The sequence below is a fragment of the Streptomyces sp. RPA4-2 genome (assembly GCF_012273515.2).
Classification (GTDB): Bacteria; Actinomycetota; Actinomycetes; order Streptomycetales; family Streptomycetaceae; genus Streptomyces; species Streptomyces kaempferi.
In genome coordinates this window covers 4,412,580-4,470,250 of the sequence record NZ_CP050975.2, presented here as the reverse complement: position 1 = coordinate 4,470,250, position 57,671 = coordinate 4,412,580, and the positions used below count along the sequence as shown (strand labels likewise).

At 70.3% G+C, this 57,671-nt stretch carries 35 protein-coding genes, 5 tRNA genes, 3 rRNA genes, 2 pseudogenes and 1 riboswitch (2 of these 46 cut by a window edge); of the genes and pseudogenes, 22 read left to right on the top strand and 23 right to left on the bottom strand.

The genetic code is table 11. The features are described from left to right. The 6 genes from hrpA to HEP85_RS19425 all read right to left on the bottom strand — a co-directional run. On the bottom strand, positions 1-396 hold the 5' end (the start) of the coding sequence (hrpA, locus tag HEP85_RS19450) for an ATP-dependent RNA helicase HrpA (protein ID WP_168528868.1). The gene continues 3,573 nt to the left of window position 1, outside the view; the window shows 396 of its 3,969 coding nt (coding positions 1-396); it begins with the start codon at positions 394-396; its stop codon lies off the left edge, out of view. A gap of 386 nt (positions 397-782) precedes the next feature. Then, a complete protein-coding gene (locus HEP85_RS19445) occupies positions 783-1,139 on the bottom strand; it encodes a hypothetical protein (protein WP_248001999.1) in 357 nt (118 codons plus the stop codon). A 102-nt stretch (positions 1,140-1,241) separates the two neighbouring features. After that, a tRNA-Phe gene (locus tag HEP85_RS19440) sits at positions 1,242-1,318 on the bottom strand. Positions 1,319-1,341: 23 nt separating this feature from the next. Beyond that, positions 1,342-1,416: transfer RNA gene (locus tag HEP85_RS19435), tRNA-Asp, on the bottom strand. Between the two features lie 46 nt (positions 1,417-1,462). Continuing rightward, positions 1,463-1,535: transfer RNA gene (locus HEP85_RS19430), tRNA-Glu, on the bottom strand. An 81-nt stretch (positions 1,536-1,616) separates the two neighbouring features. Continuing rightward, a complete protein-coding gene (locus HEP85_RS19425) occupies positions 1,617-3,299 on the bottom strand; it encodes a metallophosphoesterase (protein WP_168528867.1) in 1,683 nt (560 codons plus the stop codon). A gap of 171 nt (positions 3,300-3,470) precedes the next feature. On the opposite strand from HEP85_RS19425, the gene HEP85_RS19420 reads away from it, so the two are divergent. From HEP85_RS19420 to HEP85_RS19405, 4 genes are all read left to right on the top strand, one after another. Further along, positions 3,471-3,821, top strand: a complete 351-nt coding sequence (locus tag HEP85_RS19420) for a metallopeptidase family protein (protein WP_194280875.1) — start codon at positions 3,471-3,473, stop codon at positions 3,819-3,821. Positions 3,822-4,824: 1,003 nt separating this feature from the next. Beyond that, complete coding sequence (locus HEP85_RS19415; RefSeq protein WP_369657772.1) at positions 4,825-7,131, top strand: DEAD/DEAH box helicase; 2,307 nt, start codon at positions 4,825-4,827, stop codon at positions 7,129-7,131. A 289-nt stretch (positions 7,132-7,420) separates the two neighbouring features. Then, on the top strand, positions 7,421-8,956 hold the full coding sequence (locus HEP85_RS19410) for an amino acid permease (protein ID WP_168528866.1): 1,536 nt from the start codon (positions 7,421-7,423) through the stop codon (positions 8,954-8,956). A gap of 132 nt (positions 8,957-9,088) precedes the next feature. Further along, positions 9,089-9,161 (top strand) — tRNA-Lys (locus tag HEP85_RS19405). A gap of 65 nt (positions 9,162-9,226) precedes the next feature. Here HEP85_RS19405 and ribA read toward each other — a convergent pair. Continuing rightward, the gene (gene ribA, locus HEP85_RS19400; protein ID WP_168528865.1) at positions 9,227-9,853 is read right to left on the bottom strand and encodes a GTP cyclohydrolase II; all 627 of its coding nucleotides are present in this window, start codon (positions 9,851-9,853) and stop codon (positions 9,227-9,229) included. A 223-nt stretch (positions 9,854-10,076) separates the two neighbouring features. Next, complete coding sequence (locus HEP85_RS19395) at positions 10,077-10,580, bottom strand: MarR family winged helix-turn-helix transcriptional regulator (protein WP_168528864.1); 504 nt, start codon at positions 10,578-10,580, stop codon at positions 10,077-10,079. Positions 10,581-10,705: 125 nt separating this feature from the next. Between HEP85_RS19395 and HEP85_RS19390 the strand changes: the two genes are divergently transcribed. The 5 genes from HEP85_RS19390 to HEP85_RS19370 all read left to right on the top strand — a co-directional run bounded on the left by HEP85_RS19390 (position 10,706) and on the right by HEP85_RS19370 (position 15,958). Next, entirely contained in the window at positions 10,706-11,848 is a 1,143-nt protein-coding gene (locus tag HEP85_RS19390) for a dihydrofolate reductase family protein (RefSeq protein ID WP_369657771.1), read from the top strand. Between the two features lie 151 nt (positions 11,849-11,999). Further along, a tRNA-Met gene (locus tag HEP85_RS19385) sits at positions 12,000-12,073 on the top strand. 294 nt (positions 12,074-12,367) lie between these two features. Continuing rightward, the gene (locus HEP85_RS19380; RefSeq protein ID WP_369657770.1) at positions 12,368-13,525 is read left to right on the top strand and encodes a PP2C family protein-serine/threonine phosphatase; all 1,158 of its coding nucleotides are present in this window, start codon (positions 12,368-12,370) and stop codon (positions 13,523-13,525) included. Positions 13,526-13,739: 214 nt separating this feature from the next. Continuing rightward, a riboswitch (cyclic di-AMP (ydaO/yuaA leader) is annotated at positions 13,740-13,897 on the top strand. A gap of 11 nt (positions 13,898-13,908) precedes the next feature. Next, positions 13,909-14,946 carry a M23 family metallopeptidase gene (locus HEP85_RS19375; protein ID WP_168528863.1) on the top strand — a complete coding sequence of 346 codons (1,038 nt, stop codon included), beginning with the start codon at positions 13,909-13,911 and terminating at the stop codon, positions 14,944-14,946. A gap of 67 nt (positions 14,947-15,013) precedes the next feature. Beyond that, complete coding sequence (locus HEP85_RS19370) at positions 15,014-15,958, top strand: aldo/keto reductase (RefSeq protein WP_168528862.1); 945 nt, start codon at positions 15,014-15,016, stop codon at positions 15,956-15,958. A 9-nt stretch (positions 15,959-15,967) separates the two neighbouring features. On the opposite strand, the gene HEP85_RS19365 is transcribed toward HEP85_RS19370, so the two are convergent. The 4 genes from HEP85_RS19365 to HEP85_RS19350 all read right to left on the bottom strand — a co-directional run bounded on the left by HEP85_RS19365 (position 15,968) and on the right by HEP85_RS19350 (position 21,465). After that, positions 15,968-17,401 carry a PrsW family intramembrane metalloprotease gene (locus HEP85_RS19365; protein ID WP_168528861.1) on the bottom strand — a complete coding sequence of 478 codons (1,434 nt, stop codon included), beginning with the start codon at positions 17,399-17,401 and terminating at the stop codon, positions 15,968-15,970. Between the two features lie 64 nt (positions 17,402-17,465). Next, positions 17,466-18,296 carry a tRNA (guanosine(46)-N7)-methyltransferase TrmB gene (gene trmB, locus HEP85_RS19360; RefSeq protein ID WP_369657769.1) on the bottom strand — a complete coding sequence of 277 codons (831 nt, stop codon included), beginning with the start codon at positions 18,294-18,296 and terminating at the stop codon, positions 17,466-17,468. Positions 18,297-18,565: 269 nt separating this feature from the next. Further along, complete coding sequence (gene lhgO, locus HEP85_RS19355; protein ID WP_168528859.1) at positions 18,566-19,801, bottom strand: L-2-hydroxyglutarate oxidase; 1,236 nt, start codon at positions 19,799-19,801, stop codon at positions 18,566-18,568. Positions 19,802-20,040: 239 nt separating this feature from the next. Continuing rightward, positions 20,041-21,465 (bottom strand): MFS transporter, encoded by a 1,425-nt coding sequence (locus tag HEP85_RS19350; protein ID WP_329288794.1) that lies wholly within the window; start codon positions 21,463-21,465, stop codon positions 20,041-20,043. Positions 21,466-22,212: 747 nt separating this feature from the next. On the opposite strand from HEP85_RS19350, the pseudogene HEP85_RS19345 reads away from it, so the two are divergent. Together HEP85_RS19345 and HEP85_RS19340 are read left to right on the top strand one after the other, a co-directional pair. Beyond that, positions 22,213-24,307, top strand: a pseudogene (locus HEP85_RS19345) (asparagine synthase-related protein). A gap of 512 nt (positions 24,308-24,819) precedes the next feature. Further along, positions 24,820-28,191 (top strand): BTAD domain-containing putative transcriptional regulator, encoded by a 3,372-nt coding sequence (locus HEP85_RS19340; protein ID WP_168528857.1) that lies wholly within the window; start codon positions 24,820-24,822, stop codon positions 28,189-28,191. Positions 28,192-28,262: 71 nt separating this feature from the next. Here the strand turns inward: HEP85_RS19340 and HEP85_RS19335 are convergent. After that, a pseudogene (locus HEP85_RS19335) lies at positions 28,263-30,246 on the bottom strand (sigma-70 family RNA polymerase sigma factor). Between the two features lie 513 nt (positions 30,247-30,759). Beyond that, a complete protein-coding gene (locus tag HEP85_RS19330; protein ID WP_168528854.1) occupies positions 30,760-31,524 on the bottom strand; it encodes a TetR/AcrR family transcriptional regulator in 765 nt (254 codons plus the stop codon). A gap of 373 nt (positions 31,525-31,897) precedes the next feature. On the opposite strand from HEP85_RS19330, the gene HEP85_RS19325 reads away from it, so the two are divergent. Then, positions 31,898-33,274 (top strand): NAD(P)/FAD-dependent oxidoreductase, encoded by a 1,377-nt coding sequence (locus HEP85_RS19325; RefSeq protein WP_168528853.1) that lies wholly within the window; start codon positions 31,898-31,900, stop codon positions 33,272-33,274. Positions 33,275-33,516: 242 nt separating this feature from the next. Continuing rightward, positions 33,517-35,172 (top strand): SpoIIE family protein phosphatase, encoded by a 1,656-nt coding sequence (locus HEP85_RS19320; protein ID WP_168528852.1) that lies wholly within the window; start codon positions 33,517-33,519, stop codon positions 35,170-35,172. 92 nt (positions 35,173-35,264) lie between these two features. Here the strand turns inward: HEP85_RS19320 and HEP85_RS19315 are convergent, their stop codons facing one another. Further along, positions 35,265-36,539 carry an MFS transporter gene (locus HEP85_RS19315; RefSeq protein ID WP_168528851.1) on the bottom strand — a complete coding sequence of 425 codons (1,275 nt, stop codon included), beginning with the start codon at positions 36,537-36,539 and terminating at the stop codon, positions 35,265-35,267. 151 nt (positions 36,540-36,690) lie between these two features. Here HEP85_RS19315 and HEP85_RS19310 point away from each other — a divergent pair, with 151 nt between their 5' ends. From HEP85_RS19310 to rrf, 4 genes are all read left to right on the top strand, one after another. Next, positions 36,691-37,242 carry a MarR family winged helix-turn-helix transcriptional regulator gene (locus HEP85_RS19310; protein WP_168528850.1) on the top strand — a complete coding sequence of 184 codons (552 nt, stop codon included), beginning with the start codon at positions 36,691-36,693 and terminating at the stop codon, positions 37,240-37,242. Positions 37,243-37,890: 648 nt separating this feature from the next. Beyond that, positions 37,891-39,416, top strand: a 16S ribosomal RNA gene (locus HEP85_RS19305). A 316-nt stretch (positions 39,417-39,732) separates the two neighbouring features. Then, positions 39,733-42,854, top strand: a 23S ribosomal RNA gene (locus HEP85_RS19300). 86 nt (positions 42,855-42,940) lie between these two features. Beyond that, positions 42,941-43,057, top strand: a 5S ribosomal RNA gene (gene rrf, locus HEP85_RS19295). The 16S, 23S and 5S rRNA genes sit together here, the layout of an rRNA operon. 175 nt (positions 43,058-43,232) lie before the next feature. On the opposite strand, the gene HEP85_RS19290 is transcribed toward rrf, so the two are convergent. Continuing rightward, entirely contained in the window at positions 43,233-43,994 is a 762-nt protein-coding gene (locus HEP85_RS19290) for a CDP-alcohol phosphatidyltransferase family protein (protein ID WP_168528849.1), read from the bottom strand. A gap of 206 nt (positions 43,995-44,200) precedes the next feature. On the opposite strand from HEP85_RS19290, the gene HEP85_RS19285 reads away from it, so the two are divergent. Beyond that, positions 44,201-44,746 (top strand): GNAT family N-acetyltransferase, encoded by a 546-nt coding sequence (locus HEP85_RS19285; protein WP_168528848.1) that lies wholly within the window; start codon positions 44,201-44,203, stop codon positions 44,744-44,746. A 25-nt stretch (positions 44,747-44,771) separates the two neighbouring features. Here HEP85_RS19285 and HEP85_RS19280 read toward each other — a convergent pair whose 3' ends face one another. The 6 genes from HEP85_RS19280 to HEP85_RS19255 all read right to left on the bottom strand — a co-directional run bounded on the left by HEP85_RS19280 (position 44,772) and on the right by HEP85_RS19255 (position 51,935). Beyond that, complete coding sequence (locus tag HEP85_RS19280; protein ID WP_369657768.1) at positions 44,772-46,298, bottom strand: type VI secretion protein; 1,527 nt, start codon at positions 46,296-46,298, stop codon at positions 44,772-44,774. Position 46,299: 1 nt separating this feature from the next. After that, positions 46,300-47,724: an ATP-binding protein gene (locus HEP85_RS19275; RefSeq protein ID WP_168528847.1), complete on the bottom strand. Its 1,425-nt coding sequence runs from the start codon at positions 47,722-47,724 to the stop codon at positions 46,300-46,302. Positions 47,725-47,731: 7 nt separating this feature from the next. Then, positions 47,732-49,291: an SCO6880 family protein gene (locus tag HEP85_RS19270; RefSeq protein ID WP_228120781.1), complete on the bottom strand. Its 1,560-nt coding sequence runs from the start codon at positions 49,289-49,291 to the stop codon at positions 47,732-47,734. After that, on the bottom strand, positions 49,288-50,601 hold the full coding sequence (locus HEP85_RS19265) for a hypothetical protein (protein WP_365767419.1): 1,314 nt from the start codon (positions 50,599-50,601) through the stop codon (positions 49,288-49,290). Before HEP85_RS19265 ends, HEP85_RS19270 begins: the two co-directional genes overlap by 4 nt. After that, a complete protein-coding gene (locus HEP85_RS19260; RefSeq protein WP_168528846.1) occupies positions 50,591-51,448 on the bottom strand; it encodes a hypothetical protein in 858 nt (285 codons plus the stop codon). Before HEP85_RS19260 ends, HEP85_RS19265 begins: the two co-directional genes overlap by 11 nt. A 178-nt stretch (positions 51,449-51,626) precedes the next feature. Continuing rightward, entirely contained in the window at positions 51,627-51,935 is a 309-nt protein-coding gene (locus HEP85_RS19255) for a hypothetical protein (RefSeq protein ID WP_054232206.1), read from the bottom strand. 710 nt (positions 51,936-52,645) lie between these two features. Between HEP85_RS19255 and HEP85_RS19250 the strand changes: the two genes are divergently transcribed. The 4 genes from HEP85_RS19250 (at position 52,646) to HEP85_RS19235 (ending at position 56,572) form a co-directional block, all read left to right on the top strand. Continuing rightward, the gene (locus tag HEP85_RS19250) at positions 52,646-53,320 is read left to right on the top strand and encodes an SRPBCC family protein (protein ID WP_168528845.1); all 675 of its coding nucleotides are present in this window, start codon (positions 52,646-52,648) and stop codon (positions 53,318-53,320) included. Positions 53,321-53,673: 353 nt separating this feature from the next. Beyond that, positions 53,674-54,432: a serine protease gene (locus HEP85_RS19245; RefSeq protein ID WP_168528844.1), complete on the top strand. Its 759-nt coding sequence runs from the start codon at positions 53,674-53,676 to the stop codon at positions 54,430-54,432. A gap of 216 nt (positions 54,433-54,648) precedes the next feature. Then, positions 54,649-55,656, top strand: coding sequence for a bifunctional lytic transglycosylase/C40 family peptidase (locus HEP85_RS19240; RefSeq protein WP_248001998.1), 1,008 nt, complete (start codon positions 54,649-54,651; stop codon positions 55,654-55,656). Between the two features lie 214 nt (positions 55,657-55,870). Next, positions 55,871-56,572, top strand: a complete 702-nt coding sequence (locus tag HEP85_RS19235) for a phosphatase PAP2 family protein (RefSeq protein ID WP_329288757.1) — start codon at positions 55,871-55,873, stop codon at positions 56,570-56,572. Positions 56,573-56,664: 92 nt separating this feature from the next. On the opposite strand, the gene HEP85_RS19230 is transcribed toward HEP85_RS19235, so the two are convergent. Then, positions 56,665-57,671: the 3' portion of an FAD-binding oxidoreductase gene (locus HEP85_RS19230; protein ID WP_168528841.1), read on the bottom strand. Its footprint extends 571 nt past the window's final position; only the last 1,007 of its 1,578 coding nucleotides appear in the window; the start codon falls outside the window, past its right edge — the gene reads right to left on this strand; the stop codon is at positions 56,665-56,667.

The following is a 57,671-nucleotide window of genomic DNA, read 5'->3' as shown; positions in this document are numbered from 1 at the left end:
GCGGCGGGGCTGGGTGTGGCCGATCATGCCGCGGACGCCGCGGCCGAGTTCGAGGCAGATCTTGGGGATCTGGGTGGTCTTGCCGGAGCCGGTCTCACCGGCGACGATCACGACCTGGTGGTCGCGTATGGCGTCGGCGATGTCCGATTTCTTCTGGCTGACCGGGAGCTGCTCGGGGTAGGTGACGGCGGGCACGCGGGCGCGGCGCTCGGCCATGCGGGCCTCGGCCGTGGTGACCTCCGCCTCGATCTCGGCGAGCACGGTGGTCCGGGCCTCGGGCTTGCGGATCCGGCGCGCGCCCTCGAGCCTGCGGCCGAGCCGGTGCGCGTCGCGCAGGGACAGCTCGGCCAGGCGGGGGGCGAGATCGCCGAGGGCGGGGGCAGGATGCGTAGACATACGCGGTCCAGGATCTCACCTCGCCGAAATTCCTGGCGAACGGTTTTGGGTGGGGCGGGGCCGTGCCGGTGTGTCGAGGCCGTCGCCGCCGGATCAGACGTGGGCCGGGCATGCGAACTGCTGCTCGATCCGAACGTAAGCGACGGCCTGCGACACACCGGCACGGCCCCTTCCGTGGCACGGGCCCCTGCGGGTGAGTGGGGAGTGGTGAGTGAGGAGTGAGGAGTGGGGAGTGGGGGGTGAAGTGGGGGTGAGGTGGCACGAGACTCCGAGACCCTGGCTGCGGGTGCGTGGGAGTGTTCCGTGCCGGGTGCCGGGTGCCGGGTGTGCCGGGTGCCGGGTGCCGGGTGCCGGGTGCGTGGGCAGGGGGAGGGTTGGGGGTTTTCCTATTGGGCGGGGGTGGTTAGGGATTTTGCGGGGGGTGGTGTGGGAGGGGTCTGGTCTCGGGAGGGGGCCGACTGGGCCATCGCCTGGGCGGTGTTGGAGACGGCCTTGATGCCCAGGTAGGCCGTCGTCATGCTGCTGACGGCGGTGAAGGCCGCGGTGAGGACGCCGATGATGACGGACTTGTCGCCGTCCAGGCGCCAGACTCCGAAGATCGCCACGCCGGCGATCGCCAGATTGCTCAGGAGGACCGCCTGCAGTCCGTAGCGGGCGCGATACCGCTCCAGGTCGAGTTCGCGCACCGGCGCCTGCCGCCTGGCCGCGGTCTGCGGCTTCGGCTCGCCCTTGAGTAACACCATGGGTTCCCTATCCCCAGGACACCGTGTCCTGCACGGTGCATGCCAAGTTCAGGGGTGAACCATACGATGAAGGGCCCCGTCCGATGGACGGGGCCCTTCATGTGGTGGCTGGGGCCGGGGTCGAACCGGCGACCTATCGCTTTTCAGGCGATCGCTCGTACCAACTGAGCTACCCAGCCACGAGGTTTCGAGGAAACCTCAGCGGTCCTGACGGGATTTGAACCCGCGGCCTCCACCTTGACAGGGTGGCGAGCACTCCAAACTGCTCCACAGGACCAAGCTGTTGCGTGCGACGCGTGAACAGTGTCGCACACGGTGTTGCGTGCCCCCAACGGGATTCGAACCCGTGCTACCGCCTTGAAAGGGCGGCGTCCTAGGCCGCTAGACGATGAGGGCTATCGGCCCGCCTGGGCGCTTCCTCAGCGCGTCGGGGACGTGAGAAGCATATGGGATGGCGGGAGGTATCGCCAAAACGGTTTACGGGGTGCCGCCGGAGGGGCTGGAGGAAAGGCCGGGAGGGGCGGGAGGGGCGAGAGAGGTGGGAGGGGTGGGAGGGGTGGGAGGGGCGAGAGAGGTGGGAGGGGTGGGAGAGGTGGGAGGGGTGGGAGCGGTGGATTGGGGGGCGCCGGGGTGGTTCTCCTTCGGGAGGTGGCGGCTGACCTCGGCCGTGGTGAGTCCGAGGCCGCCCAGTTTGATCTCGTCCCAGGCCTGGAGGCGGCGGGTGTCCCGGTCGACGTAGAGGACCGAGGCCTCGATGGGGTCCGGGTAGGTGCCCTCGATCGCGCGCAGACCGCTGCCGCCCGTCGAGCCCTCGACGCGCAGGCGGGTTCCGTACTTCATGACCTCCGTCTGTTCGTGGTGCAGGTGGCCGGCCAGGACCAGGGGCACCTCGCCGTCGGTCAGCCGGGCCGCCGAGGGTTCGTGGGCGATGGCGATGTCGACGGGGGTGCCCGCGGCGCGCTGGTCGCGCAGGGAGGAGGCGAGGCGGGCGCCGGCCAGTTCCTCCGCCGCGCCGCCGCCGGGTGCGACCGAGCGGTCGGGGGTGAACTGCGGGTCGCCGATGCCCGCGAAACGCAGGCCCGCGACCGTGAGCGCGCGGCCGTCGTCCAGGACGTGCGCGTTCTTCATGTGTTCCAGATAGCGCTGGGTGAGACGGCTGTCGTGGTTGCCCCTGACCCAGACGTACGGCGCGCCCAGGTCCGCGATCGGGTCCAGGAACCCGTTCTCGGCCGCGGTGCCGTGGTCCATGGTGTCGCCGGAGTCGACGATCACGTTGATGTCGTACTGCTCCACCAGCGACGCGATGATCTTCCAGCTCGCCGGGTTGAGGTGGATGTCGGAGACGTGCAGGACCCGGATCGTGCTGGGGTCCGGTTCGTAGGTCGGGAGCGTGGAGGTGACGTCGTACAGCTTCGTCACGTTCGTCACCAGACGCGCCAGTTCCTTCTGGTAGACGTCGAATTCGCTGACGATGCTGCGGGCGTTGCCGACCAGGGAGGGCGCGGAGGAGAGCAGTCCCGAGAACTTCGGTTCCAGTACCGAGTCCGGGTTCCAGGTGGCGAAGGCCGTCGCGCCGGAGGCGGCGAGGAGCGTGAGGGCCAGACCGCCCGCGGCCAGGGCGCGGCGTGGCCGGCGGTAGACCGCCAGGCCGAGTGCCGTGGCCCCGGAGACGACCGCGACGCAGGACCGCACGGCCAGGTCGAGGGTGCCGTGCTCGACGTCGTGCGCGACCTCGTCCTGGAGGCCCGAGAGGCGTTCCGGGTGGTCGACCAGGGCCTGTGCGCGGGCCGGGTCGAGCTGGTCGACGTTGACGTCGAGCCGGACGGGGGCGACGTGGCTGTCGAGTACGAGGGCGCCGAGCGGGGAGACGTTTATCTTCGTGCCGCCGGTCACCGACGGGCGCAGGGTCATCGTGGTGTTCATCGGGCCGACGGGGGCGCGCACGTTGCCCACGACGAGCAGGCCCAGCCAGGCGCCGAGCAGGACGACGGCCATCAGGCCGAGCGCCCTGGTGTACGGGGACGGTTGCTGGACGAGTTCCTGGGCCATGGGACGGACACGAGGGGTGCGGCGGACGCGGCGGACGCGGTCACCGAGGGTGCGGCAGCGGCGGGCCAGGGCGGTCGCGGGGACGGTTACGGCAGCGGGGACGCGGGCCATTGGTCCCGTATGCCCAAGGGGGCGGGCGGGTATGCGGTGCGGCGCGGGCGGGTGGTCCCCCGACCGGGAGGGCTCGGTGAGTCCCGTCCCCGGAGGGCTCGGTGACTCCCGTGTCCCGTGCGGGGCCGTCGTCGACTCTCGTACGGGGCGGCCGTGCCGGACAATGGCCGTGTGCTGGAGATGACGCGCGAGGAGTTCGAGGAACTGGTCGCCGAGTCGCTGGACCGGATTCCTCCGGAGCTGACACGGCTGATGGACAACGTGGCGGTGTTCGTCGAGGACGAGCCCGACCCGTCCGACCCGGGGCTGCTCGGGCTCTACGAGGGGACTCCGCTGACCGATCGCGGCGAGTGGTACGCGGGGGTGCTGCCGGACCGGATCACGATCTACCGGGGGCCGACGCTGCGGATGTGCGCGACCCGGGAGGACGTGATCGCGGAGACCGAGGTGACCGTGGTGCACGAGATCGCCCACCACTTCGGGATCGACGACGAACGGCTGCACGCGCTCGGATACGGGTGAGTCGTCCGGCGGGCGCGCGCCTTGCCGCGTGTCCTCTTGCGGGCGGCGGGAGTTGGGCAGGGGGACTCCCCGAACTTCCCCGGGCTCTCGGCAGCGATCGAGCAGGGGAGACCCCAACCGGAGGTGGCTGCCCGTGCGCCCCTTGTACGTACCCGTCCGTCTGGCCGCCACGGTCATCGTCGTAGCGGCCGCCGTACTGCATGAGCGTGGGTGACGACGCGGGCCGCCCTGACCCCGCGCACTCGGCGGGGCACCGCGGAGGCGGGGCACCGGGCGCGGGATCCGCGGGAGGCGGGGGCGGCGGCTGGTTCCACGGAGGGGCGGGGGCGAAGGGGGTGTCCCGAGTAGGCCGGGTGAGTCCCGGTCCGGGGAGGCCTCGGCGTCGGCGTCGGCGTCCGGTGCGGCGAAGCCGTCCGGCGGGAGCGAGCGGCAGCGGTGACGTGAAGGGGCGGTAAGCGCGGCCCGGCCCGTCCGGCGGTGTGCCGAGTCCCACCCGTGCGACGTCCGATCCGACACCGCCTCCCCAGCCCACCCCGCCGCCCTCGTCGCCGTCCCCCGAGCCGAGTACGGCGGAGCCGTCGTCGTCCGCGCACGAGCAGGCCACCCAGCTGCTGAACCGGGTGCCGGCACCGCGCGCGGGGGAGCCGGTCCTCGGGCGTAGCCGGTGGCGATGAGGATGGGGAGGCGGGGGGAGAGAGGGGGAGGGCGAGGGCGGCGGAGAGTGCCCCGTGGGCGAGGGGGAGAGGGCGGGGAATAGGTTCGCGGGCGGGGGTGTTCCTCTTCCCGTACGCGCCTGACCTGGCTCTTTGAGGTCAGTTTGCCTTCAGGGGCGAGGGGTGCGTATGGTAGTAGATCGTTTGATCCCATTTGCCCGGCGCCAACGCAGAGAGCGCCGCGTGGCGCGTACTCTCCCTTGCCGTGGCCGGACCGCATAGAGGCGGTCGATTGCGACTTCACGGAGTTTGGGCGCGTGCCGAAGAACTCCGGAAGGTTCGCATTTCGCATGTCTGTTTCCAGTACTGATCACGTCGTCGTGCCCGAGAACAACGAGGGCGACAACATCGAGGGCGTCGAGGCCGTTGTCGTGGCCTCCGTCGAGACCCCGGAGGCCGTCGAGGCCACCGAGTCCGCCGATGCCACCCCCGAGATCACCTTCGCCACCCTCGGTCTTCCCGAGGGCGTCGTCCGCAAGCTCGCTCAGAACGGTGTGACCAGCCCGTTCCCGATCCAGGCCGCGACCATCCCGGACGCCCTGGCCGGCAAGGACATCCTGGGCCGCGGCCGCACCGGCTCCGGCAAGACCCTCTCCTTCGGTCTGCCGACCCTGGCGCAGCTCGCCGGCGGTCACACCGAGAAGAAGAAGCCCCGCGCGGTCATCCTCACGCCGACCCGTGAGCTGGCCATGCAGGTCGCCGACGCCCTGCAGCCCTACGGCGACGTCCTCGGCCTGAAGATGAAGGTCGTCTGCGGCGGTACGTCGATGGGCAACCAGATCTACGCCCTGGAGCGCGGCGTCGACGTCCTCGTCGCCACCCCGGGCCGTCTGCGCGACATCATCAACCGCGGCGCCTGCTCGCTGGAGAACACCCAGATCGCCGTCCTCGACGAGGCCGACCAGATGTCGGACCTGGGCTTCCTGCCCGAGGTCACCGAGCTGCTCGACCAGATCCCGGCCGGCGGCCAGCGCATGCTGTTCTCCGCCACGATGGAGAACGAGATCTCCACGCTGGTCAAGCGCTACCTGACCAACCCGGTCACGCACGAGGTCGACAGCGCCCAGGGCAACGTCACGACCATGTCGCACCACATCCTCATCGTGAAGCCCAAGGACAAGGCGCCGGTCACCGCCGCGATCGCCTCCCGCAAGGGCCGCACGATCATCTTCGTCCGCACCCAGCTGGGCGCCGACCGCATCGCCGAGCAGCTGCGTGACGCCGGTGTGAAGGCCGACGCGCTGCACGGCGGCATGACGCAGGGCGCCCGGACCCGGACGCTGGCCGACTTCAAGGACGGTTACGTCAACGCGCTCGTCGCGACCGACGTCGCCGCCCGCGGTATTCACGTCGACGGCATCGACCTGGTCCTGAACGTGGACCCGGCCGGCGACCACAAGGACTACCTGCACCGTTCCGGCCGCACCGCGCGTGCCGGCCGCTCCGGCACCGTCGTGTCGCTGTCGCTGCCGCACCAGCGCCGTCAGATCTTCCGGCTGATGGAGGACGCGGGCGTCGACGCCGCGCGTCACATCATCAACTCCGGTACGGCCTTCGAGCCCGAGGTCGCCGAGATCACCGGCGCCCGGTCGATGACCGAGGTCCAGGCGCAGTCGGCGGGCGACGCCGCCCAGCAGGCCGAGCGCGAGGTCACGCAGCTCACCAAGGAGCTGGAGCGCGCGCAGCGTCGCGCCGCCGAGCTGCGCGGTGAGGCCGACCGTCTGGTCGCCCGTGCCGCGCGTGAGCGGGGCGAGGACCCGGAGACCGCGGTCGCCGCGGCCGCGGAGGCCGTGATCGAGCAGGCCGCGGCCGAGGCTCCCGCCGAGGTGCCGGCCGCCGTGGCCGAGCAGCCCGCGGAGCGTCCGTCCTACGAGCAGTCGCGTCCGCGCCGTGACGAGCGGGGCAACTACGAGCGTCGTGACAACGACCGTGGTGGGTTCCGTCGTGACGACAACCGTGGTGGCGGCTTCAACCGTGACGACCGTGGCCCCCGTCGTGACGACCGCCGTGACGGCGACCGTGGTGGGTTCCGTCGTGACAACGACCGCCGGGACGACCGTGGCGGCCGCTCCTTCGAGCGTCGTGACGACAACCGCGGTGGCGGCTTCAACCGTGATGACCGTGGCGGCCGTTCTTTCGAGCGTCGTGACGACAACCGCGGTGGCGGCTTCAACCGGGACGACCGTGGCGGCCGTTCTTTCGAGCGTCGTGACGACAACCGCGGTGGCGGCTTCCGTCGTGACGACAACCGTGGTGGCGGCTTCAACCGCGACGACCGTGGCGGCCGTACTCCCGAGCGTCGTGACGGTGACCGTGGCGGCTTCCGCCGCGACAACGACCGTGGCACCACCGGCCGTTCCTTCGAGCGTCGTGACGACCGTGGCGGCCACCGTGGCAGCGACCGTCCCTTCAACCGCGACCGTCAGGGCGACCGCCCCGCGGGCGGCGGCTTCCGCGCCGGCAGCCACGACCGTCCGTACGGCCGCCGCGACGACCACCGCGGCACCGGCACCGGCACCGGCACCGGCCCCGGCACCGGCACCGGCGGCGGTTCCTTCCGCCGCGACGAGAAGCCGCGCTGGAAGCGCAACGGCTGATCGCCGCTGACACAGCCAAGTGATGTGGCCCCCACCCGAGTTCTGGGTGGGGGCCACTTCGCTGTCCGCGAGGGAACGTGTGGACAACGCCTTCCGCTCCCCCTGCGGAGGCTCTGTATGACCTCGCCGGGCGATCTGACCGGTGACAGGCGGCCCGGTCTGCCGGCGCGGGAGGCCTCGACCGGCGACGTCCACGTGCTCGCCGCCAAGAGCGACAGGGGTCTTTTCTGGCCAGTTTGCTCACCGTTGTGGCGCATGTCATGCGCCCGGCAAGGGAATCGCTGGGGGCATGACAGATGACGCCAAGGCGAGTGGGCTGTCGGACGAAGAACGGCTTGCCCAGCTCGGCTATACGCAGGTTCTGGCCCGCCGCATGTCGGCGTTCTCCAACTACGCGGTCTCGTTCACGATCATCTCGGTGCTCTCGGGCTGTCTGACGCTGTATCTGTTCGGCATGAACACCGGCGGTCCCGCCGTGATCACCTGGGGATGGGTCGCGGTCGGACTGATGACGTTGTTCGTCGGACTGTCGATGGCCGAGATCTGTTCGGCCTATCCGACCTCCGCCGGCCTGTACTTCTGGGCCCACCGGCTGGCCCCCGAACGGTCGGCGGCGGCCTGGGCGTGGTTCACGGGGTGGTTCAACGTCCTCGGGCAGGTCGCGGTGACCGCGGGCATCGACTTCGGCGCGGCGTCCTTCCTGGGCGCCTACCTGAACCTGCAGTTCGATTTCGAGGTCACGCCGGGCCGGACGATCCTGCTCTTCGCCGGCATCCTCGTCCTGCACGGACTGCTCAACACCTTCGGGGTCCGGATCGTCGCCCTCCTCAACGACATCAGCGTGTGGTGGCACGTCCTGGGCGTAGCGGTGATCGTGGGCGCTCTCGCCCTCGTACCGGACCACCACCAGTCCGCGTCCTTCGTCTTCACGCACTTCGTGAACAACACCGGCTGGGGCAGCGGTGTGTACGTCGTCCTCGTCGGCCTGCTGATGGCGCAGTACACGTTCACCGGATACGACGCCTCCGCCCATATGACGGAGGAGACGCACGACGCGTCGACGGCCGGACCCAAGGGCATCGTGCAGTCCATCTGGACGTCGTGGATCGCCGGCTTCGTCCTCCTGCTCGGCTTCACCTTCGCCATCCAGTCGTACGACAAGGAGCTGGGCTCGGCGACCGGCGCGCCGCCGGCGCAGATCCTGCTCGACGCGCTCGGGGCCACGGCGGGCAAGCTCCTGCTGCTGGTCGTGATCGGCGCGCAGCTGTTCTGCGGGATGGCGTCCGTGACCGCCAACAGCCGCATGATCTACGCCTTTTCGCGCGACGGGGCGCTGCCGTTCTCCCGGGTGTGGCACACCGTGAGCCCGCGCACGCGCACTCCGGTCGCGGCGGTGTGGCTGGCGGCGCTGGGGGCGTTGGTGCTGGGGCTGCCGTACCTCATCAACGTGACCGCGTACGCGGCCGTCACGTCGATCGCCGTGATCGGGCTCTACATCGCGTACGTCATCCCGACGCTGCTGCGGCTGCGCAAGGGGGAGGCGTTCGAACGGGGGCCGTGGCATCTGGGCCGCTGGTCGCGCGCGATCGGCGTCGTGTCGGTCGTCTGGGTGGCCGTCATCACCGTCCTGTTCATGCTGCCGCAGGTCTCCCCGGTCACCTGGGAGACGTTCAACTACGCCCCGGTCGCCGTCCTCGTGGTCCTGGGTTCCGCCGCGGCCTGGTGGACGGCCTCGGCCCGCCACTGGTTCCTCAACCCCGACCACGCCCGCACCCGGGCGCGTGAGGCGGCGCGCAAGGGTGCGCCGGAACCGGTCGATCCGTAGCGTTGTGCGCGGTTGGTCCCCGGCCGCGCGCGCCTCCGGCGCGGCCGGGAGACCGATACCCGATCGGAGTCCCGGCCTCGTCCGGCTATGCTCGGGGATGCGTCGGCGCGGGATGCGTGCGGGCCGGTGCGTGGACCCTTAGCTCAATTGGCAGAGCAGTGGACTTTTAATCCATTGGTTGTGGGTTCGAGTCCCACAGGGTCTACCGACAAGCCCCAGGCCGGAGTGCATCCGGCCTGGGGCTTCGGTGTGTTGGAGGGGCAGCCGGGCTCAGCCCGCCGTGAGCTCCGGCAGCGGGAGTGTGTGCTGGGTCTGGAGGACCTTGGCGCGGAGGTAGCGCACGTTGTGGGCCGTGGTGAAGACGCCCGTCGGCACACGGTGGGAGACCTCGATGCCGAGGTCGCGGAGCTGCTCGGCCTTGTCGGGGTTGTTGGAGAGCAGGTCGAGGGAGCCGACGCCGAGGGCCCGGAGCATCTGGGCGGCCGCCGTGTAGTCGCGGTCGTCCTCGGGGAGGCCGAGGGCGGCGTTGGCGGCGTAGGTGTCGAGGCCCTGGTCCTGGAGGGCGTACGCGTCGAGCTTGTTGTAGAGGCCGATGCCGCGGCCCTCCTGACGCAGGTACAGGAGCACGCCGCCCCGTTCCGAGATCCGCTCCACCGCCTCACGCAGCTGAGGGCCGCAGTCGCAGCGGGCCGAGCCGAAGACGTCGCCGGTCAGGCACTCGGAGTGCAGGCGCACCAGCGGGTTCGCGCCCGGTTCGCCGAGCACGACGGCGAGGTGTTCCCGGCCGTCCGCCAGACCGTGGAAGGTGACCAGCTCCGCGTCGACGGAGTAGCCGTCGCCGAAGCGCAGGGGCACGGCGACGCGGGTGCGCACCGTGGCGGTGGGGAAGTCGCGCATGTTGTCTCTCCGGTCCAGCGGGTCGGTGGCAGTGGTTTCCCGGGGCGGTGTGTTTCATATTTGAAGCACAGCCTGGGGAGGCGACCGTACAGGATGCTTTAAAGTTCAAGCAACACTTTCGGGGAGATGAGCTGACTGCGGCTCACCTGACCCCCTTGGCCGCCCCGTCCGCCCCGTCCGCCCCGTCCGTGCCGGTCGTCCAGTCCGATTCGTCCGTGCGTCCTCAGGAGGAACGCCGCCGCCATGGCAGATCTTCCCCCTGGACCCCGGGACCTTCCCCCTGGATGCCGCGGGTGACGCTCGCGCAGATCTCCTCCAGCTGCCCCACCTGCTCCGGCGTCAGGCGGTCGAAGAGCGCCGCGCGCACCTGCTCCACGTGCCCGGGCGCCGCCCGCTCCAGGACGGTCATACCCTCGTCCGTGAGGACCGCGACCTGACCGCGTCGGTCCGTGGGGCAGCCCTCCCGGCGCACCAGACCGTCGTTCGCCAGCCGGGTCACGCCGTACGTCAGCCGGCTGCGGGTGATCTTCAGGACCTCGGCGAGGTCGGTCATCCGCAGCCGCCGCTCAGGGGCCTCGGACAGCATGGCGAGGATGGAGTAGTAAAGGTGGGGCATGCCGGCCTCCGCCTGGAGCTGCCGGTCGATCGTGTCCTCCAGGAGCGAGACGGCGGCGATGTACGAGCGCCAGGCGCGTTGCTCGGCGGGGGTGAGCCAGCGGGTCGTCATGTCGCCAGTCTAGGTATTGTTTAAAAATTGAACCACTGCTGAATCACCGCTGAACCGCTACTCGAACCCCTACTTGAGTCACTAGCAGCCCAGAGCGCAGAGCTCGGAGCCGGAGGCAGCGTCCCATGCCCCATCCCTACGTCCTGTTGTCCGCCGCCGTCTCCCTCGACGGCTTCCTGGACGACACCGGCCCCGAACGGCTGCTGCTCTCGGGTCCGGCCGACTTCGACCGGGTCGACGAGGTGCGGGCGTCCAGCGACGCGATCCTGGTCGGCGCGGGCACGATCCGCTCGGACAATCCCCGGCTCCTGGTCAACTCCGCCGAGCGGCGGGCGGCCCGGGTCGCCGCGGGCCGCCCCGCCTACCCCCTGAAGGTCACCGTCAGCGGGTCCGGCGACCTCGACCCGGACGCGCAGTTCTGGCACACGGGCGGCGAGAAGATCGTCTACACCACGGACGAGGGGGCCGTACGGGCCACCGAGGTCCTGCGCGGTCCGGCCGTCGACGTGGTGGCGACGGGGGCCGAGCTGGACTGGCGCGCCGTGCTCGAACACCTCCATGACGTACGGGGGGTGCGGCGTCTCATGGTCGAGGGCGGCGGGCGGGTGCACACCCAGCTGATGGGGCAGGGCCTGGCGGACGAGCTCCAGCTCGCCGTCGCGCCGCTCTTCGTGGGACAGGCGGACGCGCCACGGCTGTTCGGGCCCGGGGGATACCCGCCCGGACGGATGCGGCTGGTGGAGACACGGGCGGTGGGAGACGTCGTCCTCATCCGCTACGTCCCCACGGCCCCCGGCACCGGTGCGCTCGCCTCCGCGGCGGACCGGCACTGGCTGGGGGTGGCGTGCGAGCTGGCCGCGCTGTGCCCGCCGTCGAGGACGGCGTTCAGCGTGGGCGCGGTGGTGGTGGCCGCGGACGGCACCGAGCTGGCCCGCGGGCACTCGCGGGAGGGGGGCGACCCCGTCGCGCACGCCGAGGAGGCGGCACTCGCCAAGATCGCCGCCGGGGATCCGCGGCTGGCGTCCGCGACCGTCTACAGCAGTCTGGAGCCGTGCGCCCGGCGGGCCTCGCGGCCCGCACCCTGCGCCCGGCTGATCCTCGACGCGGGGGTGCGCAGGGTGGTGACCGCCTGGCGGGAGCCGGACACCTTCGTGGCGGGCGCGGACGGCAACGGGCTGCTGGTGGCCGCGGGGGCGGACGTCGTCGTGCTCCCGGAGTTCGAGGAGCGGGCCACGGCACCCAACCGGCATCTTCTCGGAGCCGCCTGACGGAGGGGCTTCCGGCGGCCGGTGCCCGGTCGTGGACGGTCGCGAGCGGGGCGGAATCGCAGGGGATCCGGAGGAGAAGAGACCTGGTCGTGGGGCGTGCGTGAACGGGTGTGCTCGGGGGGTCGAACATGGCGTACACTGGTTTCAACGACGCGGGGTGGAGCAGCTCGGTAGCTCGCTGGGCTCATAACCCAGAGGTCGCAGGTTCAAATCCTGTCCCCGCTACTCAAGGCCAAGGCCGGAACTCGGATTCACGAGTTCCGGCCTTTGGCGTTTCCGGGTTTTGGTGTTCTAGGGCGCCTTGGTGTTGTCGGTGCTTGGTGTTTCCGGTCCCTGGTGTTTCCGGTCCCTGATTTCTTCGACACGCCCGTACGGAAGCAAGGGCCGTCCCCCGGTCGGTCCACACCGCTGGCCCCCTCCCCCCGGTCCGGGAAACCTGGACGGGTGGGGCAGCGAGGAGGTGCGCGGCGGGCCGGACGGTCCTACGGCCGGTCGGGCGGACGGCGGTCCGGCGGCCCCGTGCCCGATCCGGGGCTGGGGGACGAACCGTCGCCGGACCCGGACCCTCGCCGGATTTCGCACGCCTGGACCCTGGTGCGGGCGCTGCCGTTCCTGCTCGTCGTCGTCGCGGTGGTCTACGACTGTCTGACCCCGCCCGGATTCACCGCGGCACCGCTCTTCACCGCCGCCCCGCTCGTCGCCGCGCCGATCTTCGCGCTGCGCGGCACCCTCCTCACGGGGGCCATGACGCTGGCCGCGCTGCTCGCATGCCGCCTCAGGCTCGGCCTCCACATGGGGATCGGCGCGATCACCGAGGTCGCCACGGTGGCGACCGTCGTCGTCCTCGCCGTCCTCATCAACATCCTCGTCCGCCGCTCGGACGAACGGCTCGCCTCGGCCCGCCAGATCGCCGAGGCGGCTCAGCGCGCCGTGCTGCCGCAACCCGAGGGCCGGATCGGCGGCCTGGCGGTCGCGGCACGCTACGAGGCCGCGCAGGAGGGCGCGTTCATCGGCGGCGACCTGTACGCCGTGCAGGACACCCCGCACGGCGTACGGCTGGTGGTGGGCGACGTCCGCGGGAAGGGCATGGGCGCGGTGGCCGCCGTCGCGGTGGTCATCGGGGCGTTCCGGGAGGCGGCCGAGCAGGAGACGGCGCTGGAGGCGGTCGCGCAGCGGCTGGAACGCGCGCTGGCCCGCGAGGGCACCAGGCGCGAGGACCTGGACGCCTTCGAGGGTTTCACCACGGCCGTCCTCGCGGAGATCCCGCACGGGGGCGACGTGGTCAGGATCGTCAACCGCGGCCATCCGTCACCGCTGCTCCTGCACGCGGACGGCACGCTGTTCACGCTCGCCGCCACGAACCCCGCGCTGCCGCTCGGCATGGGCGAGCTGGGCTCCTGGCCCGACCGCGCGGTTACGGCGGACTTCCCGCCCGGCTCCACGCTCCTGTTCCACACGGACGGTCTGTCCGAGGCGCGTGACGGCCGCGGGAACTTCTACGATCCGGCCGAGCGGCTCGCGGGACGGACCTTCAGCGACCCGGACGCCCTGCTGGCCGAGCTCGCGGCGGGGGTCGGCCGGCACACCGGCGGCGCGCTCGCGGACGACATGGCACTGCTCGCCGTGCGGCGTCCCCCGCGGGCGACGGAGTTCCTTGATCGTTGTCACGAGGGGTAGCGGATGGTACTCCTCCGCGTAACAACTGACACACGGTCAAAAACAGGTGCGTGCGGGAGGGCGGGTCAACTCGCCCGTTTTCCCCCGCTCATGCCCCGTAAGTCCTGGCCAAGAGTGGTTAATGATCCGTACGAACGGCTTGGAATCCGGTACCCGAGTCTATTAACGTTCGATAACGCAGCGCGGTCGTCCCAGCCGTCACAAGAGACGGCTCCGTGCGCACGCGCCGAATCCCGCGAGGGAACCGGGGAACCACCAACTTGGGGTGAATCGAGCGTCTTTCACGGTGGAGACACCGTGGGTTGACGCGCGTAGGAGACCTTCCTGCTCCGAACCCGTCAGCTAACCCGGTAGGCGAGAAGGAAGGAAAGGAGCGCGCCCACGTGGCGTCCAACCGGCCTGCCCAGCCCACTTCGTTCGCGCCGAACGACACCCAGACTTTCGGTTACTCCCGCGGCGACGACGAGGGCCCCTGGGAGGAGTGGAACCCCACCGCGGATTCCGTCGCTCCCGTCCGCGGCCGGCACCGCGTCTCCAAGCAGCGCGGAGGCGGGCTCGCCCGCAGTTCCACCGTCCTCGGCGTCGGTGTCCTGGCCGCCGTTGGCGCGGGTGGCATCGCCACCGCCGCGCCCGGCAAGCCGCCCGTGTCGATCTCGCTGCCCGACCTCTCCTCGGTCACCCAGTCGGCCAAGGCCCTGATGTCCGACGGCGGTTCCAGCACGCCGAAGGGTTCCTCCACCCCGCTCACCGGCGCCGGTCTCACCAGCGCCGACGCCGCGCAGGGCAACGCGGACGCCGGCGAGGCGCTGCGGGCCCGCATCATGGAGCAGGCCGAGTCCCAGCAGGACCAGGTCGACAGCGCGGTCCAGGCCGCCGCCGAGACCGCCGCCGCGAAGAAGGCGGTCGCGCTGGCCGCCGAACAGCAGGACGAGGCCAAGGCCAAGGAAGCCGCCGCGAAGAAGAAGGCGGACGCGGAGGCCAAGCAGAAGGCCGAGGCCGCGCGCCTCGCGAAGCTCGCCAAGAGCTACTCGCTGCCGACCTCCTCGTACACCCTGACCTCCCGCTTCGGTGACGCCGGCTCCATGTGGTCCTCCGGCTACCACACCGGCCTCGACTTCGCCGCCCCCACGGGCACGCTGATCAAGGCGGTCCACAGCGGCACCATCACGGAGGCGGGCTGGGCCGGCTCGTACGGCTACCGCACGATCCTCACCCTCGACGACGGCACGGAACTGTGGTTCTGCCACCAGTCGTCCATCAGCGTCAGCGTGGGGCAGAAGGTGGGCACGGGCGACGTCATCGGACGGGTGGGCGCGACCGGCAACGTGACCGGGCCGCACCTCCACCTGGAGGTCCACCCCGGCGGCGGCGACGCGATCGACCCGATGGCGTGGCTGCAGAGCAAGGGCATCAACCCCTGATCCAGCGCCCGCCACGAGCACGGCGGGTGCGGAATGCGGTCGTCCGGTACGACTGTTGAAATGGGGTATGACTCCTCTCCGCAAGCTCGGTTCCTCCGATATCGAGGTCTTCCCGCTCGCCCTCGGCGGCAACGTCTTCGGCTGGACCGCCGACGAGGCGCAGTCCTTCGCCGTCCTCGACGCGTACGCGGCCGCGGGCGGCAACTTCGTCGACACCGCCGACAGCTACTCGGCGTGGGTCCCCGGCAACAGGGGCGGCGAGTCCGAGACGATCATCGGCAAGTGGTTCGCCGCGCGCGGCAACCGCTCCGATGTCGTCCTCGCCACCAAGGCCGGCGCCCATCCCCAGTACAAGGGGCTCGCCCCGGACACCATCAGGGCGGCGGCCGACGCGTCACTGCGCCGGCTCGGCACGGACTACATCGACCTCTACTACACCCACTTCGACGACACCTCGGTCCCGGTCGAGGAGATCATCGGCACGCTCGACGAGCTGGTACGGGCCGGCAAGGTCCGGGCGATCGGCGCCTCCAACCTCTCCGCCGAACGGCTCGCGGAGTCCCTGGAGTTCTCCGACCGCGAGGGCCTCGCGCGCTACACCGTCCTCCAGCCCCACTACAACCTCGTCTCGCGCGACACCTACGAGGGCCCGCTCCAGGAGGTCGCCTCCCGGACCGGACTGGCCGCCGTCCCGTACTTCGCCCTCGCCTCCGGCTTCCTCACCGGCAAGTACCGTCCGGGCACGACCGTCGACTCGGCGCGGGCCGAGGGCGCGCGCAAGCACCTCGAGACGGAGCGCGGCCCGCGTGTCCTCGACGCCCTCGACGAGGTCGCCCACGCCCATGACGTCTCGGTCGCCACCGTCGCCCTCGCCTGGCTCGCCGCCCGGCCCACGGTCGCGGCCCCGATCGCCTCCGCACGAACCGTCGAACAGCTTCCGGAGCTGCTCGCGGTCGCGGACCTCACGCTGAAGGACGACGAAGTGGCACGTCTGACGGAGGCGTCGGCCTGAGCCCTGCGCTCAGGGCCGGTAGGGGCCGTACACCGGGCGGGCGGCTGTCGGGTCCGGGTACGGCCGTCCGTCCCGGGGTGACGGCTGCACCGGCACATAGCCGTAGCCGTAGCCGTAGCCGTAGCCGGGGCCGTACCCGGGGCCGTACGCGGGCCGCGGCGGCGGTACCGGGACGGCGGGGGCCGTCACCCGTGCCGCGTACGCGAGGGAGGGGCGGGCGACCTCCCTGCGGTGCCACAGCTCGTGGAGCAGCTCCCGCTCCCGTACGACGAAATCGGCGCCCGCACGGCCGCTGCGCCCCCGGTGCCGCAGGAACGCGAGCGAGGTCGCGCAGGCCTCGTACCGCGCGACCGACCGTGCCGCCGCCCTGCCGAAGTGATGGGCCGCGTACCGACGGGCCAGCCGGCGTGCCCGCATCGAACCGAGTACGTACGGCTCGGGCGGGGTCAGCCACCCGGCGACGGCGTACGCCGGGAGTTCGGCGCGGACGGTCCTCAGCTCGCGCTGCCGCGTCCAGATGACGAGGAAGGTGAGCAGCCCGAACGCCGGCACCATGAACGCGCCGTACACCGCGAAGAACCCGTACTCCCCGAAGCTCGACGAGCCGTTCCACATCGCGTGCATGCCCATCGCGAGCAGCAGTCCGGCCGGCGGCAGCAGGAAGCGGCGCAGGCGTCGGCGCTCGGCGGACAGCGCCGCGATCCCGAAGCCGATGCCGGTGAACACGGTGAACAGCGGGTGCGCGAAGGGCGCCATCACGACCCGGACGAAGAAGGTCGCGGCGGTCACGGAGGCCAGGCCGTGCTCGCCGCTGAGCTGGTCGGTGCCGAAGGCGGTGCCGAGGTAGAGGATGTTCTCGGTGAAGGCGAAGCCGGTCGCGGTGACCCCGGCGATGACCACGCCGTCGACGATCCCGGTGAAGTCCCGTCTGCGGAAGAGGAAGACCAGCAGCACGGCGGTGGCCTTCGCGGACTCCTCGACGATCGGGGCTATGACCGTCGCGCCGAGGGTGTCGGCGCTCGCCGGGTCGGCGGTGGCGGTCGCTATCCACCGGGTCGCGAAGCTGTTGGCGACGATCGCTATCAGCGCCGCCGCGCACGCGCCCCAGGCGAAGGCGAAGAGCAGGTTCCGCCAGGGGCCCGGCTCGACCCGGTCCAGCCAGCGGAACGCGGCGAGAAGGAGCGGGACGGGCAGCACGGCGAGGCCGAGGCCCACCAGGAAGCCCTCGGTACCGGTCTGCCGGCGCACCAGGGCCAGGATGACGAGACCGGCGAGCGCGAGCAGGATGGTCAGCGCGCCGTAGCGCACCCTCCCCCAAGCTCTCGGCCCTCGAGCAGGGAGGCGCCCCCATCGCTGCCACCAGTGCGGGTGCCGGGGCGGACCCGCGGGCGGCGCGCCGCCGGGAGCGCCGGGGTGCGTGGGGTACGCGGGAAAGGTGGCCACGGCATTGACCCTAACGAGGCAGGGGCGGTGCCCGCGACGGTGCCGGAGGCGGTCCGCAGGGGTGTCAGTCGCCCGAAGTGTGCTGCTCGCGGTGCTGTACGCGCCGGAAGAGCAGGTCGTTCACCACATGACCCTTCTCCAGCCCCTGGCCCTCGAAACGGGTCAGCGGCCGGAAGCCCGGACGAGGCGCGAAACCGCCGTCCGGCGCGGTGTTCTCGAACTCCGGATGCGCGGTCAGCACCTCCAGCATCTGCTCGGCGTACGGCTCCCAGTCCGTCGCGCAGTGCACCAGGGCGCCCGGCGCGAGGCGGGTCGCGGCGAGGTCCAGGAACTCCGGCTGGATCAGCCGGCGCTTGTGGTGGCGCTTCTTGGGCCAGGGGTCGGGGAAGTACACGCGCAGGCCGCTCAGCGAGTCCGGCGGGAGCATCTCACGGAGCAGGATGATCGCGTCGCCGTTGCCGACCCGGATGTTGGCCAGTCCGTTCTGGTCCGCGAGGTTCAGCAGATTGCCCTGGCCGGGGGTGTGCACGTCGACGGCCAGGATCCCCGTCCCCGGGTCCTCGGCCGCCATCCGCGCCGTGGCCTCGCCCATGCCGAAGCCGATCTCGAGGACGACGGGAAGGTCGGCACCGAACAGTTCGGCCAGGTCGATGATGCGCTGCCCGTCGATGTCGAGACCCCACTTGGGCCACAGCCGCTGCAGAGCGTCCGCCTGCCCGGCCGTCACCCGGCTGCGGCGCGGCTGGAAACTCCGGATCCGCCGCTCGAAGTGCGACCCGGCGGGATCGGCCTGCGGCCCGCCGGGGAACCGGGGCTCTCCCTTGGCACGGGGAGCGCTCCCGCGGGTGTCGCCGGGGTGGGGCTGTTCGGGGGAGCTGCTCAGGAACTCAGACACAATGCGTCGATTTTACGACCAGGTCCCGCAGGCACCGTCCGCTGCCTACGGGGGCTGCCGCCCGCGGACCCGCGCTTCGGCCTCAAGGGCCTCGTCCTCAAACGCCGGACGGGCTGACATACCCAGCCCGTCCGGCGTTTGAGGACGAGGCCCTTCGGGCGACGCGGCGGTCCGGGGGCGGAGCCCCAGGTGGAGGATGATGGGAGTCCCCCCTGCTCGAGCGAAGCCGAGAGCTCGGGGGAGGGTAGGGGCGGCGGGGGCGAGAATCCTCAGGTCACCGCCAGCGCAGCCAGCGCCCGACGGGCAACCTCTCTCCCGATCGGCAGAGCCGCCGTCGCGGCAGGCGACGGCGCGTTCAGCACATGCACCGTCCGCACCCCCTCCTCGATCAGGAAGTCGTCCACCAGCGTCCCGTCCCGCAACACCGCCTGCGCCCGCACCCCCGCCGCCGCGGGCACCAGATCGTCCACGGTCACCGCCGGCAGCAGCCGCTGCACGGCCCCGGTGAACGCCTTCCGGGACACCGACCGCCGCAGCTCCCCCGCCCCGTACGACCAGTGCCGCCGGGCCATCCGCCACGACCCGGGCCAGGCCAGGGTCGTGCCCACCTCGCGGGGGCGGATCACCCCCCACCCGTATCCCTCCCGGGCGAGCGCGGGCACCGCGTTGGGCCCGATGTGGACGTCTCCGTCGATCCCCCGGGTGAGATGCACCCCGAGGAAGGGGAAGGCGGGGTCCGGCACGGGATATACGAGCCCCCGCACCAGCTCGGGACGCGCCAAGGAGTAGTACTCACCGCGGAACGGCACGATCCGCATCCCCGGCTCGTCCCCCGCGAGCCGGGCGACCTCGTCGCACTGGAGCCCCGCGCAGTTGACCAGCACCCGCGCACGGACGATCGTGCCGTCGCCGGTGCGGACGGCGACTCCGAGGGCGTCCCGCCGGTCGATGCGGACGACCTCGGCCCCGTACCGGATCTCCGCGCCGGAGGCTTCCGCGAGCTGCCGGGCGACCGCGACGTAGTCGCATGTCCCCGTCGTGCCGACATGGATCGCGGCGAGCCCGCGCACCTCCGGCTCGTACTCCGCGAGCTGGGCGGTGCCCAGCTCGCGCACCGGGATCCCGTTCTCCCGGCCTCGCTGTACGAGTGCGTGCAGGCGGGGCAGCTCGGCCTTCTCCGTGGCGACGATCAGCTTGCCGGTGACGGCGTGCGCGATGCCGTACTCCGCGCAGAACTTGACCATCTCGGCGGCGCCACGCACCGCGTACCGCGCCTTCAGCGAGCCCGGCCGGTAGTAGATCCCGCTGTGGATCACCCCGCTGTTGTGACCCGTCTGGTGCCGGGCGGCGCCGGACTCCTTCTCCAGCACCGTCACCCGCGTGCCCGGCGCGGCGCGCGTGATCGCGTACGCCGTCGACAGGCCGACGATCCCGCCGCCGATCACCAGCACATCGCAGTCGTAAACGATCCGCACCTGCTTCACCTCCCGGCTTCGATAGTGCACTGCGCCACTGACAATGCCCTCAAACCCGGAAAGCGCCGCGAAGATCGCACAGAAGAACGAGCGGACGTCGCGCGTGCGGGGGACGGGGCGAGCCCGTGTCCCGCGGGGGCTCATCCCGTCCCGCACGTCCCGTCCCCGCACACCGGAGCGGATCCGATCCCGGCCCTGTCCGGTCGTCCGTTCCTTCCCGTCGGATGACGCGAAGGGCCGGGCGACCGGGCACGGCCGTCGGACACGGTCTAGGCGGGAGCCATCAGCAGCGGTCGTGCGCGCTCCCGGAGTTCCACCACGCGCGGTTCGTCGCCGTACGGCTCCAGCCGGTGGAGCAGGTCCTTCACGTACTCGGTCGTGCGCGCGGAGGAGATGCGCCCGGCGACCTCCACGGCCCGTACGCCCTGTTCGCACGCCGCGTCCAGATTGCCCGACTCGAGCTCGGCGACCGCCGACACCACCAGGCGCAGACCGTGGGAGCGGACGAACTCCTCCGTCGGCTTCGACAGCGCCTGCTCGGTGAAGCGGCGGACCTGGCGCGGCGCCTTGAGGTCGCGGTAGCACTCCGCCGCGTCGGCGGCGAGCCGGTCGTACGAGTAGAAGCCGAGCCAGGACGGATCGTTGTCGCCGTCCCGGGCCCGCTCCAGCCAGCCCTCGGCGGCCCGCAGGGCCGCGCCGGCCGCGTGGGCGTCCCCCGCACGCGCGTGGGCGCGCGCCTCGACGAGGCGGAAGAAACTCATCGTGCGGGCCGTGGCCAGGCCGCGGTTGCGTTCCAGGGCGGCCTGGGCGAGGTCGACGCCCTCGTCGCCGAAGCCGCGGTAGGTCGCCTGGAGGGACATGGACGCGAGCACGTAGCCCCCGAGGGGGACGTCCGCCGCCGCTCTGGCCAGCCGCAGCGCCTGGATGTAGTAGCGCTGCGCCGCCTCCTGCTGGCCGGTGTCGAAGGCCATCCAGCCGGCGAGCCGGGTGAGTTCGGCGGACGCCCCGAAGAGGGCCCTGCCGACCTCGTCCGAGTACGAGCCGAGCAGCAGCGGAGCCGCCTCGACGCGCAGACACTCCGGCACCATCGACGAACGCCAGTCGCCGCCCCCGTACTTGGAGTCCCAGCGCCTGGCGTCCTCGGCCGCCTCGCGGAGCTTCTGCACGTCGCTGTGGCCGACTTTCAGTGGCGCTCCGGAGCCCTCGGCGGGGTTCGCGTCCCGCGCCACCGAACTGTCGGCCGGGGTTATCAGCCAGCGTGAGGCGGGGGTCGCGTAGGCGCTCACCGCGAAGGAACCGGCCAGTGACTGCCAGATGCCGCCGCTGCCGGCCCGGCGCCCGGCGAGATCGAGACGGTACAGATCGGTGGCCGACCGCACCGCCTGCCCGACGTCACGGGGGAAGGCGAGGCCCACTTCGGGCGCGGGATCCGCGTCCGCCAGGCCTATCTCGTGGAGCGGCACCGGGCGGCCGAGCTTCTGTCCGATGGCGGCCGCGATGAGGTGCGGAGCAGCCCCCTGCGGCACCATTCCCTTCGACACCCAGCGCGCCACGGACGTCTTGTCGTAGCGAAGAGTCAACCCGCGTTGAGCGCCAAGATCGTTGACGCGCCGCGCGAGTCCTGCGTTGCTGATTCCCGCGAGGGCGAGAACGGCGCCGAGTTTTTCGTTCGGCCCGCGTTGCTCCCTGGACATGCGCCACCCCTCGACACAGACGGCTGCCGCGCTGGCATAACCATGCGGCATTCGTAAACCCAGCGTAGTTCGCCGCATCCCATGCGTTAAGGGGCGTTGTTCCCAATGGCGGGATTGTGGTCCGTACGGAAGTACGGACGGTTGCGGCGTGCTCCTGTCGTGTGGCTGTGCGCCCGCCCGTGCGCTCTACTCCGGCCATCGGGGGAGCGCTTCCATGGATGGTGCGTGGGTCGGCCCGCTGTACTGGATCCAGTGGGCTGGGGGACACCGCCGCCTCCATCCCCGCGGGCGGCGGACCGGTCCGGGAGGCGAACTCCGCCTCCCGGACCGTGCGTCGGTCCAGCGGTGCGCAGGGCCTGTACGGAGAGTGTGCGCGGCTGTCCGGCCGTGGCCGATTTGGCCGAAAATCGACGGTGCCCCTCGCGGGTGATTACCGCTCCTACCACGTGACTTGAGGGCGCGCAGGGTGTCCGAGGGGAGCGTATCGGGGGCGCATTCGCGTCGCAGATCCACCCCCTCCCTCGGCGGCCCGTTCGTCCGTCTCCGCTGACAGCCGCCCCTCCGGCGGGTGTTCGCAGTTGTTCCGGATCGGCTTTGCAGTCGCTCCCCAGCGGCGCGCACGCGTTCGCGGGGGCGCATTCCAGGGGGCGCAAGCCGTCGCAGGAACCCTCCCGCGCGCACTCTTCGTGGCAGCATGGTGCCGAGTTCGTACGGTGCACTGGTTGTCCACAGTCCGTGGAGGCGTCGATGCGGTGGTTGGTGGGGTGGAGCAGTACCGCCGCCAAGGCGCCCGAGATCGGTTCGGCGGGCGCCACCGGAAGCGACGGCGAGACCGTGCACCCGGTGGGCTCCCAACTCCTGTGGGGCGACCCCGATCCGCTCTGGGCGGTCGGCGACTGGCGCCCCGACGAGGTCCGCGTCGTGAAGGCCGGCGCACAGAACCGGATCGCGGTCCTCGGCACCTGTGGCGCGAGCGACGAGGAGATCAAGGTCGGACTCTTCGCGGCGCGCGGCGGCGCCCTGCGGCATCTCACCGCGTGGTCCGGCAGTTACACCGCCGTCGTGCAGGTCGGCCGCCGCGTCACCGTCGCGGGTGATCTCGCCGGCATCCGGCCCGTCTTCTACACGCCCTGGGCCGGCGGCACCGCGTACGCGACCGCCGCGCTGCCCCTCGCCGACCTCATCGAGGCCAACCTCGACTTCGGTCATCTGGCGGCCCTGCTCGCCGCCCCCGACGTACCGGCCGCGGTCCACGACTCGACCCCCTACGAACGCGTGCGGCGCATTCCGCCGGGACACGCGCTGATCCTGCGCACCGGCGCGCGGGAGATCGCCGGCTACGAACCCGTCGCCTCGCTCGCCGTCGCCGCGCCCTCCGCCGACCCCGAGCGCGCGGTGGACGGCGTCCGGGACGCCCTCGTGGAGGCCGTGCGCGCGCGGCTCGCCGCGCCCCGGCACGTTCCCGGCACGGACATCGACCCCGGGCCCGTGCCCGGGATGGGGCCCGCGGAACGGCGCGCGGCGCGGGGCATGCCCGTGCCCGGGATCGGGGCCGACCTCTCGGGAGGCCCCGCCTCGGGGACGCTGGCCCTGCTCGCCGCGGGGCTTCCGGGAGCGCCCGGGACCGTCCTGGGACACGGCACGGGAGCCGGGGAGCGGCTGCTCGCGGTCACCTTCAACGACCTCGCGGTGCGTGGACGGGAGGCCGAGCTGGAGCGGGCGGGGACACTGGCCGCCAATCCCCGGCTGCACCACGTGGTGGTCACCGGGGGCGAGGAGACCCTTCCTTACGCCGACCTGGACGGCCCGCTGACCGACGAGCCAGGACCGTCGCTGGTGGCCGCGGCGCGGCACCGGGCGCGGCTCGCCTCCGGCAGCGCGGACCACTTCACGGGGTACGGGGCCCGGCAGGTGCTCGACGCCCATCCGGCGCGGCTGGCCGACCTGCTGATGGACCGCAAGAGACGTCATCTGGTGCGACCCGTCGCCGCGTTGGCGAAGGCCGACGGGTCGGTGATGGTTCCCGCGCGCGTGTACGGCGCGGCCCGCAGGCTGGCCCGTACGCCGTACCGGACCGGTGTCGACGTCCTCGCCGACCGGCTGATGCACCGGCGGTTCGAGGAACCAGGCGGGGCCGTGGGGGCGTCGCTCGCCGCGCTCACCTGGGCCAGGCCCGGCCCGGCGGCGCGTTGGCTGACCGGTGAGGCGTTGGCTGAAGTATCGGTTCGCCTGCAGGGAACCACAGGTCGGCCGGGGGTCGGGCCCGGGCAGCGGCCCGGTGACTTCCGCGCCCGTGCGGCGCTCGCGCGCCATGCCGCCGATCTCCGTGTCCTGGAGCAGGCCGCCGAGATCCGCTTCCAGCGGCTGCACATGCCGTTCCTGGACAACCAGGTCGTCCGCGCCTGCCGCGCCCTTCCGGAGGCGCTGCGTGTCCAGCCCGGGGCGCGGGCGGAGATTCTGCGTACGGTGCTGGAGGGGGCCGGGGTGGCCGAACTGCCGCCCGGGTGGGGGCGCCTTCGCACGCGTCCTCGGCGGCGGCCGCGCGGACGGGGCTGCGGGTGGCCGCGGACTCCCTGATCGCGCTGTTCGACACGCCGTTGCTCGCGCAGGCCGGGCTGGTGGAGGCGCGGGTCGTGCGCAAGGCGCTGCGGGCCGCTGCCGCGGGGGAGCCGTTGCCGTTGGACGGGCTCGCGGATCTGGTCTCCCTGGAGCTGTGGCTGCGGCGGTTGCTCGCGCGGCGGGGACGTGCTGGACGGGGACGCCCGCGCGGCAGCGGGCGGTGCCCGCGGGGATCGTGCCGCAGGGGCGGGCGTTGGGGGCGGGGGCCGGGGGGCGGGGGTAGCTTGCCGGTGGTGGCGGTGGCGGTGGTGGTGCCGGTCGGCTGTCGGTGGGGGGTGGGGCGGGGCCGTGCCGGTGTGTCGAGGCCGTCGCCGCCGGATCAGGCGTGGGCCGGGCATGCGAGCCGCTGCTCGATCCGAACGTAAGCGACGGCCTGCGACACACCGGCACGGCCCCTCGCGTGGGACGGCGGCTGCGGGAGGGGGGCTTCCCCGGTGCGGGTGCGCATCTCCGGGCCGTTCGGAACTGTTCGGTGCAGGCCGGTGTCTCCGGGCCGTCCGCGACCCTTCAGCGCAGGTCCGCACCTTCAGCCCGTCCGGCGTTTGAGGACGAGCCCTTCGGGCGATGGCGGGGGTCCAGGGGCGGCAGCCCCTTGGCGGGGGTCTGGGGGAGCCCCCAGGTGGAGGATGGGTCGGGTAGGGGCGAAGGAAGGGTTTTCGGGTGGTCGCCGGAGGCGCGACGCCCGGCCGGGGAAAACCCTCGGCCCCACACACCGGCGCCGGTGAGAATGGACGCGTGCGGTACAGGATCCTGGGAGTCGCCCAGGCACAGGACGAGCGGGGAACACCGACCACGGTCGGCGGCCCCCGCGTCCGCGCCCTGCTCGCCTCCCTGGCCCGCCGCCCCGACCGCACCACACCCCCGGAAACCCTGATCGACGAGGTGTGGGCGGACGACCCCCCACTGGACGCGCCGGCGGCACTGCAGGCCCTGGTGGGCCGCCTGCGCCGCACCCTCGGCAGGGACGCGGTCGTCTCGGAGCCCGGCGGCTACCGCCTGCGCGCCGCCAGGGACGACGTGGACCTGTTCGTCTTCGAGCGTCTGGTGCGCGAGGGCACGGCGGCCCTCGAACACGGCGACGCCCGTACCGCCGCCCGCACCCTGCGCGAGGCCCTCGCCCTGTGGCGCGGCCCGGCCTTCGCGGACCTCCCCGACCGCAGCGCCGCGACGCGCCCGGACGCACTCCGCCTGGAGGCGACGCGCACCCGTGTCGAGGCGGACCTGCGACTGGGCCGCGCCCCCGACGTCGTACCGGAGTTGAAGGAGCTGACGACCGCCCACCCGTACGACGAGGCCCTGCGCGCCCTGCTTCTGCGGGCCCTGCGCGACGCGGGCCGCGGCGCGGACGCGCTGGCCGCGTACGAGGAGGTGCGCCGTGCCCTGCTGGACGGGCTGGGCACGGACCCTGGCCCGGAACTGCGCTCCCTGCACGCGGAGTTGCTCGACCAGGAGGCCGGGCCCACGCCGGTACCCTCCCGGCCGGAGCGGAACGGCAACATCCGTCCCCGTCTGAACTCGTTCGTCGGGAGGGAACCCGACCTCGGTGCCATCCGTTCCGATCTGCGGAGGGCACGCCTGGTCACGCTGACCGGACCGGGCGGTTCGGGGAAGACCCGCCTCGCCGAGGAAGCCGCCGCCGGGCTTCCGCAGGCGTGGCTGGTCGAGCTGGCCCCGCTCGACCGGCCCGAGGCGGTCCCGGGTGCCGTGGTCAGCGCCCTCGGTCTGCGCGAGACCGCGCTGATCAGCAACGAGACGGCGATCGGCCAGGACGACCCGCTCGCCCTGCTCGTCGAGTACTGCTCCGCGCGCGACCTGCTCCTGATCCTCGACAACTGCGAACATGTCATCGGCGCCGCGGCCGAGCTCGCCGAAACCCTCCTCACCCACTGCCCGGGGCTCACGATCCTCGCCACCAGCCGCGAACCCCTCGGTGTGCCCGGTGAGTTGGTGCGCCCGGTCGAGCCCCTCCCGCCCGATCCCGCGCGGCGCCTGTTCACGCAGCGCGCGGCGGCCGTGCGTCCCGGCGCCGATGCCGCCCTGCGCGACTCCGCGGCGGTGGACGAGATCTGCCGGCGGCTCGACGGCCTGCCCCTGGCCATCGAACTGGCCGCCGCGCGCCTGCGTCTGCTGACACCACGGCAGATCGCCGACCGGCTCGACGACCGCTTCCGGCTCCTCACCTCCGGAAGCCGCACCGTGCTGCCCCGCCAGCAGACCCTGCGCGCCGTCGTCGACTGGTCCTGGGACCTGCTCGACGAGCGGGAGCGGACCGTGCTGCGCGAGGCGTCCGTCTTCGCGGGCGGCTGGGACCTCGCCGCCGCCGAGGCCGTGTGCACCGGCCCCGCCGCCCACCTCGTCGGCGCGCTCGTCGACAAGTCCCTCGTCGTGGCGACCCCGTACGACGCGGACGCCGACGGGAGTGGTGCCGACGGCACGGGTGGCGGTGGGGGCATGCGGTACCGGATGCTGGAGACCATCCACGAGTACGCGGCCGAGCGCGCCGCCGAGGCCCCCGAACTGCGCGCCGGGGCCGAGCGCCGTCACCGTACGTGGGCGCGAGGACTCGCCGAGCAGGCCGAGCCGCTGCTGCGCTCCGCCGCCCAACTGCCCTGGATCCGGCGCCTGGAGACCGAGCTCGACAACATCCGGGCGGCCCTCCACCGTTCCGTCGTCGCCGGTGCCGAGGAGGAGGCGGGCTCGCTCGTCCTCGCCATGGGATGGTTCTGGTGGCTGCGCAACTTCCGCCGCGAGGGCACCGACTGGACCGACCGCGTCCTGCGCCTGGGCGCGGTACTCGACGCGACCGGATCCGCGCACGGCGGGCAGACGGCGCCCGGCACCGGCGGGTGCGCCGGACCCGTCGGACCCGTCGGGCTCGTCGGACCCGTCGGGCTCGAGAGCTTCGACCCGCTGGACGCCTTCCTCGACGCCCCCGGCGGCGAGGAGTCCCATCCGCTGCACCGCCTGCGGATGCGGATACGGATGCTGCACCTGTTCATGCGGGTGGAGACCGATGCGCTGGACGAACAGGACCATCCGCGCGTCCGGGAGTACGTGGAACGGGTCCGGGACGCCTTCGAGAAGGGCGGCCCGGACGCCGCGAGCATGCCGGGCATCGTCTGGCCGATGGCCGCCTTCTTCCTGAGCGGCTCGTACGACGTGCGTCCGGCGATGGAGAAGGCGGTCGCCAACTGCCGTGCGTACGGGGACGACTGGGCGATCGGTGTCACCCTGATGTTCCGTACGCACATGGCCGTCGACGCCCCGGGCGGTATGCCTGGCGTGGACGACGACCTCGCGGAGCTGCGTGTGCTCAGCCGGCGGGTGGGTGACCGCTGGATGCGCGCCCAGGTGTGCAGCGCCGCCGCCGAGGCGGCCATGGCGCGCGGTCTCTACGAAGAGGCGAAGGCCGAGTACGAGGAGGCGCTGCGGCTCGCGTTCGAGGTCGGCGCGCACGCCGAGACGCCGTTCCTGCTGGCGCGGCTGGCCGAACTCGCCTACCGCGCCGGCGAGCGCGCGCGGATGCTGGCCGCCCTGGACGAGGCGGACGCGGCGGCCGAGCGGTACGGGGTGATGGACTCCCGTGCCTTCGTCCGGATGCTGCGCGCGCAGCTGGCCCTGGACGACGGCGAGACCGCCCTCGCGCGCGACATGTGGCAGAAGGCCTGCGAGATGAGTCTGCGGGGCACCCCTCCGCCGCAGTTCACGGCGGCGCTGAACTGGGTCGAGGCGCTCATCACGGCCGCCGAGTCCGGTCCGGAGCGCGGGCTGCGGAAGATGGCCGACGCCCTGGGGGCAGCGGTGGCGGGGCGGTGCGCCGACGTGGTGACGGCAGGGCTCGTCGACAGCGCGGCGGACCTGCTGTCCGGGCTCGGCGACCATCCTCGCGCGACCCGTCTGTTCGCCGCGGGGGCACGGTGGCGCGGCGGTCATCCCCGCCCCGCTCTGGAGCGCGCCGCCGCCGAGCGTGGTGAGGTCGCGGCCCGCGCGGCCCTCGGCCCCGACTGTTACGCGTCGGAGTGCGCCAGGGGAGCGGACTTCACCGCGGACGACGCCCTGCGCGACCTCGCGGAGGCGGCGAAGGAGCACCCCGCCGACAGTCCTTGACCCCGGCCCCGCCGGTGGGGCCGGGGCGGCTCACCGGGCGGCTCCCGGTGCGGCTCACCGTGCTGCGGGGCTCACTGGCACTCGAACTTCGATTCCGCCCAGTCCGCCAGCGCCACCGAGTCGAACGGCGTGTGCGGTTCCACGACGAGCCGGATCGTCCTCCGGCCGTTGAGATTCACCCGGACGGGGATCGTCCGGTCGCCGCCCTTGACCAGCGGCGACCGCCACAGGCGTGCTCCGTCGGCGTAGACGGAGAAGCTGACCCGGCCCAGGCCCATCGTCAGGTCGTCGACGCCGACCTGAGCCTCGTACGCCGAGCAGCTGCGGTTGAGGTCGATGGTGACGGAGGACGTGCCGTGGACGGTCACCCCGTGCGCGTACCGCTGGTCCGAGACCGACATCCCCCATCGCTGCCAGACCCAGCTGCTCTCGCCGAGCCGCATCTCGGGCCGGGTGTGGTCGCCGGTGATGCCGTAGCGCAGCTCGTTCCACTGGTAGACGACCGGCGCGGGCGTCGGCGTCGGGCTGGGTGTCGGGTCCGGGGGCGGCGGCAGCGGCGGAGTGGGGCTCGGAGCGGGTTCCGGCTTCGCCTCCGTGGGGGCGGGGGACGGGTCGGGCGCGGGTTTCGGGGTGGGCTTCGGTGCCGGGGCGGCGGCGCGGGCGGGCGCGGTGGCCGCCACCGACTGCTGCGGCGCGGGCCTCTTCGACGGCGGGAGCGCCGGTGGCCGGGGCGGTGCTTCGACTGCGGGCGACGCGGCGGGCCTGGCCTCGGGTTTTTTGGCGCCGCTCTCGTTGCTTAAGCCAGGGCGAGTGCGACCGCCGCGGCGGCCACCGCGACGACGCCCGCCGCGATCCCGGCCTTGACCGGCGCCCCGAGCCCCTCGGAGACCGCCGCGCCGCCCCCCGCGCCCGCTCCGCCGGAGCCGCCTGCCGCGGCGGCCGCTCCCGCCGCGCCCGCTCCGGCACCACCGGCGATGAGCGCGACGGCCTTCGCGTACCCGGCGGCGCCGAACCAGCCGATGACCGCGACCGGCACGACCGCCGGGATACCGCTGGCGACCTCCTTGATCTGGCCCGCGGCGAGCCGGCACTTGGCGCACTCCTCCAAGTGTTTGCGCAGCCCGCGCTCGGCCCGGGTGCGCAGCCCGCCCCGGGCGTAGGCGCCGAGCCGGTCGGCGTAGCGCGCGCACTCCTCGTCCCGGGTGAGCGTGGCGCTCACATGCGCCTGGAGGTAGGCCTGCTTGAGGCCTTCGCGGGCGCGGCTGGCGAGGACACGGGTGCCGTTGGCGTCCAGCCCGAAGAGGGTGGCGACCTCGCTCGGTGACTCGTCCTCGACCTCCGTGTGCCACAGCACGGCCTGCCAGCGCTCCGGCAGCGAGCGGAACGCCTGCATGGCCATCGACTGTTCGGCCTCGTGCATCGCGCGCGCGTCCGCGCCGAGGTCGAGCGTGTCGCCGTCGGAGACCTCGGCACCGCGCACGGCCTGTGCGGCGAACACCGCGAAATCGTCGACCAGTTGCTCCCGCTTCGCGGACTTCGTCCAGTTCGCGGCGACCCGGCGGACCGTCGTCAGCAGATACGCGCGTACGGCGTGCTCGGGGCCGTGGCCGCCGCGCACCGCCTGGAGCATGCGGGCGAACACCTCGGCGGTCAGGTCGTCCGCGGTGTGCGCGTCCCGGCAGCAGGTACGGGCGTAACGGCGGACGGCCTCCGCGTGACGGCGGTACAGCGCCTCGTACGCGGTGTCGTCGCCCGAGCGCATGCGTCCGATCAGATCGGTGTCGGACGGCGGAGGTTCGACCGGGGGCGGCAGGACGCCGCTGACGTCCCGCGGATCGAAGCGGTCGCGTTGCGCCGGGACGCTGGGATCGCCGGGGGTGCCCTGGGAGTTGCCGGAGGGGCTCGGGAGGTTCGGGGCGCCGGAGGGCCTCGGGGGCCGGAGGGGCCCAGGCTGTCTCCCGGGGGTCCGCCCTGGCTGGGGACCTGCTGCGAGGGCAGGCCGCCCGCCTCCGCGCCGCCGTCACCGAGTGACTCGTCCCGCCCGTCAACGCTCATCGCGGAAAGCCCCCGCCTGCACACACTCGGACCCGAATACCGGGACAGATTGCCACACGCTTCAGGGGCGGGACCGCGCCCCACGGACCAACCACTCGTCCGTGGGGTTTTGCCGCACGACAGCTCTAGCGGTCACCCGTTTGGGGAATAGTCAATAACTGCATCCGACAGGGGAGTTGCCGCTATGGGCAGTATGTCGTGATATGTCCCGCGTCGTGTGCCGCCCATGCCGTTCGTGGAACGCGCAGCGCCCGCACCACCCGACGAGGCGGGTGGCACGGGCGGCGTGGGCGGTACGGGTGCCACGGGGGGCGCGGATATGCGGGCGGTACGGATGTGCGGGCGGTGCGGCCGTGCCGGTGGTGCGGGTGGTGCGGGCGCCGCTCATCGGGTGTGTCTACGGCGCGTGTCCACGGCGTGCGTGCCGGTGCGCCCGCGTTCGGTGGTCCACCGCCGCGGGAAGGGCCGGCCGCTGCCGGAACGGTCGGTCCTGCCGGACCGGTCCGAGGCCGCTCACGCCGGACGCGAGCGCAGCCCCTCCAGCAGGATGTCCAGCAACCGGGCCGAGGCCGCGGCCTGCTGAGCGGCGTCAGGAAGCGAGGGCGCCGCCGTGGCGATCACCAGCAGTACGTCCGCCACGGTCACGTCCGTGCGCAGCTCGCCCGCCGCACGTGCCCGGTCCACCAGCCGGCCCACCACGTCGAGCAGCGCGGTCGCACCGGCGTCGTCGACCACGTTCTCGGGCGTGGGCCGCTGCTCGACGAGCCTGAGTTCGGCGCCGAGTTGGGAGCGCTGCTGCGGCACCCGTGCCTCGTCCGCGGCGGGCTCGTCCTCCGCGACACCGACACGCAGGATCTGCGGCGGCAGCAGCCGTCCCGCGCCCGAGGCCACCGACGTCCGCAGGAAGCGCGAGAGCGCCGACCACGGTTCGTCCTCCTGGCCGAGCGCCGTGCGTGCCTGGTCGGTCAGCCGGGAGGTCTCCTCCTCGGCTATCCGGCGCACCAGGACGTCCTTGCTCGGGAAGCGCCGGTACACCGTGCCGACACCGACCCGGGCGCGCCGCGCGACGTCCTCCATCGGCGCGCCGTATCCCAGCTCGCCGAAGACCTCGCGCGCCGCGCGCAGTACGTGTTCCAGATTGCGCTGTGCGTCCACGCGCAGCGGCGCCGTCCGTGATCCGTCTCCCGGACCACGGCCGTTGCCGCCCGCTGCCGCGCCGACCGTGCCACCGGATGCGATGGCAGGCGCGGAAGACCAATGAGAGTCCTGAATGTGCATAAGCGTTCCCCCGGTAATGACGTCTCCCCCCGGAGACTCCCCCGCCATTGGAAGGCGGAGCGAGCGGAACAAGCCTGATTCCCGAACCCGCCGCGCGGACTCGTCCAGCACATCCCCCTACACCCCGTCGACACACGAACATAGTTGAGTGGGGGTCAATTCAGAAGGGGCAGGTTCCGCACGGAGCGCCCCCCGATCGGAGTACGGGTCGGATACCTCCCGGTTGCGCCCCCTCCGCACCCCCCACCCGCCCGCGCTGACCTGCGAATTTCCTTCGCAGTCCGGCAAATCGGCCATCCCTCCGCGTTCACGGCGGCCGGTCACACAAATTGTCGAGGCTGTGGACAAACTCCAGAGCTGGGTGCGTCATGGGATGGTGAAGGAACCTGTGCGCATTCTCATCGTCGGCGGCGGCTACGTCGGGATGTACACCGCCCTCCGTCTCCAGCGGAAGTTGAAGTCGGAACTTAAACGGGGTGAGGTCGAGCTGGTCGTGGTCTCGCCCGACCCCTACATGACGTATCAGCCGTTCCTTCCCGAAGCGGCCGCCGGCTCGATCTCCCCGCGCCATGTGGTCGTCCCGCTGCGCCGGGTCCTCGGCCAGTGCCGGATCGTCATCGGCGAAGCCCGCTCCATCGACCACGCCCGGCGCACCGCGACCCTCGGCACGCTCGCCACCGAGGAAGGCGGGGGCACGGAACAGCTCACCTACGACGAACTCGTCCTCGCCCCCGGCTCGATCTCGCGCGCCCTCCCGATCCCCGGTCTCGCCGACTTCGCCATCGGCTTCAAGACCGTCGAGGAGGCCATCGGCCTGCGCAACCACGTCATCGAACAGATGGACATCGCCTCCTCCACCCGCGACCCCGCGATCCGTGACGCGGCTCTGACCTTCGTCTTCGTAGGAGGCGGATACGCGGGCGTCGAGGCACTCGGCGAACTGGAGGACATGGCCCGCTACACCGCGCGGTACTACCACAACATCGAACCCGAGGACATGAAGTGGATCCTCGTCGAGGCCTCCGACCGCATCCTGCCCGAGGTCGGCGAGGAGATGGGCACCTACACGATCACCCAGCTGCGCCGCCGCAACATCGACGTACGCCTCAAGACACGCCTCGACTCCTGCGCGGACCGGATCGCCGTCCTCAGTGACGGCGCCCGCTTCCCCACCCGTACGGTCGTGTGGACCGCCGGAGTGAAGCCGCACCCGGTGCTCGCCGCGACCGACCTGCCGCTGAACGCGCGCGGCCGCCTCCGGTGCACGCCCCAGCTCACCGTCGAGGGTGCCCCGCACGCGTGGGCCGCGGGAGACGCCGCCGCCGTCCCCGACGTCACCGCCGCGGAGACCGGCACGGAGACCGCGCCCAACGCCCAGCACGCGGTGCGCCAGGCCGGCGTCCTCGGGGACAACATCGCGCACTCCCTGCGCGGCGAACCGCTCGAGACGTACTCCCACAAGTACGTCGGCTCGGTCGCGTCCCTGGGACTGCACAAGGGCGTCGCACACGTCTACGGCCGAAAGCTGAAGGGCTATCCTGCTTGGTTCATGCACCGCGTCTACCACCTCAGCAGGGTCCCGACCTTCAACCGCAAGGCCCGCGTACTCGCCGAATGGACCTTGGCGGGAGTCTTCAAAAGGGAGATCGTGTCCCTCGGATCCCTCGAACACCCCCGAGCGGAGTTCGAACTCGCGGCCGGTGGAAAACATCCGATCGACCCGAAGCTCGACCCGAAGGGGTCGTCCTGACCGGACCCAGGAACTCCACCGATCAGGCAGGCGTCTGACGGATGTCGGTCCGGTCGGCCAGACTGGTCCACGACCTCGGGCGGCCCGACCGCCCGCTCTCCGCACCCACGAGGCTTCTTCCCAAGCGCCGCACCCCCAGGGGACGCGAGCCCTCGGCGACCGCGCCGCGGGCCGACCCCGACCGGATCCGGAGCCGACCGGAGACGACCACCACCAGGCAAGGATCACGAGGCAAGGATTCGGTGAATTTCACGCGCTGGAGCGCCCGGCTCCCCGGAACGCAGCGCCGCGCCGCAGCGCGGACCGAGCACATGGCCTCCCCGGACCGGCGAGGTGATGGGGCCGTGCCCGCGGCCCGCGCCGAGCGGCTGACCGACGACCAGCAGCCCGTCCCCGCCGTCGACGACCTCCCCGTACGCGAGGTCCTCGACCGCGTACCGGCCCTCGTCGCCCTCGTGCACGGCCCCGACCACCGCCTCGCCTACGTCAACGACGCCTACGCGGCCGCCTTCGGCGCCCGTCCCGTCGGCGAGCCCGCGGCCGAGGCGCTCCCCGAGCTCGCGGAGATCGGCCTGCTCCCGCTCCTCGACCAGGTCCTGCGCAGCGCCAAGCCCCGCACCGTCAAGTCCCGCAAGGCGCCCGGCGGCCGCTCGTACACCTTCACCTGCACGCCCGTCGACGCCACCCCGGACGGCCCCGACGGCGGCGTCCTGATCTTCGCCACCGACGTCACCGACCACGCCGAGGCGGCCGAGCGGCTGCGCGCCAGCGAGCGCCGCCAGCGCGAGACCGCAGTCACCCTCCAGCGCTCCCTGCTCCCCCAGGAACTGGAGGAGCCCGACGACCTGCGTGTCGCCGCCACCTACCAGCCCGGCGGCACCGAGGCAGCGGTCGGCGGCGACTGGTACGACGTGATCACCCTCGGCGGCGGCCGCACGGCCCTGGTCATCGGCGACGTGATGGGACGGGGGGTGCGGGCCGCGGCCGTCATGGGCCAGCTGCGCACCGCCGTGCGCGCGTACGCCCGCCTCGACCTGCCCCCGCACGAGGTGCTCCAGCTCCTCGACGGACTGGCCACCGAGATCGACGCCAACCAGATCGCCACCTGCGCGTACGCCGTCCACGACCCCAACGAGGGCCGGCTCGTGTACGCGTCGGCGGGCCACCTCCCGATCCTCGTACGCGACGAGAACGGCACCGTGCTGCGGGCCGACGAACCCACCGGACCGCCCCTGGGCACCGGAGGCTGGATGCACGCGTCGGGCTCGGTCCCACTGGGACCCGGCTCGACGGCCGTCCTCTACACCGACGGTCTGGTGGAGCGCCGCAACGAGGACCTCGACGAGGGCATCGCCGCCCTGGAGCGCGCCCTCGCCGGCGCCACCGGCACACCCCAGGTCGTCTGCGACCGTCTCGTCCGCTCGGCGGGCGTCACCGCGGACCACGACGACGACGTGGCGGTCCTGGTCCTCCAGCACCCGGCCCGCACGGGCCCCGACGGCGAGCTCTTCCGCAACGCCGCGCTGGAACTGCTGGGCGGGGTGGAAGCCGCTCCCCGCGCGCGGGCCTTCGCCTCCGGCGTCCTGACGAGCTGGCGCTTCCCTCCGGACCTGCACGACCTGGGCGTCCTCGCCACCAGCGAACTCGTCGCCAACTCCCTGCAGCACGGCACCCCGCCGATGCGTCTGCGGCTGCGCCGCACCGACCGCCGGCTGATCATCGAGGTCACCGACGGCGACGACCACCTCCCGCGCCGCCGCCGCGCCGAACCCGCGGACGAGGCCGGCCGGGGCATCGCGATCGTCGCCACGATCGCCTCCGGCTGGGGCTCCAGACGCACTCCCGGCGGCGGAAAGGCCGTGTGGTGCGAGTTCGCACTCCCTCGCACCACCCCCTGAACCGGAACTCCCCCCGCCGGAAGTCCCACAGAACGCAGACGACTGGGCCGCCACCACAGGAAGTGGTGACGGCCCGGCGTCCGCGTCGTTCGTCAGGCGTTCGCGGCCACCGGCTCCGCCGTCGCCCCGCCCTGAGCGACCACCCTGCTCCTCGCCAGCCACGGCTGGTCCTGCACCGGACTGAGCTGCCGCCCGAGCCGCACTGCCAGGAACGTGATGCCCAGCGAGAACAGCAGGAACGTCACGACATAAGGGCCGTGCAGCGAGGCCCCCATCGGCCCGCCCACCGCCGGACCGATGGCCAGCGCGAGCTGCTTCACCAGGGCGAAGGCGGAGTTGTACTGCCCCGCGAGACCCGCCGGTGCCAGATCGGCGACCAGCGGCGCGACGGTCGGCGACAGCATCGCCTCGCCGAGACCGAAGAGCGCGTACGTCGAGACGAACGCGGCCGTCGCCATGGTCCGGCTGCCGTGCCCGAGGCCCGCGTACCCGGCCGCGACCCAGGCCACGGCCCAGATGAGCCCCACCGCGGCGATCACCCGGGACCGCTTCCGGCGCTCGACGAGCTTCAGCACCGCGAACTGCGCCACCACGATCATCGCCGTGTTCGCCGCCATCGCCGTACCGAGCGCGGAGGTGGAGATCCCGGCCGCCTCGACGCCGTACGCGGAGAGCCCCGACTCGAACTGCCCGTAGCAGGCGAAGAACAGTACGAAGCCCAGCACGGACAGCTGCACCATGGCCCGGTTGCCGAGCAGCTGCTTCCACGTGCCGCCGTCGGCCTGCGGTGCCTCGTCCCGGATCCGCGGAGCGCGCGGCATCCGCACCGTCGCCATGATCACGGCGAGCACCAGGAACATCGCCGACTCGATCCCGAACAGCAGCGTGAAGGAACCCGCCCGGGTCGTGTCGACGATGTGGCCGCCGATCAGACCACCGACCCCGAGCCCGAGGTTCTGCAGGAAGAACTGTGTGGCGAAGGCGCGCGAACGGGTGTCCGCGGTGGAGAAGTCCACGATCATCGTCGCCAGCGCCGGCTGCATCACGGCCTGCCCGGCACCGAGCGCGGCCGCCGACAGCACCACGGTCGTGGCGCTGCTCGCGAGCCCCAGGCTCAGCGCTCCGAGGGCGGCGGTGGCCAGGGCGGTGAGCAGGACCGGCAGCGGACCGCGCCGGACGATGGCGCGCCCGGCGAACGGCAGCACCACGAGCGCGGCCACGGCGAAGACGGCGAGCACGACGCCCGCCGTCATGGAGCCGAGTCCCCGCACCTGCGCCACATAGACATAGAGGAAGGGGACGGTAAAGCCGAGCCCGAACGCTCCGAGTGCGTTGCCTACGTGGATCCGGCGCATCGCTGCGCCCATCGCCCTGGTCACTTTCACCTGCCTTGGTCGCGAAGAAACAGGCCCGCACCCCGCAAGGGTGCAAGCCTGAAGACTTCGAAGCTAAAGTTAGAAGTTGAACTCTACACCTAGAAGGACTTCAACGCCAAGCGAGCCATGCGATACTTCCGCCATGGCCGACACCCCCGGCGTCGGCGGCGAGCCGACACTCGAAGAGCAGATCGCCGCCTATCAGCGCGAGTTCCAGGACCTCGACCCTCAGGTCGAGAAGATCGTCTCGGCGCTCGGCCGTCTCAATCGCCGGATGAACGTCGCCTACGGCCGGCAGACCGCCAACCTCGGCATCAGCAACGCCGAGTGGGAGGTGCTCAAGGCCCTCGTGCTGGCCGGCGCCCCATACCGCATGGGTCCGAGCGACCTGGCGAAGCGACTGGGGCTGACCCCGGCCGCGATGACCCACCGGATCGACCGCCTGGTCGCGGAGGGTCTCGTCACCAGGGAGCGCGACGAGTCGAACCGGGTGCGGGTCATCGTGGAGCTGACGGGCGAGGGGCGCGAGAAGTGGCTGGAGGCCATGCGCCTGGCCACGGTCTTCGAGGAGGACCTTCTCCAGGACCTCTCCGCCGACGAGCGCGGTGTCCTGGGCGAGGTACTGACCCGTCTCCTCCGCCGCGTGGAGCACGCCCAGCCGGACGCCGGCGGACGACTCACCGACCTCGATTAAAGATCTTGACAGGGGCGGTTGACACACCCCTGCTGGATCCGTAGGGTTCTTCGAGTTGCCACAGAGCCGTAACGGTTCTCCGGTAGCACCTCCGCCGCGGACGCGGCACCCAAACCAGCAGCACGATCTCCCAGCCGGGGCGAATTCGGTGTGCCCGAATTCAATTCGAATGGGCTCGGCGGACCGATTAGGACCTGCCGGGAGGATCCGCTAAAGTTTGGGACGTCGGAACGGCCCAACGGCCGGGAAGACAAGCCCCACTGACTGGGAATCAGGCCCGAAAGGATCTGATAGAGTCGGAACCGCCGGAAAGGGAAACGCGAGAGCGGAAACCTGGAAAGCACCGAGGAAATCGGATACGGAAACGGTCTGATAGAGTCGGAAACGCAAGACCGAAGGGAAGCGCCCGGAGGAAAGCCCGAGAGGGTGAGTACAAAGGAAGCGTCCGTTCCTTGAGAACTCAACAGCGTGCCAAAAATCAACGCCAGATATGTTGATACCCCGTCTCCGGCCGATCGGTCGGGGCGAGGTTCCTTTGAAAAAGTCCTGCCCCTTGGGGTAGGCGCACAGCGAGGACGCTGTGAACCGGGAGGATTATTCCTCTTCCTGGTTCCGCTCTCGTGGTGTCGTCCCGATTACGGGAAAACATTCACGGAGAGTTTGATCCTGGCTCAGGACGAACGCTGGCGGCGTGCTTAACACATGCAAGTCGAACGATGAAGCCCTTCGGGGTGGATTAGTGGCGAACGGGTGAGTAACACGTGGGCAATCTGCCCTTCACTCTGGGACAAGCCCTGGAAACGGGGTCTAATACCGGATAATACCTGCCTGGGCATCTGGGTGGGTTGAAAGCTCCGGCGGTGAAGGATGAGCCCGCGGCCTATCAGCTTGTTGGTGAGGTAGTGGCTCACCAAGGCGACGACGGGTAGCCGGCCTGAGAGGGCGACCGGCCACACTGGGACTGAGACACGGCCCAGACTCCTACGGGAGGCAGCAGTGGGGAATATTGCACAATGGGCGAAAGCCTGATGCAGCGACGCCGCGTGAGGGATGACGGCCTTCGGGTTGTAAACCTCTTTCAGCAGGGAAGAAGCGAAAGTGACGGTACCTGCAGAAGAAGCGCCGGCTAACTACGTGCCAGCAGCCGCGGTAATACGTAGGGCGCAAGCGTTGTCCGGAATTATTGGGCGTAAAGAGCTCGTAGGCGGCTTGTCACGTCGGGTGTGAAAGCCCGGGGCTTAACCCCGGGTCTGCATTCGATACGGGCTAGCTAGAGTGTGGTAGGGGAGATCGGAATTCCTGGTGTAGCGGTGAAATGCGCAGATATCAGGAGGAACACCGGTGGCGAAGGCGGATCTCTGGGCCATTACTGACGCTGAGGAGCGAAAGCGTGGGGAGCGAACAGGATTAGATACCCTGGTAGTCCACGCCGTAAACGGTGGGAACTAGGTGTTGGCGACATTCCACGTCGTCGGTGCCGCAGCTAACGCATTAAGTTCCCCGCCTGGGGAGTACGGCCGCAAGGCTAAAACTCAAAGGAATTGACGGGGGCCCGCACAAGCAGCGGAGCATGTGGCTTAATTCGACGCAACGCGAAGAACCTTACCAAGGCTTGACATACACCGGAAACGGCCAGAGATGGTCGCCCCCTTGTGGTCGGTGTACAGGTGGTGCATGGCTGTCGTCAGCTCGTGTCGTGAGATGTTGGGTTAAGTCCCGCAACGAGCGCAACCCTTGTTCTGTGTTGCCAGCATGCCCTTCGGGGTGATGGGGACTCACAGGAGACTGCCGGGGTCAACTCGGAGGAAGGTGGGGACGACGTCAAGTCATCATGCCCCTTATGTCTTGGGCTGCACACGTGCTACAATGGCAGGTACAATGAGCTGCGAAGCCGTGAGGCGGAGCGAATCTCAAAAAGCCTGTCTCAGTTCGGATTGGGGTCTGCAACTCGACCCCATGAAGTCGGAGTTGCTAGTAATCGCAGATCAGCATTGCTGCGGTGAATACGTTCCCGGGCCTTGTACACACCGCCCGTCACGTCACGAAAGTCGGTAACACCCGAAGCCGGTGGCCCAACCCCTTGTGGGAGGGAGCTGTCGAAGGTGGGACTGGCGATTGGGACGAAGTCGTAACAAGGTAGCCGTACCGGAAGGTGCGGCTGGATCACCTCCTTTCTAAGGAGCACTTCTTACCGATCCCTCCGGGGTGAGGTCAGAGGCCACTACGTCGGCAAACGTTCGACGGTGGTTGCTCATGGGTGGAACGTTGATTATTCGGCACACTTGATCGTCTTCTCCTTCGAGTACTGTCCTTCGGGGCGTGGAAAGAGTGAGGGAAGCGGGGAGTGTGTCGGGCACGCTGTTGGGTGTCTGAAGGTACGGCCGATTGTTGGCTGCCTTCAGTGCCGGCCCCAGTGAACTCCGGTGTGAACCGGGGGTGATGGGTGGTTGGTCGTTGTTTGAGAACTGCACAGTGGACGCGAGCATCTGTGGCCAAGTTTTTAAGGGCGCACGGTGGATGCCTTGGCACCAGGAACCGATGAAGGACGTGGGAGGCCACGATAGTCCCCGGGGAGTCGTCAACCAGGCTTTGATCCGGGGGTTTCCGAATGGGGAAACCCGGCAGTCGTCATGGGCTGTCACCCTTGCCTGAACACATAGGGCAAGTGGAGGGAACGCGGGGAAGTGAAACATCTCAGTACCCGCAGGAAGAGAAAACAACCGTGATTCCGGGAGTAGTGGCGAGCGAAACTGGATGAGGCCAAACCATATACGTGTGAGACCCGGCAGGGGTTGCGTATGTGGGGTTGTGGGATTTCTCTTTCACGGTCTGCCGGCCGTGAGACGAGTCAGAAACCGTTGATGTAGGCGAAGGACATGCGAAAGGTCCGGCGTAGAGGGTAAGACCCCCGTAGTCGAAACATCAACGGCTCGTTTGAGAAACACCCAAGTAGCACGGGGCCCGAGAAATCCCGTGTGAATCTGGCGGGACCACCCGCTAAGCCTAAATATTCCCTGGTGACCGATAGCGGATAGTACCGTGAGGGAATGGTGAAAAGTACACGCGGGAGCGGAGTGAAATAGTACCTGAAACCGTGTGCCTACAAGCCGTGGGAGCGTCGGATATGTGCTTGCACATATCTCGTGACTGCGTGCCTTTTGAAGAATGAGCCTGCGAGTTTGCGGTGTGTTGCGAGGTTAACCCGTGTGGGGAAGCCGTAGCGAAAGCGAGTCCGAATAGGGCGATTTAGTAGCGCGCTCAAGACCCGAAGCGGAGTGATCTAGCCATGGGCAGGTTGAAGCGGCTGTAAGAGGTCGTGGAGGACCGAACCCACCAGGGTTGAAAACCTGGGGGATGACCTGTGGTTAGGGGTGAAAGGCCAATCAAACTCCGTGATAGCTGGTTCTCCCCGAAATGCATTTAGGTGCAGCGTCGTGTGTTTCTTGCCGGAGGTAGAGCACTGGATAGGCGATGGGCCCTACCGGGTTACTGACCTTAGCCAAACTCCGAATGCCGGTAAGTGAGAGCGCGGCAGTGAGACTGTGGGGGATAAGCTCCATGGTCGAGAGGAAACAGCCCAGAGCATCGACTAAGGCCCCTAAGCGTACGCTAAGTGGGAAAGGATGTGGAGTCGCACAGACAACCAGGAGGTTGGCTTAGAAGCAGCCACCCTTGAAAGAGTGCGTAATAGCTCACTGGTCTAGTGATTCCGCGCCGACAATGTAGCGGGGCTCAAGCGTACCGCCGAAGTCGTGTCATTGCAGCAATAGGGCCAACGCCCGCTGTGATGGGTAGGGGAGCGTCGTGTGCCGGGTGAAGCCGCGCCGGAAGGCAGTGGTGGACGGTTCACGAGTGAGAATGCAGGCATGAGTAGCGATACACACGTGAGAAACGTGTGCGCCGATTGACTAAGGGTTCCTGGGTCAAGCTGATCTGCCCAGGGTAAGTCGGGACCTAAGGCGAGGCCGACAGGCGTAGTCGATGGATAACCGGTTGATATTCCGGTACCCGCTGTGAAGCGTCAAACATTGAACCAGGCGATGCTAAGTCCGTGAAGCCGCCCCGGAGCCTTCGGGCAAAGGGGAGTGGTGGAGCCGACGGACCAGACCTGTAGTAGGTGAGTGATGGGGTGACGCAGGAAGGTAGTCCATCCCGGGCGGTGGTTGTCCCGGGGTAAGGGTGTAGGCCGTGTGATAGGTAAATCCGTCGCACATCAAGGCTGAGACCTGATGCCGAGCCGATTGTGGTGAAGTGGATGATCCTATGCTGTCGAGAAAAGCCTCTAGCGAGTTTCATGGCGGCCCGTACCCTAAACCGACTCAGGTGGTCAGGTAGAGAATACCGAGGCGTTCGGGTGAACTATGGTTAAGGAACTCGGCAAAATGCCCCCGTAACTTCGGGAGAAGGGGGGCCATCACTGGTGATCCGATTTACTCGGTGAGCTGGGGGTGGCCGCAGAGACCAGCGAGAAGCGACTGTTTACTAAAAACACAGGTCCGTGCGAAGCCGTAAGGCGATGTATACGGACTGACGCCTGCCCGGTGCTGGAACGTTAAGGGGACCGGTTAGTCACTCTTCGGGGTGGCGAAGCTGAGAACTTAAGCGCCAGTAAACGGCGGTGGTAACTATAACCATCCTAAGGTAGCGAAATTCCTTGTCGGGTAAGTTCCGACCTGCACGAATGGCGTAACGACTTCTCGACTGTCTCAACCATAGGCCCGGTGAAATTGCACTACGAGTAAAGATGCTCGTTTCGCGCAGCAGGACGGAAAGACCCCGGGACCTTTACTACAGTTTGATATTGGTGTTCGGTTCGGCTTGTGTAGGATAGCTGGGAGACTTTGAAGTCATGGCGCCAGCCATGGTGGAGTCGTCGTTGAAATACCAGTCTGGTCGTGCTGGATGTCTAACCTGGGTCCGTGATCCGGATCAGGGACAGTGTCTGATGGGTAGTTTAACTGGGGCGGTTGCCTCCTAAAGAGTAACGGAGGCGCCCAAAGGTTCCCTCAGCCTGGTTGGTAATCAGGTGTTGAGTGTAAGTGCACAAGGGAGCTTGACTGTGAGACCGACGGGTCGAGCAGGGACGAAAGTCGGGACTAGTGATCCGGCGGTGGCTTGTGGAAGCGCCGTCGCTCAACGGATAAAAGGTACCCCGGGGATAACAGGCTGATCTTCCCCAAGAGTCCATATCGACGGGATGGTTTGGCACCTCGATGTCGGCTCGTCGCATCCTGGGGCTGGAGTCGGTCCCAAGGGTTGGGCTGTTCGCCCATTAAAGCGGTACGCGAGCTGGGTTTAGAACGTCGTGAGACAGTTCGGTCCCTATCCGCTGTGCGCGTAGGAATATTGAGAAGGGCTGTCCCTAGTACGAGAGGACCGGGACGGACGAACCTCTGGTGTGCCAGTTGTCCTGCCAAGGGCATGGCTGGTTGGCTACGTTCGGGAGGGATAACCGCTGAAAGCATCTAAGCGGGAAGCCTGCTTCGAGATGAGTATTCCCACCCCCTTTGAGGGGTTAAGGCTCCCAGTAGACGACTGGGTTGATAGGCCGGATCTGGAAGGCGGGCAACCGCTGGAGGTGACCGGTACTAATAGGCCGAGGGCTTGTCCTCAGTTGCTCGCGTCCACTGTGTTGGTTCTGAAACCACGAACAACCGTCGTAGCTATGCCACGGCTCCGGTTGACAGTTTCATAGTGTTTCGGTGGTCATAGCGTGAGGGAAACGCCCGGTTACATTCCGAACCCGGAAGCTAAGCCTCACAGCGCCGATGGTACTGCAGGGGGGACCCTGTGGGAGAGTAGGACGCCGCCGAACAAATTTTGAAGGAGACCCCCGTACCGGGAAATCGGTACGGGGGTTTTCTGCGTTTACGGGCCACTTCGTTTTAGTGTCGCCGCCGGCCCTTCGATACCCGCACAACAATCAGCCCCCACCCCCGGTTGCCGGGAGGTGGGGGCTGAAGGCGTTCGGTGGACTGTCCTGGGCGCCGTTACTTCAGACGGGACGAAGCCACGATCGAGACGATGTGTGCGGGGACGAGCAGCCACACGATGGCCGTCACGCCCACCGTCGCGACGCGCGTCGCCGTCAGATCGCCAAGCGCGACGTCGACGACCGCGGTCACGAGCAGCAGCAGGGTGCACTCGATGCCGTTGACCAGGCGGTGAAGGCCGACCGCGGAGGCGAGACTGCGTATCCGGGCGAGGCCGCTGGAGCGCGGGACGACGGACTGGTCGGTCGCCTTCTCCATGCCGCTGTCGGAGCGGGCCACATGGACGAGGTCCGAGGACGACTTCAGGAGCAGGACGCCGATCGCCGCCGCGAGGCCGGCCACCAGGTAAGGATCCAGGCCGAGTTCGGAGGCCCGGACGCCCATGCCGACCATCACGGCGGCGTCGGCGAGATAGGCACCGAGACGGTCCAGGTAGACACCGAGCGGGCTGTACTGCCGTCGCCAGCGCGCGACTTCACCGTCCACGCAGTCCAGGAGAAGGTACAGCTGCATGAAGACGACGGAGAGCACGGCGCCGCCCAGACCCGGCAGGACCAGCGCGACCCCGGAGAGCACGCCCGCGACGACCATCACGGCGGTGATCTGGTTGGGCGAGAAGCGGGTTCCGAGAGCCAGCCGTGTCACCCGGAGGGAAACGGAACGCATGTAGAGGCGGCCGGCCCAGTGCTCCGCCCTGCTCTCCAGCTTGCCCGGAGGGTGGATGACGTGACGGAGTTCTTCGAGTGGGACGTTGGGCATGCGTCGTTCTCCCTGGCAGACCGGCGACAGTAGGCGTCAATTCCGTGGCGTGGCAACGTCGTACACGGACGTCGTACGGCACGTCGTACAGGGAAGAGCATGACGGGGGCCTGTACGGCGGGGATCGGCAGGGTGGATTTCAGGGATGGAATTCCCGTGTCGAAATCCGGGTGAACGGGGGCGTACCTCAGGTCTACCGTGGCCGTATGAATCAAGTGATCCGGTCCATACGGGCCGACGAGTGGCGTGCGGTGAAGGAGCTGCGGCTCGCCGCGCTGCGGGACCCCGTCGCGCATCTCGCCTTCGTGGAGACGTACGAGGACTCCGTGGCCCGGCCCGACTCGTTCTGGCAGGAGCGGGCGACGGGGGCCGCCGAAGGCGTCCTGGAGCGGCGGCAGTTCGTGGCCGTCGGACCGGACGGGGTGTGGCGCGGCTCCGTGGTCGTGCTGGTCGAGAGGACCGGGGAGCTGGACATCCTCGGGAACATGAGCGAGCGGGACCAGGGACATCTGGTGGGCGTCTTCGTACGGCCCGAGTACCGGGGAAGCGGTCTGACGGACGCGCTGTTCGACGCCGCGCTCGCCTGGGCCTGGGGGATCGGCCTGGACCGCGTACGGCTGTTCGTGCACGAGAAGAACGGGCGCGCCGAGGCGTTCTACCGCCGGGTCGGGTTCGTGCCGACCGGCGGGAGCACGGCGTCCGTGGGGGACAAGGGGGCACAGGATCTGGAGTTCGTGATCACACGGTCCTAGGGTGCCGACCGGCCGGCCTCGGTCGTCAGAGCGGGAGTTCGTACTGCGGCCAGCGGGCCCTGCCCTGTTCCCGGGAACGGAGCAGGGCCAGAGTCGGAAGGCCCTGGCCCGCTCCGGCGGTCAGCAGGTCGGGGAGCTGAGGGAGCGGGGCGACCGCGGCCACGTCGTCCAGGACGAGCGTAAGTGGTGGGTCGAGCCGACCGGAGGATGACCGTTCGGCCATGCGCCGGCCACGCTCGACCACGCTTGAGGCGAGGGCCGTCAGGAGCGGCATGGCGCCGGGGTTCGCCCTGGGGTCCTCGATGGGTTCACCGACCACATAGAGCGTGCCCCCTTCGTTCACGAAGGAATCCAGAGTCAGGGCGTCATTTCGGTTCGGCGTACAGGACTCGCGGATGTTGACCGTGAACAGCGAGGACAGGGCGCGGGCCGTCAGTTCCTGCGCTATGTCGCGGCGTTCGGGGTGTGAGGTGAGCGCGGCCTCGAGCTCGCCCGCCGCGCCGGAAGCGGCCTTGGGGTTCGTACGCAGGGCCCGTACCGCGTCCTGGACCTGGGATCCCTGGGCCCAGCGGTGGACGTGACGGAAGGCCTTGCCCTCCACGGCGGCAGCGTGCAGATAGCTCCGCAGGAGCGTTTCCGCGACGTCGGCCATGGCGTGGTCGACCTTGGCGGTAGGGCGTACGGGGGCCAGCAGCGCGGCGGCTCTGGCGGCCGCCGTGGCCTTGTCCTCGCAGCCGGCGGCGGGGGACCAGTGGAGACGGGCCGGGGTGTCGCAACGGTGGGTGGGGTCGTAGAGGAGGACCGGGCCGAGCTTGGCCCGGGCGTCCTTGGTCTCCGACCAGGTTCTCGGGTCCGAGGTGACGACCAGGACGGGGCCCTCCGCGTCCCGTACGGCTTGGGCGGCGGTGGGGTGGCGGGTCTCGGCGTGGCCGAGGACGACCGCGCCCGCGGCCGGTGTCCCTTCCCAGCCGCCCATGCGTGCGCCGCCGGCCGCCAGAGGAGCGGGCGTCGTCCGCGGTGCCTCCGTGGGGAGTTCGGCCGGTTCGGGCGCGGGCCGGGGCACCGGGACCTCGTGACGCGCGGGCTCCTCGGCGGACTTCGGGACCTCGCCGTACGGCTGGACCGGTTCCTGTGCGGGTTCGGGCACACGTGCCTCGGCCCGAGGCGCGTACGCGCCCGCCTTCCGCCGTGCCCGCACCGCCCGCCATCTCGCCACCGTGCCCATCACGAACACCGTCAGCACGACCAGCACCATCAACTGCCCGATGAACAGGCCCCAGAAGAGCCCGTACCCCGACAGCTGGCCGGCGGGGGTGTCCGGCCAGGCGCCCACGACGTCCTGCGGCCGCCCGATCAGATGGCGCAGGGCCAGGGGTGTACGGGCGACGGTGACGGCCGTCGGCCAGGCTCCCCGGGCCAGCCATCCGGCGAGCCCGGTGGCGGACCACACCAGCAGGGTGAGGCCGAGGAGGAAGGCCAGTACTCCCACCAGCAGACCGTCGGGGATGCCCCCCGCGCGCTCGTGCTCCCGTTCCCGTTCGTACGGTCTCATCTCATGCCACCGTGGACTCGGAAGTGCCGTCGAGATCGCTGAGGTGCTGCTCCACGAAGGCCGCCGCCCGCTCCTCGGCCTCCAGTTCCGCGGCGCGCAGCGCGTCGTCGGCGAGGTGATCGGCGGAGGACTCGGTCATGGCGCGGTCGGTGAAGACGAGGGGCCGTTCGGTCTCCGTGATCAGGTGTTTGACGACCTGTACGTTGCCGTTGACGTCCCAGACCGCGATGCCCGGGGTCAGGGTCGGGATGATCTCCACGGCCCACCTGGGCAGGCCGATCACCCGTCCCGTAGCCCGTGCCTCGTCGGCTTTCTGGGCGTAGATCGTGCGGGTGGAGGCCATTTTCAGGATCGCGGCGGCCTCCTTGGCCGCGGCTCCGTCGACCACGTCGCTCAGGTGGTGCACCACCGCCACGAAGGACAGGCCGAGGCGTCGGCCGAACTTCAGCAGACGCTGGAAGAGCTGGGCGACGAAGGGGCTGTTGATGATGTGCCACGCCTCCTCCACCAGGAAGATGCGCTTCTTGCGGTCGGGCCGGATCCAGGTGTGCTCCAGCCACACGCCGACGATCGCCATCAGGATGGGCATGGCGATGGAGTTGCGGTCGATGTGGGAGAGGTCGAAGACGATGAGCGGGGCGTCCAGGTCGATGCCGACCGTCGTGGGGCCGTCGAACATGCCCCTGAGGTCGCCGTCGACGAGGCGGTCCAGCACCAGGGCCACGTCCAGGCCCCAGGCCCGTACGTCGTCTATGGCGACGTTCATCGCCTCGGCCGACTCCGGTTCGGGGTGGCGCAGTTGCTCGACGATGTCCATCAGCACCGGCTGGCGCTCGACGATCGTCTCGTTGACGTAGGCGTGCGCGACCTTCAGCGCGAAGCCGGACCGTTCGTCGAGGCCGTGGCCCATGGCGACCTCGATGATCGTCCGCAGCAGGGCCAGCTGGCCGGTGGTGGTGATCGCCGGGTCGAGCGGGTTGAGCCGGATTCCCATGTCGAGGGCGGCCGTGGGGTCGAGGCGGATGGGAGTTATTCCCAGCTCCTCCGCGATGAGGTTCCATTCGCCGACCCCGTCCTCGCCCTGGGCGTCGAGCACGACGACCTGCCGGTCGCGGAAGCGCAGCTGGCGCAGGACGTAGGTCTTCTCCAGCGCCGACTTGCCGTTGCCGGACTCGCCGAGGACCAGCCAGTGCGGGGCCGGGAGCTGCTGCCCGTACAGCTGGAAGGGGTCGTAGATGTAGCCCTTCCCGGAGTACACCTCGCGTCCGATGATGACGCCGGAGTCTCCGAGGCCGGGTGCGGCGGTGGGCAGGTAGACGGCCTGGGCCTGGCCCGTGGAGGTGCGGACCGGCAGCCGGGTCGTCTCGACCTTGCCGAAGAGGAAGGACGTGAAGGTGTCGGTGGCGGCGGACAGCGGATCCCGCATCAGGGCCTTACCTCCGAATACCGGTGGCGAAGGGGAGCGTGTTGACGAAGGCCCGGTGGTGCTCGCGGTCGCACCACTCCAGCTTCAGGTACGACTTGCCGGCCGAGGCGCGGATGGTGCGCTTGTCTCGGGCGAGGGCCTCGGGGGAGCGCGAGGAGACGGTGATGTAGCCGACGAGGTTCACTCCGGCGGCGCCGCTCGCGAGGTCCTCGCCGCGCTGGTCGAGGCGGTTGTGGGAGGCGATGTCGCGGGGGTCGACGGTGCGGTTCATCTTGGCCTGGCGGCTGGCCTCGGCCTCGTCGTTGGTCTTCTCGGTCAGCATGCGCTCGATGGCGATCTCGGTGGGTTCGAGGTCCATGGTGACGGCGACCGTGCGGATGACGTCCGGGGTGTGGACCAGCAGCGGGGCGAGGAAGTTGACGCCGACCGGGGTCATCGGCCACTCCTTCACCCAGGCCGTGGCGTGGCACCAGGGCGCGCGGGTGGAGGACTCCCGGGTCTTCGCCTGGAGGTAGGTGGGCTCCATGGCGTCGAGCTCGGCGGGCCAGGCGTTGCGCTTCGTCATCGCCTGGATGTGGTCGATGGGGTGGTCGGGGTCGTACATGGAGTGCACGAGGGAGGCGAGCCGGCCCTGGCCGAGGGGCTGGCGTACGCGGATGTCGGCTTCCTGGAGCCGCGAGCAGATGTCGGTCAGCTCGCGCGCCATGACGACGGCGAGGCCCGCGTCCCGGTCGAGCTTCTTGCCGCCCTGCGGCCGGGCCGCCCGCGCCATGGCCTGGGCCTCGGCGGCGAGTTCGCGGGTCCAGTGCATGCAGGCGACGAGATAGGCGCGGTGCTGCTCGCTGCTGGTGGACACCATGGACTGGAGCTGGTCGTACGACTGCTGCAGCCAGCCGGGGGACTTCTCGTCCCCGCGTACGGAGACGTCCTTGGCGTGGGCGTCCGGGTCGGCGGGCAGGGTGCGGGCGAGCATCTGGAGGCGGGTGACGAAGCCGTCGCCGTTCGCGACGTGCTTGAGGAGGGTGCCGAAGCGGTCGACGAGGGCTTCCTGGTCCTCGCTGTCGCGCAGGCCGACGCCCGGACCCTCGATCTCGATCGCGGCCGTGACGGTGCGTCGGTCGGCGTGCAGGAGCACGGCGATCTCGTCCGGCCCGAAGGGGGCCGCGAGCCAGGAGATCCGCCCGATGCCGGGCGGCGGTCCGATCTCGATCTCCCGGCCGTCGAGGTGGGTGCCGGCCTCCATGACGTTGCTGCGGTACGCCGTCCCGCGGCGCAGGCTGCGCTTGTAACTGCGGTTGATCTCGAACCACTTGTAGAACGTACGGCGCTTGTACGGGACGTACACCGCGGCGAGGGCGACCAGCGGGAAGCCCATCAGCAGCACGATCCGCAGGGACAGTACGGGGACGAGCAGACCGCACATCATGCCGAGGAACGCGCCCGCGATGATGAGCACGATCTCGCCGGACTCGCGATTGCGGCCGACCATCGCGTTCGGCCGGGCGCGGCCGATCAGATATGTACGGCGGGGCGTGACCGGATGGGACACGTGGGACTCGGTCGTCAACGCCCTTCACCTCCCGTGCGGTTGGAACTGCTGTTGCGGGTGTTTCCGGTGGGACTCGTGCGTGGCGGAGGCGCGGCGGCCGGGACGGATCCGCCGCCTCCGTTCGGTGTGCGGGTGCTGTGCGCCGCCACGCCGCCGGAGGCGGGATTGGCGGGGCGGGGCGGCTGGCTGCCGCTGTTGCCTCCGCCACCGCCGCCGTTGTTGTCGGCGCGGGTGCTGTGGGTCTTGATGCCCTGGGCGACGAGGGTGGCCGGGGAGCTGATCACGGCCGCGGCCTTGCCTTCGGCGCCTTGCATGATGCGGTTGTTGCGGGAGTTCGCGATCTCGTCGCCGAAGCCGGGGACGAAGCGGTAGATCATGGCGCTGGCGAAGATGGCGAGCAGGATGATGGCGAGGCCGGAGACGACGGCGGAGAAGGAGTCCGGGCCGTTGTCGGTCGACAGGGCGCCGGCCAGGCCCAGCACTATCACGATGACCGGTTTCACCAGGATGACGGCGATCATGACGCCGGCCCAGCGGCGGACGTGACCCCACAGGTTCTTGTCGACGAGGCCCGCGTACACGACGGTGCCGAGGAGGGCGCCGACGTAGAGGAGCGCCGCGCGGATGACGAGCTCCAGCCACAGGACGCCGGCGGCGAGGATCGAGACCAGGGACACGACGATCAGCATGATCGGGCCGCCGCCGATGTTCTCGCCCTTGGCGAGTGCGCCGGAGAAGGTGCCGAAGAAGGTGTCGGTCTGGTTGCCGGTGGTCTTGGCGAGGACGTCGGTGACGCCGTCGGAGGCCGAGACGACGGTGTAGAGGATCAGCGGGGTGAACGCGGACGCCAGCACCGTGAGCCAGAGGAAGCCGATCGCCTCGGAGAGCGCGGTGCCGAGGGGGACGCCTCGTACCGCCCTCTTCGCCACGGCGAGCAGCCACAGGAGGAGGGTGAGGATCGTCGACGCCGCGAAGACGACGGCGTACTGCTGGAGGAACTTGGGGTTCGTGAAGTCGACGTTCGCCGTGTCGTTGACCGCGGAGGAGAGCTTGTCGATGGTCCAGGACGCGGCGTCGGCGCAGCCCTTGGCGAGGGAGGAGAGGGGGTCGAGGGTGGAGGTGAGGCTGGGGGGTGCGCCGCCGGTGCCGCTGGAGCCGCTGCCGTTCTCGCAGTACTTCCTGGCTGGGCCCGCGATCAGGGAGCAGGAGTCGTCGGTGGCCTTCGGGGTGGGTGCCGCGTAGGCGTGGGAGGCCAGCAGCACAGCTGTGGTCTGCACGACTGCTACGACGCCGGTGAGCTTGATCGCGCGGTGCGGGCTACCGGGCATACGTGAACCCTCCGAACTCCTCGACCGCTTTGCCGATCTCGTCGGCGCCGGAGACGGCGTTGTCTCCGTTGACGGGGGTCGGGCCGGTCTTCTGGCTGGTTTGCAGGACCTTCCAGTCGCCGTTCCAGGTCAGCTTCATGGTGACGGTGAACCAGCCGCTGGTCACAGGGTTGGTGGAGCTCTCGCCGGTGAGTCCGAAGAGGCTGTTGCACCACACCTCGACCGTGGCCGCGGTGTCGCTGGAGGAGGTGACCTTGGTGCCCACCGGCAGGGTGCGATTGACGAACGTGCTTCCGGTGGGCGCGCTGCCGTCGGTGTCGAGGCCGATCTTCTTCAGGAAGTTCGCCGAGTAGTCCGCGTCGAAGCCGGACTGGAGTCGGTCCAGCGCGCTGGGATCGGCGACCGCCTGCACGATGGCATGACGCTTACCCGTGTTGAACATGCCGTCGGAGCCCAGCGCGACCGCGTAGTTCGCCCCCGCGCTCTGAGCGCCCTGCACGTTGTGGCTGTACCCCGCCGGAATCCCGTTCGTCTTCGAATCGACCGGGCGGTTCCCGGAGGCCGCCGTCGGGGAGGTTCCGGACTTGGCGCCGCCGCTGCCGCCTCCGGTGCCCGAAGAAGGGGAATCGTCTCCTCCGCGGTTCGCGAAGGCGATCGCGGCGATCAGGAGGACCACGACGCCGACCACCGTGACCAGGCTGCGTGTGGACGAGCGTCCACGGCGGGCGCCGCCGTAGACGTCACCGGGGCGGTCGGGGAGCCGGGTCCGGGTCTGGCCCGTGCCCCCGTATCTCCCGTCGTCACCGCGGGAGCCGTCCCCGTATCCGGGTTCGTCACCGAGACTCATGCCGCGTACGCCCCCTCAACCTCTGCTGAATCGCGTAGTACGACGGTAGCCGTGCTGGTTTCCGCGCGGACGCGGTGTGGTGACTCGACATCAGGGAAACGCAACCTCAGCCGGTGGGCGCGACGGACAGGTGGATCGGACAGACGGAGGAGAGTGGAGCCGGGCGCCCCGGCCGGGGCTAGACGGCCATGCCGTACACGATGGTGAACAGCGTGCCCAGGGACCCGATGATGAAGACCCCGGTGAGGCCCGCGATGATCAGGCCCTTGCCCTGTTCCGCGCTGAAGGTGTCCCGCAGCGCCGTCGCACCGATGCGTTGCTTGGCCGCTCCCCAGATCGCGATCCCGAGGCAGAGCAGGATGGCGACCGCCATCACGACCTGGATCATCGTCTTGGCTTCGTTGCCCAGGCTGCCGAAGGGACCCCAGTCCGGGGCGATCCCGCCGATGATTGTGGTGATGTCGCCCTTGTCGGCTGCGAAAAGCATGTAAGTCACCGCCCCTAGTGGGTAGTTCTGCACCCCCTGCCACTGCGCGCAGAGGTCGGGCCCATTCTCGCCGACAATGACGCCGTCGCATGTCGACTTGGCGTCATTGATTGGCGGGTTTCGTACGAATCCCTTGCCACCGGCGCACGCGGGCCCCATTCGGGAGGCGTGCGCCGGTATGCGGAGAGTCGTATGGTCACTCTGTGTATCACGGCAGGTCACGCCGGGCAATGAAGTCGATGCGGAACCTGTCGTGTGGTTCCGTCGTTAACCCCTTCTACGACGCGCGCGGGACAGTCGCCCCGCTCGCCTCGTAGGTGCGCCACGGACGCGTCCCGATTCTGACGGGTGGTCGAGCCGATGTTCTCCGGGTCGCACGTCTGCCGGATGTGGACGCGCGACCGCCGTCACGCAGGCTATCCCCCGTCACCGTGGGGCAGGGAAACGGGCCGTGGCCGGTCGCCGAGACCTGTTCCTCCGCGAGGCCGGTCCGACTGACCGCTCAGGGGCAGCCGTTGGTGGTGGCGCGGGTCGTGGAGCCTTAGAAGCAGCAGGACTTGGCGGGGTCCGTCCGGGAGTCGGGGCGCGGGCTGCGCGACCGTCGCGCGGCGTCGGCTCGGCCGGGCTCACGGGAAACGCGTGGAGTTGCGCGGGTTCGGACGTCGTCGGTGGTGAGATGGCCGCCCAGCGAGCGGATCCGGGAGCACTCCATGATCGATGTCGACCTTCAGATCGACGCGGTACGGCGGCAGGTCGGTACCCGTGCCGGCAGGTCCGGCGAGGCCCGGGTGGTGACGGTGCGCCAGACGTACGACGTGACGCGCGAGGAGGTCTGGGACGCCTGCACCAACGCGCAGCGCATCCCACGCTGGTTCCTCCCGGTCTCCGGGGAGCTGAGGCTCGGTGGCACCTACCAGTTGGAGGGCAACGCGGGCGGCACGGTCGAGCGCTGCGACCCGCCCCGGGGCTTCGCCGCCACCTGGGAGTTCGGCGGCGAGGTCAGCTGGATCGAGGTCCGGCTGACGGCGGTGGCGAAAGCCGTGACGCGCTTCGAACTGGCGCACATCGCGCACGTCGACGAGGAACGCTGGGCGGAGTACGGACCCGGCGCGGTCGGTGTCGGCTGGGACCTCGGTCTGATGGGGCTCGCCGCCCATCTCTCGTCCGGTGGGTCCGTGGATCCGAAGGAGAGCACGGCCTGGCTCGCGTCCGAGGACGGGCGCCGGTTCGTGACGCTGAGCAGCGAGGGCTGGTACCGCGCGAGCCTCGCGGCCGGAGAACCCGAGAGCGCCGCCAGGGGGGCCGCGGCCCGCACGGCCGCGGCGTACGGCGGGGGTGGCGGGGACGGAGCGCCCCAGGCCGGAGATCCGCCGACGACGTCCTGACGGGGGCGCGTCAGGACGGGGATCCGGGGCCGGTCGCGTCGGCGGGGCGGTCCGCGTCCAGTCGGGGTTCGGGGGTACTCGAGCCCGGGAGGTCTTCCTCTCCCGGGCGCCCCGGAGCGTCCGGTGTCCGGGTGGTGTGGAGCGCGGGGACAAGTGTCCACAGGCTGTGGATATCCGGCTGCCGCGCGCGTGGGACGTGACTGGAGTAACGTAGCGTGACGCCTATTGATCGGAGTGCGAGAGAGGACGCTCGGTGGACGTGGGCCGGACGGCGGTTTCCGCCGGCGACTCATGGCAATTTCTCAAGGTGGTTTCAGGATTTCTCTCAGATCCGTGAGCCAGAGTATGAACCGATGAAGCGCATCACTCGTCCCCCTGGTGCCAGGCGGAACGCCCTGTTCGTCGCGGTCGCCGTGCTGGCCGCGACATCGGCCTCCGTCGCGGCCGCCGATGACGGCCGTGGGCCTCTCGGCGTGACCGCGCGGGCCTCCGGTACCGTGGCGGCCTCGCGCGTCGGCGCACTGTTCGGGGACAGCGGCGCTCTGGAGGGCGGTCACTTCTGTACGGCGTCCGTCGTGCGCAGCAAGGGACGGAACCTTCTCGTGACCGCCGCGCACTGCCTGGACGGCGGCGGAAAGCTGCGCTTCGTGCCCGGATACCGCGACGGGAAGGCGCCCTACGGCATCTGGGAGATCCGCAGGACGTACGTCGGTGACGCGTGGACCGGCGCCCAGGACGAGGACAGCGACGTCGCCTTCGCCACCGTCGCCGACCAGGGCGGCAAGGGCGTCGAGGACGTCGTCGGCGGCAACGCGTTCGTCACGGGGCGGGAGACCGGGGCGACCGCCGTGACGGTCACCGGCTACCCCAGCACCCTCGACGCCCCGATCACCTGCACGAACAGGCCCACCGTGCACAGTCGCACCCAGCAGCGCATCGCCTGCCCCGCCTTCGCCGGCGGCACGAGCGGCAGCCCCTGGGTGAACGGGTACGGGGAGGTCGTCGGGGTCATCGGCGGCCACGAGGCGGGTGGGGACACCGACGACATCTCGTACAGCGTGGTCCTGGGGGACGAGGCCCGGGACCTGTACCGGTCGACACAGGAGCAGTAGCGGGGGAGCGCCGCGCCCCGCGCGTGCGCCTTCCGGCCATGACGGGGTGTCCACTTTGGCGTGTTACCGCCTTGTGGCACAAGGGAGTTGCCCAGGGGGCGCCGTGACCGGCCCGGCAGGGCCGCCACATGCGGTTTCTCCTCGTGTGTGATCGTCCCGCGGCGCGGGGGGCGCCTCTACACTGGCGACGGCGGACTCCTGGGCGGCGAGGGGCGGTTGACGGTGCGTAAGGCATGGGTCGTGGCGGCCGCTGTCGCCGGGGCGGGACTCTCCTTCGTGATGCTGCTCGTCGTCGGGGTCTACATCGTCGCGGGCAACCTCGCGGGCGGGGTCGGGGGAGGCTCGGTCGGGCTCGCCAAGGGCGCGGTGCCGGCCGTGTACCAGACACTCGTGCAGAAGTGGGGAAACCTGTGCGGCGCGATCAACCCCGCGCTGCTGGCCGCCCAGCTGTACCAGGAGAGCGGATTCAATCCGAACGCCAAGAGCCCGGCGAAGGCCGAAGGGATAGCGCAGTTCATCCCGGGGACGTGGGCCACGCACGGAGTCGACGGCGACGGCGACGGCGACCGCGACGTATGGGATCCGAATGACGCGATTCCGTCGGCCGCCTCGTACGACTGCCAGCTCGCCTCGTACGTGAAGGACGCGCCGGGGAACATCACGGAGAACATGCTCGCCGCCTACAACGCGGGGGCGTACGCCGTCATCAAATACGGAGGCGTTCCGCCGTACCGGGAGACCCGGAACTACGTGAAGACGATCACGACGCTGGAGCAGAGCTTCGCCCGGCCCGTGAACCGGGTCGATCCGTCTCGGCAGGCCGCGGCGGCGATCTACTACGCGCAGAAGAAGCTCGGCACGCCCTATCTGTGGGGCGGCAACGGCACCGCTGACCAGGGCGGACGCTTCGACTGCTCGGGTCTGACGAAGGCCGCGTACGAAAGCGTCGGGGTCACCCTGCCGCGGGTCGCCAACGACCAGTACAACGCCGGGCCGCACCCCGCGCGTGAGGAACTGCTGCCGGGGGACCTGGTGTTCTTCTCCGACGACCTCACCAACTCGCGGACCATCCGGCACGTGGGCATCTACGTGGGCGGCGGCTACATGATCGACGCGCCGCGGACGGGTGCCGTCATCCGCTTCGACCCGATCGACACCCCCGACTACTTCGGAGCCACGCGCGTGACCGAGGATGGCGCGAAAGCACTGCCGACCACGGTCTGAACCCACCCCCTGAGCTGCGGCGATGTATCTCTCTTCGATAACGTCTGCGTGATCATTCGGTGGAGTGCGGAACGTACTGGAGGGCACTGTGCGTTCCTGATGACGTAGAGCGGACCCAGGACTTCCGGGCCGCGGTTCTACACACCACGGGGTGGATCGAGCGGCGCGCGATAGGGCGCGCCCGCGGGAGAGACGACGAAGGGGCCGCAGCACCATGGCTGGACTCGCCGAATCCGGTTCGAACCCCGACGTCGACCTGCTGTACGACATCAACGGCCTCGCCAAGGACGCACCGCACTGGTTCGACCGGGGCATGGGGTTCGTGGGCGAGTACGGACTGCTGCTCGCCATGGTCCTGCTGGTGCTGTGGTGCTGGTGGACCGTGCGGCGCGGCGGCGGTGAGGGTGCGGCGTCGTCCGTGGCCGGGCTGGTGTGGGCACCGCTGGCCGCCGGAATCGCGGTGCTGGTGAACGTGCCGATAAGGGGTTTCGTGGAGCGGCCCCGGCCGTTCGTCGACCACCAGGGGCTCGACGTCCTGGTGGCGGGCAAGACCGACTTCTCCTTCGTCAGCGACCACGCGACGCTCACGATGGCGATGGGCGTCGGCCTGTTCGTCGTGCACCGGAAGTTCGGCCTGGCCGGGATCGGGCTCGCGCTCGTCGAGGGGTTCTGCCGGGTCTACATGGGCGTGCACTACCCGACGGACGTCATCGGCGGATTCGCCCTCGGCACGGCCGTCGCGCTGCTGCTGTCCCCGCTCGCCACGGCCCTGCTGACGCCGGTCATGAAGGCCGTGGAGCGGTCCCCGCGGGCCGGCCGGCTGGTCCGGGCGCGGCGCGCGGGTCTCACGGAACAGCAGGCGCGGATTCCGGAGGCGCGGTCGGAGCGGCCGGAAGAGCCCGATCTGGCGGCGTAGCTGCCGCCCCCTCCGCCCCCGGCCCCTCCGCCCCCGCCCCCGGCCCGCTTCCCATCGGCTCGCGCGGGGACGGCTTCCGCGGCGGACCGTTTCTACAGTGCTTGGGGGAACGAGAAGAAGCGGTCCGGGTCGTACTGCTTCTTCAGAGCGGTCAGCCGGGGCGCCGCGTCGCCGTAGTACGCCTTGCGCCAGTTGGTGAGGGTCGGGTCCGTGTAGTTCTGGTAGGCCGCGCCGGAGGCGTGGCGGGCCATCGCCGTGTGGGCCGAGGTCAGCCAGGACTGGGCCGTGGTGCCGGAGGTGCCCGCCTGCCAGGAGACGATGTACTGGGCGAGCATCCGGGAGCGGCGGTGCACGAAGGCCGTCGCGGTCGGTGAGACACGGTTGACCGCGCCGCCCAGCGCGGTGAGCGCGATGCTGCCCGCGCCGGCGCGGACCGACGTGATCTGGTTCAGGAGCGTCTGGATGCCGGCCGCGGATATCGAGCGGTCGAAGAAGTCCGAACGGGCCGCGTACGTCTCGCGGCCGAGGGCGCCCTGCGGGGAACGGCCCGGCGTCGTACCCGGCAGATGGCACTGGGGGTCGGTGGGGAAGGAGGAGCAGCCCGCGTAGGCCTCCATCGACTCCTCGTACGAGTGCCTCTTGAGGGAGACGCTGCGGGCGGGGGCGCCGACCCGGTCGGCCAGGCGGTCCACGGCGTTCTGGAGCTCGCCGTAGGTGCCCAGGGAGAAGGCGGCGACGGAGACGGTGGGGGTGCCCCCGGCGGTGTTCTCGAGATGCAGGGACGACCAGATCTCGTCCGGCTGGTCCGGTCCCCACTCCTGCCAGGCCTTCACCACGGCGGCGGCCTTGGCCCACGGCCAGGTCAGGTACGCGGAGACGGCCTGCGGGGCGGGGTGGGTCTTGTAACGGAGCTCGGTGACGACACCGAAGTTGCCGTTGCCGGCACCGCGCAGCGCCCAGAAGAGGTCCTTGTTCTCACTCGCGTTCGCGACGAGTTGCTTGCCGTCCGCCGTGATCAGCGTCGCCTGGGTGAGGCTGTCGCAGGTCAGGCCGTACGCCCGGGACACGACGCCGTGGCCGCCGCCGAGGGTCAGACCGG

Excerpts from the sequence above, each read along its gene's own strand:
- HEP85_RS19390 (WP_369657771.1), top strand. The coding sequence starts at position 10,706 with ATGCCCCATCCCTACGTCCTGTTGTCCGCCGCCGTCTCCCTCGACGGC.
- HEP85_RS19330 (WP_168528854.1), bottom strand. The coding sequence starts at position 31,524 with ATGCACATTCAGGACTCTCATTGGTCTTCCGCGCCTGCCATCGCATCC.
- HEP85_RS19325 (WP_168528853.1), top strand. The coding sequence starts at position 31,898 with ATGGTGAAGGAACCTGTGCGCATTCTCATCGTCGGCGGCGGCTACGTC.
- HEP85_RS19235 (WP_329288757.1), top strand. The coding sequence starts at position 55,871 with ATGGCTGGACTCGCCGAATCCGGTTCGAACCCCGACGTCGACCTGCTG.
- HEP85_RS19250 (WP_168528845.1), top strand. The coding sequence starts at position 52,646 with ATGATCGATGTCGACCTTCAGATCGACGCGGTACGGCGGCAGGTCGGT.
- HEP85_RS19425 (WP_168528867.1), bottom strand. The coding sequence starts at position 3,299 with ATGGCCCGCGTCCCCGCTGCCGTAACCGTCCCCGCGACCGCCCTGGCC.
- ribA (WP_168528865.1), bottom strand. The coding sequence starts at position 9,853 with ATGCGCGACTTCCCCACCGCCACGGTGCGCACCCGCGTCGCCGTGCCC.
- HEP85_RS19350 (WP_329288794.1), bottom strand. The coding sequence starts at position 21,465 with ATGTCCAGGGAGCAACGCGGGCCGAACGAAAAACTCGGCGCCGTTCTC.
- HEP85_RS19310 (WP_168528850.1), top strand. The coding sequence starts at position 36,691 with ATGGCCGACACCCCCGGCGTCGGCGGCGAGCCGACACTCGAAGAGCAG.
- HEP85_RS19260 (WP_168528846.1), bottom strand. The coding sequence starts at position 51,448 with ATGAGTCTCGGTGACGAACCCGGATACGGGGACGGCTCCCGCGGTGAC.
- HEP85_RS19290 (WP_168528849.1), bottom strand. The coding sequence starts at position 43,994 with ATGCCCAACGTCCCACTCGAAGAACTCCGTCACGTCATCCACCCTCCG.
- HEP85_RS19245 (WP_168528844.1), top strand. The coding sequence starts at position 53,674 with ATGAAGCGCATCACTCGTCCCCCTGGTGCCAGGCGGAACGCCCTGTTC.
- HEP85_RS19255 (WP_054232206.1), bottom strand. The coding sequence starts at position 51,935 with ATGCTTTTCGCAGCCGACAAGGGCGACATCACCACAATCATCGGCGGG.
- HEP85_RS19285 (WP_168528848.1), top strand. The coding sequence starts at position 44,201 with ATGAATCAAGTGATCCGGTCCATACGGGCCGACGAGTGGCGTGCGGTG.
- HEP85_RS19275 (WP_168528847.1), bottom strand. The coding sequence starts at position 47,724 with ATGCGGGATCCGCTGTCCGCCGCCACCGACACCTTCACGTCCTTCCTC.
- HEP85_RS19395 (WP_168528864.1), bottom strand. The coding sequence starts at position 10,580 with ATGACGACCCGCTGGCTCACCCCCGCCGAGCAACGCGCCTGGCGCTCG.
- HEP85_RS19280 (WP_369657768.1), bottom strand. The coding sequence starts at position 46,298 with ATGAGACCGTACGAACGGGAACGGGAGCACGAGCGCGCGGGGGGCATC.
- HEP85_RS19370 (WP_168528862.1), top strand. The coding sequence starts at position 15,014 with ATGACTCCTCTCCGCAAGCTCGGTTCCTCCGATATCGAGGTCTTCCCG.
- HEP85_RS19415 (WP_369657772.1), top strand. The coding sequence starts at position 4,825 with ATGTCTGTTTCCAGTACTGATCACGTCGTCGTGCCCGAGAACAACGAG.
- HEP85_RS19265 (WP_365767419.1), bottom strand. The coding sequence starts at position 50,601 with ATGCCCGGTAGCCCGCACCGCGCGATCAAGCTCACCGGCGTCGTAGCA.
- HEP85_RS19445 (WP_248001999.1), bottom strand. The coding sequence starts at position 1,139 with ATGGTGTTACTCAAGGGCGAGCCGAAGCCGCAGACCGCGGCCAGGCGG.
- HEP85_RS19410 (WP_168528866.1), top strand. The coding sequence starts at position 7,421 with ATGACAGATGACGCCAAGGCGAGTGGGCTGTCGGACGAAGAACGGCTT.
- HEP85_RS19315 (WP_168528851.1), bottom strand. The coding sequence starts at position 36,539 with ATGGGCGCAGCGATGCGCCGGATCCACGTAGGCAACGCACTCGGAGCG.